Genomic DNA, 53,994 nt, shown 5'->3' with positions numbered 1-53,994 from the left:
GTTCTTCACGAGGCTGGACGATGACTGAAGCAGAGGAACCGGAGCGGATCCCGCTCCACCAACCGGATCCCGCCCTCCGCAAGAGACGCGCCTGGTCGGGTTTCGCCGGCGTGCTGCTGGTGGCCGCCGCGTTCGGCGGGATCGGCGGGCTGATCGGCGGCCGGATCGCCGGGCTGGTGACCGCGGTGGTGATCGCGCTCCCGCTCGTCTACGTGGTCCTGTTCGGGTTGCGCAGGCAGGTGTGGCTCACCGGCACCACGATCGTCGTGCGGGCGTGGCGCGAGCGGCACGTCGACCTCGTCACGGCCAAGCGCATCGACCTGCTCGTCTCGGACGTGCGGGGCGCGCAGACGGTGAGCATGCTGGTCACCGGCGTGCGGGGGAAGGTCGCGAAGGTCGACCTCGCGGTCTACTCGGGTACGGCCGGACGGGAACTCGGCATCCTCGCGCTGCGCAAGCTCGCCGACGGCGTGCTGAACAACGTCGAAGCCAACGGGATGATCTTCTCCGAGCTGCTGGTCGCGCAGCTTCGCGCCGAGGCGAGGGGAGAGGCCCCGCCCGATCGCCCGCTGTACCGCCTGGCTTCGGCTGCCTCGCCTGGCAAGCTCGCGCAGCGGTTCACCATGGAGGCGGTAAGCCGCTTCGTGGCCACTTTGGACTGACACGGCTCGGAGGACGAGAGATGTCGAACCTGCTCACGCGTGGTGCGAAGTGCTTCAACGCGGCGCTCCGGCCGGTGCTGGCTTCGCGCCTGTTCAGCGGCCGGATGACCGAGATCACCTACACGGGAAGGCGCTCCGGCCGCACGTTCAGCACCCCGGTCGCCTACGCGCGCGATGGCGACGAGGTGACCATCCGCGTGATGGCGCCCGACGCGAAGCAGTGGTGGCGCAACTTCACCGGTGACGGCGGTCCGATCTCGCTGAAGCTCGCGGACACCGACCGCGAGGGACACGCGGTCGCCGAACGGGACGACCGCGGCCGCGTGCGGGTCACGGTGCGGCTGAAGTCCTGACCGCCAGGGACTTCTCGATCGCGGCAAGCTGATCGCGCACGGCTTCGAGCTGGTAGACGAGTTCGGGCAGCTCGTTCGCCGCGTACGTCGCGAGCCGTTCGAGGTGCTTCGCGGTGGCCTGGATTTCGTCGAGGGTCGCCGCGACGCGGGGGACGGCGTCGAGCGCCGCCCACACCGCCCTGCCGAGCCGGAAGGCGGTGCCCGCGATGCGGAACGGTACGGCGAACACGGAAGTCATGGCAGCTCCACCTCGACGCGGGCCAGGACACCGGTCTTGGTACCCCACCACGGCCGGTCGCGGCACACCGGGGCGAGCCCGCGGGGCTGGTGTGACTACTGCTCACCGATGGGGCTGGTGTGGCTCGGCTCCGGTGCCGCGATCGGCTCGCGGCTCGCGATGAGCGCGGCCAGGATCGTGGTGACGGGCACCGCGGCGACGATGCCGACGCTGCCCGCGAGCGTCCGCACGATCTCCTGCGCGATGTCCTGCGAGCCGAGCACGGCGGAGAGCCCGACCCCGGACAGCGACGAGACGAGCAGCACCGGCAGCGCCGCGCCCGCGTACGCCATCACCAGCGTGTTGACCGCGGAGCCGACGTGGTCGCGCCCGATCCGCAGGCCTGCCGCGTACAGCTCGCGCCAGCTCAGCGCCGGGTTCGCCCGCCGCAGCTCCCACACCGCGCTGGTCTGGGTCACCGTGACGTCGTCGAGCACCCCGAGCGCGCCGATCACCACCCCGGCCAGCAGCAGGCCGCGCGCGTCGATGCCGTGGCCGAGCGAGCCGATCAGCGTCGAGGTCGCGTCGTCGAGCCCGGTCAGCGACGCGGCCGCCGAGAACACCGCGGACAGCCCGCCGATCAGCGCGAGGCTCACCAGGGTGCCGAGCACCGCGACCGAGGTTCTCGCGGACAGCCCGTGGGTGAGGTAGAGGGCGATGAACATGATCACCCCGGCGCCCGCGATCGCCACCAGCAGCGGGTTTTCCCCGGCCAGTATCGCGGGCAGCACGAACAGCGCGATCACCACGAAGCTCAGCCCGAGCGCGATGAGCGCGGCGACGCCCTGCCACCGGCCGAGCACGATCACCGCGACCGCGAAGATCGCGGCGAGCACCAGCAGCGGCAGCCCGCGCTGGAAGTCGACGAGCTGGTAGGAGTTCGGGTCGTGCGCGTCGCCGCCGTTGTAGGCGAGCACCACGGAGTCGTTGAGCGAGAACCGGGGCGTGCTCGGCTCGACCGGGATGATGAGCTTCAGCGTCTGGCCCGCCGCGGCGCCGTCGCTCATCCTGACCTCGGTGGTCATGCACGGCTTGTCCCCGCCCGGCGGGGACTGGTCGCCGACCTGCACCTGACCGTCGGCGAGGCACGGGCCGTTCGCCAGCGAGGTGATTTCGCCGTGCACCGGGGTGCCCTGCGGCACCGCGCTCGTTGGCGACGACGAGCCCCACGGGTACAGCACGAGCGTGCCAGCCACGGTCAGCAGCGCGATCGGCACCAGCAGCCAGATCAGCAGCAGGCGGACGCGCCGGGACGCGGGCGCCGCCGGTGTGTGCCCGTGGCCGTGGCCGTGCCCGATCTCGGGATCCGCTACCGGTGGGCGCTTCTTCGGCGGTTGCCGTTTTCCGTGTCCTGCGGGCGGTTTGCGATCGGTGCCGGTTCCGGGTTTGGCCGGGACGGTCGCGGTTTCCTCGCGCGCGCCGTCCGCCGCTCGTCTCGGCCGCCGGGCGGGCGCTGCTTCGCCGGTGGGCTGCCGCGGCTCACGGCTGGCCGCTTCCCTGCGTTCGGCCGGTTTTCCCGCCGGGGCCGGCGCCCGGCGCCCGGACTGGCCCGGCCGGTCTTCCCGGCGTCGCCTGCCGCCGGGCGGGACCGGGTTGCCGCCGGGCACGCGGCGGATGGGCCCGGTGTCGTCGTCGGCACCGCCACTGGCGATGCCGTCCTCGTCGCGATCCACCGGCCCATCCTGCACAGCCACCCGCGCGGCGTCACCTCGGGGTTGAACCCGTGCGCTCCTCCAGCCGGAGCCGCGCGGTGAGCGCGTGCCCGAACATGAGCTCGGCGTCGGCGATCGCGGCGGTCGACGGGGCGACGAGCGCGCCGCCTTCCGGGGTCAGCCGCTGATAGGTGACCGTCTTGAGGAACTTGCCGACCCACAGCCCGCCGGTGTACCGCGCGGCGCGCCCGGTCGGCAGCACGTGGTTCGTGCCGATCGACTTGTCGGAGTAGGCCACGGTCGACTCCGGGCCGACGAACAGCGAGCCGTAGTTGCGCAGGTGCTCGAAGTACCAGTCGTCGTCGGCGGTCTGCACCTCGAGGTGTTCCGGCGCGTAGGAGTCCGAGATGGCGGCGGCCTCTTCGAGCGAGTCCGCGACGACGACGGCCCCGTGCTCGCGCCACGCCGCGCCCGCGACCTCCTTCGTCGGCCACTGACCGGCCAGCCACCGGTCCACTTCGGACAGTACGGCCTGGCCGAACGGGCGCGAGGTGGTGACGAGCAGCGCCGGGCTGTTCGGCCCGTGCTCGGCCTGGCCGAGCAGGTCCGCCGCGACCAGCCGCGGATCCGCCGTCTCGTCGGCGATCACGGCGACCTCGGTCGGCCCCGCCAGCAGGTCGATGCCGACGGTGCCGAAAAGCTGCCGCTTCGCCTCGGCCACGAACGCGTTGCCCGCGCCGACCACCATGTCCACGCCCTTGACGTCCTCGACGCCGAAGGCCAGCGCGGCGAACGCCTGCACCCCGCCGAGGCACAGGATCACGTCCGCGCCGGCGAGGTCCATCGTGTACAGCTGCGGCGGGTAGATCCCGGCCGCCTCCCTCGGCGGTGCCGCGGCGACCACCGTCCGCACCCCGGCCGTCTTGGGCACCGCGACGGTCATGATCGACGACGCGATGAGGGGGTACCGCCCGCCTGGCGAGTAGGACCCGACCGCGTCGACCGGGATGTGCCGGTGCCCGAGCACCACGCCCGGCAGCGTCTCGACCTCGAGATCGGTGAGGGTTTCCCGTTGCTTCGCGGCGAAGTTGCGCACCTGCCCCAGCGCGAACTCGAGTTCGCGCCCGAGTTCGTCCGGTACGGCTTCGCGGGCTTTCGCGATCTCGTCCGCACTGACCACAAAGGACTCGGGGTTCCAGTTGTCGAGCTGCTCCGAGTACCGCCGGATCGCGGGAAGCCCCTCGGTTTCCACGTCGTGCAGGATCCGGCTGACGGTCTTCACCACTTCTTCGCTGCGCGCGGCGTCATGCCGCCAGCCCTGCTTGAGATACTCCGCCATCGGTGGACCGCCCTTCTTCTCGAATGGGACTGGGATCAGTACATGACGAGCCCGGCGCTGACGTTGACGTCCTCGCCGGTGATCGAAGCCGCGCCAGGCGACGCGAGATGGGCGACGGTGGCCGCCACGTCCGACGCCGCGACGAAACGCCCGAGCGGGACCGCCCCGAGCATGGCCGCGCGGGCGGACTCCTGGTCGGTTCCGGTGGCCTCCGCCTGTGCGCCGACGACCCAGTCGAGGCGATCGCCTTCGACGAAACCCGGTGACACCACGTTGATCCGCACGCCGTGCGGGGCGAGGTCGAGCGCGGCGGTGCGGCAGAACCCGACGAGCGCGAGCTTGCTGGCCGCGTAGGCGGCCCGGTGCTTGAGGGGGCGCTTCCCGGTCATCGACCCGATGAGCACGAACGAACCCGTGCCGCGCTCGATCATCGGCGGCGCGAAGGCGCGGACGGTGCGGAACGCGCCCGCGGTGTTGACCGCGAAGGTCTCCTCCCATGCGGCGGGCTCGACCTCCCACACCGGCGCGGACGGGCCGCCGACCCCGCTGTTGCACACCACCAGGTCCGGGGTGCCGAGCTCGCGCCCGACCCATGCCGCGAGATCGTCCACAGTGGATGGTTCGGTGAGGTCGAGCGGCCGTGCGCGCCACTCCGCGCCGACGGCGGTCAACTCGGCGCCGGTCGCTTCGAGCGTTTCGGCGTCCCGGCCGGAAAGCACCACCGTCGCGCCGTCGCTGCCGAGGCGCAGCGCGATCGCCTTGCCGATTCCCCGCCCGGCGCCGGTGATCACCGCGATCATCGAAGTACCTCCTGCCCGTTCGTCGTGCGCCGCACCACGAGGTCGTTGCGGAAACGCTGGTGCCGCACCGCGCGGCCGGGTTCGGCGACCCGTTCGCGCAGCAGGGAAACCGCCGTGGCCGCCATATCGGCGAGCGGCTGGCGCACGGTGGTCAGGCCGAAGGCGCCCCACGCGGCCATCGGGATGTCGTCGTACCCGATCACCCACACGTCCTCCGGCACCCGGAGCCCGGCGTCGGCGAGCGCGTCGAGCGCGCCGAAGGCGCTGAAGTCGTTGGCGCAGAAGACCGCCGAGGGCGCGGGGCCACCGGCGAGGATGCGCGCCATCGCCGCGCGCCCGCCGTCGTGGGAGAGCCCGCCGCCGGCGATCCGCGACTCCGGCAGTTCGAGCCCGTTGCCGGCGCAGCCCGCGCGGAAGCCGGCCCCGCGATCGCGCGCCGTGCTCGCGTCCCGCGGGCCGTCGACGAGCGCGACCTCGCGCCGCCCCGCCGCCGCGAAGTACCTCGCCGCGGCCGCCGCGCCCGCGTGGTTGTCGCTGTCCACCTGGTCGCACGCGAGATCGGGCACGGTGCGGTTGACCAGCACCACCGGGGCGCCCCGGTCGATCGCGCGCGCGAGCGGCACCGACGCGGCGGTGGCGGTGGTGAACAGGAGCCCGTCGACGAGCCGCTGGTCGATCGCGTCGAGTGCGGCGCGTTCGCCGGGACCCGCGCTGTCCCACAGGATCATCCGCAGCCCCGCCGCGCCCAGTTCGGCACCGAGCACCCTGACCAGTTCGGGGTAGAAGGGGTTCGTCATGTCGTCGACGATCAGCCCGACGGTGCCGGTGCGGTTGGTGCGCATCGCCCGCGCCGCGCCGTTGGGCTGGTACCCGGTTTCGGCCATCACGCGCCGCACCTTGCGGCGCGCGTCCTCGCTGACCGACGCGTGGTCGTGCAGCACGCGCGACACGGTCGCCTGTGAGACGCCGGCGAGTTTCGCGACTTCGCGTGCGGTGACCACACCCTTGCCCTTCGTGCTCTGAATACGTATACATTCAAGGGGACGGCGGTGGATGTCAAGGGGACGTCCTCCTCGCCGTGCTTCGGCGAGGAGGACGTCATGGGCGAACCCATCGAGTCGGTCGCGGTGATCGGCGCGGGCACCATGGGCCAGGGCATCGCGGTCGCGGTCGCGCTCGGCGGCGTCAACGTCCGCGTGCACGACCGCCCTTCGGCGGTGGACAACGGAATGCGGGCGATTCGCCGAAGGTACGAGAGCGCGGTCGAAGCGGCGCCCGGCACTCCGTACGCGCCGTTGGAAGAACTCGTCGAGCCGCGGGCGGACCTCGTGGAAGCCGTCGACGGCGTCGATCTCGTGATCGAAGCCGTCTACGAGGACATGGGGGCGAAGCTCGACGTATACCGGGGGATAGGTCCCGCTATGGGCAGTTCATCCGTGTTGGCCACGAATACGTCTTCATTGCCGATCAAGGACCTGGCCTGCGCGGTCCCCGCCGCCGGCCGCTTCGTCGCCACGCACTTCTTCAACCCCGCCGAGCTGGTGCCAGGGGTCGAAGTCGCCCGTGCGCCGGAAACCAGCGACGAAACCCTGCAGCGCGTCGTGTCGTTCCTGGCCTCGATCGGCAAGGAACCGATCGAGGTCGGTGCCGGCGCGGGGTTCGTCGCCAACCGGCTGCAGCTCGCGTTGTTCCTGGAGGCGCTCAACTGCGTCCGCGACGGTTCCGCGACACCCGAGCAGGTCGACGCCGTCGTCAGGCGGACCTTCGGCTTCCGCCTGCCCGCTTTCGGGCCGTTCGCGATCGCCGACATGGCAGGGCTGGACGTCTACACGAGCATTTTGGAGACCCTCGAAGCCGCCTACGGCGACCGGTTCACCGTCCCGGCGGAGCTGACGGACCTCGTCGCGGACGGCCGCGCGGGCGTCAAGGCCGGCGCCGGGTTCCGCGACTACACCCCGGACGAGGTCGCCGCGCTGCTCGCCTCGCGGGACGAGCGGTACCGGCGCCTCCTGGACGCCGCGGGCGACTGACGGGTCCGCTTCCGCGCCCTGCGGCGGCTGCTCCTGGAGAGGTCAGTGAGGTTCACCGCGCATGCCCCTGAAGGTGCCCTTGGGGGAATGTGATGCCGTGAAGGGCACCTTCAGGGCGACCGCGGCAGGAAGCGCCGAGCCGGAGCGGAGCGGGGCGCGGTGGGGGACCGGGGACGCGAGGCGGGCGATCAGGGTGGAGCAGCGTGCCCCGCCGAGTCCCTGAAGGCGCCCTTGAGGGAATCTGATGCCGCGAACTCGCCCTTCACGGCAGGTCGCATCGCCAAGCCCATGCCCTGAAGGCGCCCCTCACGGCAAGTCGGCATCGCCAGGCTCATGCCCTGAAGGCGCCCTTCACGGCAAGTCGGTATCGCCAAGGCTCATGCCGTGAAGGGGTCCCTGGGGGAATCTAACGCCGCGAAGGTCACCTTCAGGGCATGGGCGTCGCCGTGCCGGATGCCGCGAGGGGCGAGATTGCGACGTCAGATTCCCCGAAGGCGTCCTTCAGGGACCCCAGTGGGCTCCACGCCCCAGTTCCCGATCTCACCGGAATCGACGCGCGCATCAGCGCTGTGACCTCCAGGGATCCCGATGCCCCGAAGGGTCCCTTCGGGGCATCGGGTCCTGGCTGTTCAATTGGTCCACAGTGGACGGGCGGTCAGCGGACGATCTTGATGGCCGGCTTGAGCACCGGGTTGGTGGAGGTCAGTGCCCAGTCCCCGGTGCTCTCGAAACCGGGGTTGCGCACGTCGAGCCCCACCGCGGTGACGGTGTCCATGCCGACGTCGATGGCGAGATCGGGGATCGGGCGGTCCGCGCACAGCTGGTAGGACACGGTGACCCTGTCCTTGCCGCGCACGAACGCGCTGATGTCGATCGGGCCCTGCCCGCCGTCGCCGTTCATCCAGGTGTACTCCGGGCCGTCGGAGATGTCGTGGTGGTAGACCTCGTTGCCGTCGATGAGCAGGCGCTTGGACAGGTAGTTCTGGATCGCCTGCGTCTTGGCGTACTGGTCGTAGTCCCAGAACGAGATCTCGTAGCGCGCCGACGACGGGTCGACGCGCATCACCTGCGTCGCCGAAGCGCAGCCGCCCGCGGGGATCGGCGTCTTCGGCGGCGCGGACAGGCTGAGCCTGCCGTGCCCGAACATCGCGAAGTTGTCCGTCCGGTACCCGGGTCCCTGCCGCTCCGGGGGAACCGGCGGCGCGAAGTAGGGCAGGCCGCGCATGGTCAGCGCGACCGCGTCCCTGATCCTGGCGGGCCGGTCGGTGGCGTAGAGGTCGATCGACGGCAGGATCGACTTGTTGTTGCCGGAGATCTTCCAGCCCCAACCGCCCTCGAAGCCGCCGTTGAGCACGAGCAGCCCGTCGCCGCGGACGTCGTCGAACCCGATGTCGAGCGGGTAGTCGCCGACGCCGTTCTTGTCGAGCACCCGCAGCGCGATCGTCGCCGAAACCTTGCCGCGCACCGCTTCGGTCACGTCGACGGTCCGCTGCTGGTAGGTGTCGCCGCCGGCGTCGATGACGTCGGACTCCCACACCACCTTCCCGTCCACCAGCAGCTGTTTGTAGTGGTACCCCGCGCCGGGCAGGTTCCCGTAGTACCAGTCGAAATCGGCGAACGAGATCGTCTTGCGGCGCGCGAACGGGTTCACCAGCACGGTTTGCTCCGCCTGCCCGTAGTCGCCGGCACGCGTGCCGGCGTAGTTCGCCAGCGCGACCGAGAACCGGCCGATGCCGTGCGCCGCCCTGTTGTCCCCGACCAGCGCGGGTTTGTCCGCCAGCGGCAGGCCGTAGTTGTTGATGCCCATGATGCGGCCGTCGCGCACGTACGGCATCGCGTTGCCGATCGACTTGGCGACGTAGCCCTCCGTCGGCGGGTTCGCCGCGTCGAGGAATCTGTTGGCGTAGAGCAGGAACAGCACGCCGAGCCCGCGCGGCTGGGTCTGCTTCAGGATGTTGTCGAGGTTGGGCCCGACCGCGGACGGGTCCTGGGTGTTGTTGCTGTACCCGAGGTACGGGTACACGATGCCGTCGATGTAGGGGCCGAAGCGGGCGTAGAAGCTGTCGCTGACCGCTTCGCCGTAGTACGCGGTGGTGTAGAAGCCGAGGTTCGCGTTCACCGCGTCCTGGCTGTCCACGATCTTCTGCATGTACTCCGGGGTGAACAGCTCGCCGTTGGCGCCGATCACGAAGTCGTCGATCGCCCACGCCACGACGTTCGGGTTGGCCACCGAGAGCTTCGCGATTTCCCGTGCCCACGAGACGAAGTCGAGCTTGTACGGCCGCGAGCACCGGCCGCTGCGGCTCGGGATCGGGCTGTCGAGGCACTCCGACGGGGGTACCACGTAGACCCAGATCCGGATCCCGGCGCGACCGGCCGCGGGCGCGAACTCGGTGCGGAGGTCGTCCCAGTCGGTGGGCGAGTCCCAGATCCCGTAGACGTAGGTGTTCAACCCTTCGCGCTTGAGTTTCGAGATGAGCGAGGGCGTGTCGATGTGGCGGTAGCCGTCCGCGCGCGGATTGGCTTCCCGCACGTCGCCGAAGACGGTGTTCCCGCCGGTCATCGCGGCCTTGATGCCGCCGGGCGGCACGACGTTGCGGTTGATGTCGGACAGTGGCGCGTCCTTCACGCGCGCCGTCGGCGGTGGCGGTTCAGAGCCGGGCTGGGCGGTCGCCGAGGGTGCGGTGGCGAGCGCGGTGACGACGCACGATGCGGTGACTAGGGATATCAGTGCTCTCCAGTGGGGACCCTTCATAGTATTCTCCGTATATCGAAGATTAATACGAACAGCTGAAGATGAAGATCTTCCTCGCCGGGTCAGGCCACGGCTAGGGCCGTTGCGGTGACTCTGGTGGGTGACACGCGCACCGCCGTGCGCTGCGGAAGTGCGCGAAAGTGAAGGCAAGCGAAGGGAAAGCAGGGTGGCCATGACGGCGCAGAAGGATCCGGTCGTCCAGGGCAAGGGGGACCGGCCTGCCTCGCCCGCGGTGGACCGCGCGCTGACGGTGCTGGAAAAGCTCGTCGGCGCCGAGGAAGGGCTCACCCTCACCGCGCTCGCCAGAGCCACCGAGATCCCGCTGGCCACCTGCGCGTCCATTGTGTACACGCTGGAACAGCGAGGATACGCCACGCGGACGGTGGTCGGGCGCAGCCACTTCTGGCGGCCGACCCTGCGCCTCTACGACCTCGCGGCGCCGCTGATCCGGCAGGAGGACCTGTCCGAGGTGGCGCAGCCACACCTGCGCGCGCTCGCCGACGAACTGCGCATGCCTGCGCACATCGGCGTGCTCGACGGCACTTCCGTTGTCTACGTGGCGAAGGCGGCGCCTCCGGGGTTCATCCAGTTCGACACCTATCCCGGCAAGGTGTCGCCGTTCAACCTGACCGCGCTGGGCAGGGCGATCGCGGCCTACCTGCCCGACGCCGAGCTGGAGCCGCTGGTCGGCACACTCGTCGCGGGCACCGGGCCGAAGGCGCCGCGGTCGGGCGCGCGGGCGTTCCGGACCCAGCTCGCCAAGGTCCGCCAGGTCGGCTACGCGCTCGAAGACGAGGAGGAGCAGGCCGACATCGCGTGTCTCGCGGCGCCGATCTTCGACGCGGAGGGCAGGGTGAGCGGGTCCATCGGCGTCACCGGGTTCTCGCGCGACCTCACGGGCCCGAAACTGGCCTACGCGGTGGATCTGGTGGTGCGCCACGGCAGGGAGATCTCCACCAAGCGGGGCTTCTGACCGGCCGGTGAAACCCTTGCGCGGGCCCACCGGCGGTTCTACCATCTTCAGCTTGAAGAAGTTATTTTCGAAATAACGTAACAACAGCGCTTAACCCACAGCAGCAACCCGAGCCGGTCCGACGGTCCACTGGGGAACGCGGCCGCATCACAGCGGGAGGTACGCGTGCGAGTTGGACGGGGTCTCGCCGTCGCGTGTGCGACGGTCACCATGGCGGCGGTCACCGCGGCGTGCGGTGGTGACGACGGCGGTTCCGGCGGGCCGGAGGTCAAGCCGTCCGCCGACAGCGGGCAGGGACCGGTGAAGGACGGCGGCACGCTGGTGTTCGGCCAGGTCGACGGTGTCACCCAGCTCGACCCGAACAAGATCTCGAGCGCGGCGCAGACCCAGCTGCAGACGCTGCTGTGGAGCGGGTTGAGCAAGTGGGCGCCGGACAACTCGGCGAAGCCCGATCTCGCCGACTCGTGGGACCACTCGCCCGACTTCAAGAAGTGGACCTTCCACCTGCACCCCGGCGTGAAGTACCACAACGGCAAGGCGTTCACCGCCACCGAGGCGAAGAAGAACTTCGACAAGGTGCTCGCGCCGAACTCGACCGCGCAGGTGGCCGCGAAGATCGCGATGGTGCAGGCGGTCAGCGCGCCGGACCCGGCGACGCTGGTGGTGGACCTCAAGACCGCGAACCCCGAGCTGCCCACCGACGTCATCGACGTGAAGATGACCGATGTCGACGACATCGCGAACGTCAACAAGACCGCGAACGGCACCGGGCCGTACAAGCTCAAGTCGTTCGTGCCGGACCAGGTCGTCGAGCTGGCGCGCGATGACGCGTACTTCGGTGCGAAGCCGCATTTCGACGGCATCAAGATCGCGCGCTACGCCGACGCGACGGCGGCGCAGACCGCGTTGCGCTCCGGCGATCTCTCGGTGTTCGGCTCGGTGTCCCCTGACGTGGTGAAGAACCTCGCGAGCGACGGCCGCCAGCTGCTGACCGCCGCCGAGCCCGCCGCTTACGTGGTGTGGGAGCTGGACACCAAGTCGGCGCCGTTCAACAACCCGAAGGCGCGCGAAGCGCTGTCGTACGCGGCGAACCGGGACGCGATGATGGAGGCGGGTTACGCGGGTTACGGGGTTTCGACGCCGGGCAACGTGGTGGTGAACCCGAAGAACAAGTACTACGACCAGGCCCTGCCGAAGCACGAGTTCAACCTGGACAAGGCGAAGCAGCTCTTCGCCGAAGCGGGCGTCACCGACGGCGCCAAGCTGACCTTCTGGACGAAGGCGGGCAGCAACCAGGAGTGGACCACGATCGCGCAGATCCTGCAGGAGGACCTGAAGAAGATCGGGATCACGCTGGACATCCAGAGCAACGAGAACGCCACCTGGAGCGCGAAGTTCTACCCGAAGGGCAAGCAGTTCCCCGGGATGCTCGCCGCGAACTACGTGTCGTTCACCCCGTTGCCGGACAGCTACGCGCTTTCCTGGTTCGAGGGCTCGCAGGGCACCTGCGAGTGCAACTGGGCCGCGCCGAAGGAGTACAACGACGCGGTCGCCACCATCGAGTCCACAGGGGACGGTCCGGCACGGGACGCGGCGTTCAAGACCGCGCAGCAGGTGCTGAACAAGGAGAACCCGATCATCGTGCTCGGCAGCACCGCGTTCCTCTCGGTGGCGCAGGGCAACGTGCGCGGCGCGTGGGTGCAGGCGGAGGGGACTCTGCACCTCGAAGAAGCCGGATTCGCGGCCTAGCTTGGACGCCGGCATGACGCGATACGTGTTGCGCAGGCTCGGGGCCAGCGTGCTGATGCTGGTGCTGGTGTCGATCCTGATCTTCGTGGTGCTGCGGCTGCTGCCGGGCGACCCCACCATCACGAAGGTCGGGGCGGCGCAGGGCATCGACCCGCGCGCGCTGGCCGAGCTGCGGGGCGAGCTGGGCCTGAACGACCCGATCCCGGTGCAGTACTGGCACTGGGTGGCTGGCCTGTTCTCCGGTGACCTCGGCCGCTCCTACTTCAGCCAGTTCGATGTGGACGTCCTGATCGGACAGCGGATCGGGCCGACGCTGGAGCTGTCCTTCGCGGGCCTGGTGCTCGCGGTGATCCTCGCGCTGGTGCTGGCGGTGGCACCGACGGTGCTGCGCAGCAAGTGGCTCGGCCGGTTCGTCGGCGGCTACACGACACTGGGCATGGCGGCGCCGCCGTTCGTCTTCGGCATCGTGCTGATCGCGTTGTTCACCGTGAAGCTCGGGATCGTCGGGAACAAGGACTACGTCGCGCCCACCACCGACTTCTTCGGCAACCTCGCCGCGCTCGCGCTGCCCGCGATCACGCTCGGCATCTGCCTGTCGGCTCCGCTGATCAGGTACCTGCGCGCCTCACTGTCCGAAGTGGAGGGTTCCCAGCACGTGCGGACCGCGGTGGGCAAGGGGATCCGGCGCCGCGCGGTGGTGCTGCGGCACGTGCTGCCGAACGCGCTGCTGCCCGCGCTGACGTCGCTGGGCATCACCGTCGGCGCGGTGCTCTCCGGCGCGGTCGTGGTGGAGTACGTGTTCCGCTGGCCGGGGCTGGGCTCGCTGATCGTCGACTCGGTGTACAAACGCGACTATGCCGTCATCCAGAGCACCGTGCTGCTGCTGGCCGCCATCTTCGTACTGGTGAACCTGATCGTCGACATCCTGTACGGGGTGCTCGACCCGAGGCTGCGCGTCGGGGAGGTGACTACCGCATGACCGCCGTCGATCCCGGCGCGTCGTCGCCGCTGGGAGAACCGGAGCCGTTGCCCGGTGCGAGCGAGCAGGCGGGGCCGGGGCTGCTCAAGCGGTTCTTCGCCCGCCCGCCCGCGGTGGCCGCGGTGGTGGTGCTCGCGGTGTTCGTGGTGCTCGCCGCGATCCAGCCGTTCGCGCTGCAGTCCGCCACGAAGATCAACGCGCGCACCAAGTTCGCCGCCCCGAGCTTCGCGCACCCGTTCGGCACCGACGAGCTGGGCCGCGATCTGCTGTCCAGGGTCGCGCAGGCGGGGCAGCTCTCGCTCGGGTTCGCCGCGGGCGCCACGCTCATCGCGCTCGTGGTCGGCGTCACCTGGGGACTGGTCGCGGCCGCGCGGCCGGGCTGGGTGGACGAGGTGCTGATGCGGGTCGCGGAGGCGGCGCTGGCCATCCCGACGATCCTGTTCGCGCTGGTGTTCGTCGCCGCGTTCGGCTCCGACCTGGTCGCGATGACCGTGGTGGCGGGGCTGCTGATGGCGCCGCTGACTGCCCGAATCGCCCGTTCGGCGGTGCTGGCGGAACTGAAGTCGGACTACGTCCACGGCCTCGACGCGGTGGGGGTGTCGAGGACGCGGACGTTGTTCGCCGAGGTACTGCCCAATGCGATGCCGTCGCTGCTGGCGCAGGCGTCGCTCAACGTGGCCACCTCGCTCATGCTGGAGGCCACGCTGAGCTTCGTCGGGCTCGGCATCCAGCCGCCGGACGCCTCGTGGGGCACGTTGCTGAAGCTCGGCTACGACCGCCTGTACGAATCCCTCTGGTACCCGCTGATGCCCGCGCTGCTGATCATCGCGGCGATCGCGGCGCTCAACACGATCGGGGACCAGTTGCAGAAGGTCCTGCACCGGAGCGGCTCATGAGCACCGAGGACAAGGCGGACGTACTGCGGCTCGACGACCTGCACGTCGGCGTCCGTACTTCCGGCGAGCCGAAGTCGCTGGTGCACGGCGTCAGCCTCACGCTGCGCGCGGGGGAACGCGCGGCACTGGTGGGCGAGTCGGGCAGCGGCAAGACGATGGTCTCGCTGTCGGTCATGCGCCTGAACCCCGAGCCGACGGTGATCACCGCGGGTGCGGTGCGGTTCGACGGCCACGACCTGGTCACCGCGTCCGAACGCGACATGGAGCGCACCAGGGGCGGCCGGATCGCGATGATCTACCAGGACCCGCTGTCCTGCCTGAATCCTGTTCGGACGGTCGGCGCCCAGCTCGTCGAAGCCGTGCGGGCGCACCAGGAGATCTCGGCGAAGGACGCGGGGGCGCGCGCCGTCGAACTGCTCGAAGAGGTCGGCGTCCCGGACGCGGCGGCGCGCGTCAAGGACTACCCGCACCAGTTCTCCGGCGGTATGCGCCAGCGGGTGATGATCGCGATGGCGGTGTCGTGCTCGCCGGACGTGCTGATCGCCGACGAGCCGACCACCGCGCTCGACGTCACCACGCAGGCCCGCATCCTCGCGCTGCTCGACCGGCTCGCCGAGCAGCGCGGGATGGCGATCTTGTTCATCACCCACGATCTCGCGGTGGCCGCGACGCTGTGCCGGCACATCCACGTGATGCGATCGGGGCTGATCGTGGAGTCCGGCGCGCTCGGCGAGGTGCTCACCGAGCCGAAACACGCCTACACCAAGGAACTGCTCGGCGCGGTCGTCACCCTCGACCGCGAGCCCGCGACACCGGCCACCGAGGCCGGTGACGTGCTGGTCGAGGCCGACGACCTGGTCCGCCGGTTCGGCACCGGCGTGACCGCGGTGAACCACGTGTCGCTGGAGATCAAGCGCGGGGAGACCTTCGGCCTGGTCGGCGAGTCGGGGTCCGGGAAGTCGACGCTGAGCCAGCTCATCCTCGGGCTCGACAAGCCGACCTCCGGCACCGTCCGCTACGACGGCGTCGACCTGTTCTCGCTCGGCAAGGGCGAACTGCGCCGCAAGCGCCGCGAGATGCAGGTGGTGCTGCAGGACCCGATCGGCTCGCTGAACCGGCGCAAGACCGTGGAGCACATCATCGGGCTCCCGCTCGCGGTGCACGAAGGCGCGTCGAAGCAGGCGAGGAAGGCCAGGGTCGCGGAACTGCTCGACCTCGTCGGCCTGCCCGGTTCGTTCGCGGGGCGGTATCCGCGCGAGCTGTCCGGCGGGCAGTGCCAGCGCGTCAACATCGCGCGCGCGATCGCGCTGGAGCCCGAGTTCCTGGTGCTCGACGAGGCGGTCTCCGCGGTCGACGTGGTGATCCAGGCGCAGATACTGGAGCTGCTGCGGGATCTGCAGGACCGGCTGGGGCTCACCTGCCTGTTCGTGTCGCACGACCTCGCGGTGGTGCGGTACATGGCGCCGCGGCTCGCGGTGATGCACCGCGGCGAGGTCGTCGAGACGGGTACCCGCGAGGAGATCTTCGAGAACCCGCGGCACGAGTACACGCGCTCGCTGCTGGCCGCGATCCCGTCGCTGGACGAGCGGGTGCGGGGATGACCCCCGCGATCGCGCTGGTGGGTCTCGGCGACATCGCGCTCGGCGCGCACCTGCCCGCGTTGCTGCGCAGCCACGACGTGCGGATCGCCGCGCTGGTGGACCCCGACGCCGAACGCCGCGAGTCGGCCGCCTTCGCGGTGGGTGCACCGTCCTATCCGGATCTGTCCGAAGTGGATGGTGTGGACGGCGTGGTGCTGGCGACACCGCCGTGGGTGACCACGGGGCTGGTCGTCGAAGCGGCGAAGGCCGGGCGGTTCGTGCTCGCCGAGAAGCCCATCGCGACCTCGCTCGCGGAGGCGAAGGCGTTGGACGCGCTGACCGAGCACGAGCGGGCGCGGGTGCAGGTAGGGCTGACCTACCGGCACGATCCGGCACTGGAACTGCTGCGCGAGTGGATCGCCGAAGGCCGTCTCGGCGGCCCGCTGCTGGTGCGCGCGCACATCTACGACGAACGGCGCGACGAGTCCGATCCCGCGCACGCGGCTCGCCTGGAAGAGACACTGCGGCACGGGATGCCGGTGGTGCACGAGGGCGCGCACGTCTTCGACTGGTTCTCCTTCCTCTTCGGCGGGCCTCCTTCGGAGATCCGGGACGGGTGGTCGCTCGCGACGAGGCAGGGCCTCGCCGAGCCGAACCTGTGCGGGGCACGGCTGGACTATCCACAGGGGACGGTCGTGCTGGCCGAGTTCGGCTGGCTCACCGGCGCGCTGCCGCGCTGCGAGATCAGCGTCCTCGGCGACCGCGGTCACGTGCTGATCGACGGCGGCACGTTCGATCTGACGCTGGACGACGGCCGGAGCGTGGAGAAGGTGGCGTTCGAGCCGGACCGGGCCACCCGGTGCTTCGACCGGCAGCTCACGAGGTTCGTCGAGCTGATGACCGGGGTGCGCCGCGCGCCGAGCCCCGATCTCGCCGACGGGCTCGCCGCGCTGGCCACGAGCGAGCGCGTCGCCACCGAAATGGGCGCGCGATGACGCTGTGGCGCTGGGCGGAGTGCACCAGGGACGAGCTGAGGGCGATCCTGCCGGACGGGATCGTCGTGCTCCCGATCGGCGCGACCGAGCAGCACGGGCCGCACCTGGCGACCGGCACGGACGCGCTGCTGGCCGGCACGGTCGCCGAGCGCGCGGCACTGGTGGCCGCGACGACCTCGGCAAGGGACCTGGTGCTCGCACCGTGCCTCGCCTTCGGCGCCTCGGATCACCACCTGCCGTTCGGGGGCACGCTGTCGCTGTCGTCGGAGACCATGACCTCGGTGCTGACGGACCTCGGCCGGTCCGTGGCCGAGGACGGCGGGCGCAGGCTGGTGCTCGTGAACGGCCACGGCGGGAACCGCGGGGTCTGCCACGCGGCCGCGGCGACGCTGTCCGCGCGGCACGGCATGATCGTCGCGATCGTGCACTACTGGGAACTGCTCGCCGCGCCGGCAGACGGTACGCCGGTACCGGGACACGCGGGGGAGTTCGAGACGTCGATGGTGCTCGCGGTCCGGCCCGAACTGGTCCGGGAGCGCGGGCAGCGGCCCGCCATCCCGCCGGAGTCCGCAGTGGAGGGAGTGGACGTGCACGACGCCGGTGCGTGGCGGCGCATCGACGGCTACACCGACGAACCGGAGCGGGCGAACGCGACCCGCGGGAACGCGTGGCTGGAGGAATGCGTGACGGAGCTGGCCGGACGACTCGGGGAACTCGGAGGTGCCCTATGACCGCGCCCGACAGGACGGTGCCGGACCGGACGGTGCCGCCGATGGTCGACTTCCACACGCACACCCCGGCGTGGCACACCGGGACCTGGCTCGGCGGCGCCGAGTTCGGACCGCGCGAGTTCCTGTCCTTCATGGACGGTGCGGGGATCGGCGCAGCGGTCCTGCTCGCGCACGACGGCCTGTTCAACGCGACACCCGAGTCCAATGACGAGCTGGCCGAGTTCGTCGCGGCCGACCGGAGCCGCATGGCCGGGTTCGGCACGGTGAACCCGCGCCACGCCAACGCGGTCGCCGAGACCGAGCGGATGATGGGCGAACTGGGGCTCGCCGGGCTGAAGCTGCACCCGTGGCTGCAGGGCTTCAGCATGCACGAGCCCGCGCTCGACCCGATCTGCGAGGTGGTCACCGCCCACGGCGGCATCCTGCTGTCCCACGACGGCACGCCGCCCTATTCCACGCCGAGCCAGATCGCCGCGCTCGCGCGCCGTCACCCGGAGCTGCCGGTGGTGCTCGGGCACGGCGGGCTGCACGACTGCTGGCGCGAAGCGCTCGCCCTCACCATCGAGACCGAGAACCTCTACCTGTGCATCTGCGGCACACCGCCCTACGCGGCGCGGCACATCCTCGCGAACGCGCCCCGCGGCAAGGTGCTGTTCGGCACCGACGCCGGACTGTCCGATGAGGCCAGTCAGCACTACGCGGTCGCACGGGTCGCCGAGATCGACGGCTGGGGGATCACCGAAGAGCAGAAGACCGAGATGCTCGTGACGACACCGAGGGCACTGCTCGCCGGGCGGCTGAAATGACCGCCAGGGTCGCCGCGCTGCACACCCTCGCGGTCAGCCTCCCGGCGCGCGGCGACCTCGTGGTCCGCGGTGCGAAGGGCGCGCACGACCGGTCCGACTTCCTGCTGGTGCGGGTGGTCACCACCGAGGGCGTCGAGGGCTACGGCGAAGTCAGCGCGACTCCACTGTGGAGCGGCGAGGACGCCGCGAGCGCCCAGCACTTCGTCCGCGAGGTGCTCGCCCCCGCGCTGTTCGGCAAGGCGCTTGCTCCCGTCGGCGGCCTCGAGTCCATCATGGACAGAGTGCTCGCGGCCAACCCGTTCACCAAGGCGGGCGTCTCGATCGCGTTGTGGGACGCCTACGCCCGCACGCTCGGCGTGCCGCTGACCACCGCGCTCGGCGGGCCGTACCGGGAGGAGGTCCCGATCAAGCTGTCGCTGTCCGGTGACGGCAACGAGATCGAGCGCGCGCACGCGGCGGCGGTCGCGGCCGGGTTCTCCTCGTTCAAGGTCAAGGTCGGTCTCGGCGTGGCGGGTGACGTCGAGCGCATGGCGAAGGCACGGGAGCTGGCCGGGCCGGACGCCTTCCTCGGCATGGACGCCAACGGCGGCTGGAGCCGGCCCGAGGCGGCGACCGCGGTGCGCGCGCTCGCCGCGTACTCGCCCGCGTTCGTCGAGCAGCCGGTGGCGCCGGGGGATCTCGGCGGCATGGCGGCCCTGCGCGCGACAGGTCTGCCGGTGATCGCCGACGAGGCGGTGTTCGGCACCGACGACCTGGTCAGGGTGATCGGGGCCGGTGCCGCCGACGTGATCAGCCTCTACGTCGGCAAGGCGGGCGGCCCGGGACGCGCGGTGGCGATGGGCGGGCTCGCCAGCGCGTTCGGGCTCGACGTGCTGATCGGCTCCAACGGCGAGCTGGGGCTCGGCGCGGCGGCGCAGCTGCACGTCGCCTGCGCGCTCGGCTCGCTGAGCGCGTTCCCGTCGGACATCATCGGCGCGCACTACTACGCCGAGGACATCCTGGAAACACCGTTGGACAGCAACGGTTTCCGCGTCCGGCTCGGCACCGGCACCGGGCTCGGCGCGGTGCCGAGGGAAGACCTGAGGAGGCGGTTCGCTTGATCGTCGACGTGCACGCGCACACTCCGACGCATCGGGACGCGGTGCCGGAGAACGAGAAGAAGGTGTACCCGAGCTGGCGCACCGACCGGCCGGTGACCACCACGAACTCGTGGTCCGACTACGACGAGGCGATGGCGGACGCCGATGTCAGCATCGTGTTCAACATCGCGGTGGACGATCCAGAGCCGATGACCGGGCTGCCCTACCCGCCGGAGCGCACGAACGACGCCACCGCCGAGTTCGTCGCCGCCGCCCCGTCGCGCCGTATCGGGTTCCTGTCGGTGAACCCGCTGTGGGACAACGTTTTCGCCGAGACGGAACGCGCGAGGGACCTCGGGCTGGTCGGCGTCAAGCTCGGCCCGAACTACCAGGACTTCGACCCGTTGTGCGAGCAGGCGCTGGCGTTCTACGGCTACTGCGAACGCGAGGGCCTGCCGATCCTGTTCCACCAGGGCGCCTCCCCGATGCGGCACGCGCCGTTGCGCTACACCTACCCGCTGGTCACCGACGAGGTGGCGCTGCGGTTCCCGGAGCTGCGGATCGTGATGGCGCACATGGGGCACCCGTGGGGCACCGAGACGGTCGTGACCATCCGCAAGCACCCGCACGTCTACGCCGACGTCTCGTCGATCTACCTGCGGCCGTGGGTGTGCTACCAGTCGTTGCTCGCCGCCGTCGAGTGGGGCTGCACCTCGAAGCTGTTGCTGGGCAGCGACTTCCCGATCGCCAACACCGGCGAGGCGATCGCCGGGCTGCGCCGGGTCAACGACATCCTCGAAGGCACGAAACTGCCGAGGATCCCCGAGGAGGCGATCGACGGCATCGTGCACGCCGACGCGCTCGGCGCGCTCGGCCTTTCCGTCGAGGGGGAGTCATGACCACAGTGGACGGACACGTCCGGATCGGCGATGGCAGGGAGGTGGCGCTCGACGCGGCCACCCTGGTGTCCACAATGGATGCGCTCGGTATCGACCGCGCGCTGGTGGCGCCGGGTGAGCGGTGCACCGCGGTCGCGAACCGCGAGGGCAACGAACTGACCACGCGTGCCGCCCGGGAGTCCGGCGGGCGGCTGCTCGCCTACGCGGTGGCGAACCCGTGGCTGGGCAAGGGCGCGCTCGACGAGCTGGCGAAGGCGGCCGAGGAGGGCGCCGTCGCGCTCGCGGTGGACCCGGTGCTCCAGGGCTTCGACCTGCTCGACGGCCTGCTCGACCCGCTGCTGGAGTTCGCCGCGGAACGGCGGTGGCTGGTCTACGTCCGCACCGGCACACCCCCGACGGCGCTGCCGCTTCCGCTGGCGACGCTCGCGCGGCGGCACGCGTCGGTGCGGTTCCTGATGGGCCGCAGCGGTGCGACGGACTTCTGGATCGACGCCGCGCCCGCGCTACGGCACGCGGGAAACCTCTACGCCGACACTTCGTACGCGCCGTGGGACACGGTGCTCAGCGAGTTCGGGCGCGACCCCGAAATCGGGACCGGCCGATGTGTGTTCTGCACCGATTCCCCCTACACGGTGGCGAAGTCCGAGCTCGCGCGGATCACGGACTGGACCATCGGCGAAGCCGAGCGGGCCGCGGTGCTCGGGGGCACCGTGCTCGGGCTGCTCGGCGCTGACCAGCCCGCGAAGTCGTAGCACAAGCGAAAGGGTGAACGCCGATGACCGCAACGCCTGCACTCGCCGACCGTGCCACCGCCGTCGTGAACGGGGTGTCTCCGGTGCTGGAGGTGCCGTTCTCCGATTCAGGTGACATCGACGTCGACGGGTTCCGCAGAGTCGTCCGCTACGTGCTCGGCACCGGCGTGACGAGCGTGATGTTCCCCGGCTTCGCCTCGGAGTTCCACAAGCTGACCGAGGGCGAGCGCGAAGTGCTCACCGGTGTGCTGCTCGACGAGACGTCCCGGCGTCCGGACGTTTCGGCGATCGTGGCCGTGCAGGACCACGCGACCCGGCTCGCGGTCGCCCGCGCGGCGGCGGCGGTCAAGGCGGGCGCGGACATGGTCAACCTGCTGCCGCCGCACTTCCTTTCGCCGTCCCGTCGCGCGATCGTCGCGCACGTGTCCGCGGTGCTCGACGCCATCGCGCCGACCCCGCTGGTGCTGCAGTACGCGCCCGCGGAGACCGGGACCTCTTTGGACGGTGCCACCATCGCCGCGATCGCCCGCGAGCACCCGAACCTCGCACTGATCAAAGTGGAGTCGAGCCCGCCGGGCGCGCTCATCGCGGAGCTGGCGGCAGGCGACCCGCCGCTGGCGGCCGTCGAAGGGTACGCCGGTGTGCAGTTGCCCGACGCCTACCGCCGCGGTGCCGTCGGCAGCCAGCCGGGCTGCTCGTTCACCGAGATCTACGTCGAGATCTGGCGGCGGTTCGCCACCGGTGACGAGGCGGGTGGCGACGAACTGCACCGCAGGGTGCTGCCCTACATCTCCTACTGGATGCTCGACACCGAGCTGATCGTCGCGGCCGAGAAGCTGATCTCGGCGAAGCGCGGGCTGTTCGCCAGCGCCTACTGCCGTGAACCGGCGCACCGCCTCGACCCCGAAGAGGTGCGGATGGTCGACCGGTTCCTCGCCGAGTTCTCCGACCTGCTGCCCTCGCTGGCCTGAACCAGCGCTCAGACGCCGACGGTCCCGTCGACCCCTTGGCGCAGGAGGTCGGCGTGGCCGTTGTGCCGCGCGTACTCGTGGATCAGGTGCAGCATCACCAGCCGCAGCGAGACGTCTTCGCCGTTGCGCCCCGGCGCGGTGATGTCCAGCGACGGCGCTTCGCGTTCGATGCGCCGTGCGTGCGAGACCTCGGCCCGCCAGGCGTCGAACGCCTCGGTCCTGGTCGATTCGCTCGCGTCGTAGGCGACCTGGAAGTCGCCGTCGGCCGACCAGACGAGCGGGAGGTCCTCGCGGTTGATCACGCGGCGGAACCAGACGCGCTCCACTTCGGCCAGGTGCCGGACCAGGCTCAGCAGGGTCAGCGTGGACGGCGGCATCGACCGGTGGCGCAGTTCGTCGTCGGTGAGGCCCTCGCACTTGAGCGCGAGCGTCGCACGGTGGTAGTCGAGGTAGGCGCGCAGCATCGTGCGCTCGTCGGCCACCATGGGCGGGTCGATCCGGTCGGCCGTCACTGGTTCTCCCGCGGGTGCATCAAGCCGATGGCGGCCTGGATCGCCGTGACGAACCGCTCGGGCCGGAACCGCGCCGGGTCGTCGAGGACGAGCCGCGCGGCCATCTCGAACAGGGTCACCACAGTGTTGCCGACGATGTCCGCGTCGAGACCGGCGGGAGAGCCGACCGCGGTGAGGAACGCCGCCGCCAGCTCTTCGGCGCTCGCGAGCACCTGCGCCCTGGCGTGTTCGCGCGCGGCGTGGAACTCCGGTGGCATATCCGCCATCGGCATCACGACGCAGTGCCAGCGCTCGGGTTTCGCGCGCACGGCGCGGAGGAACTTCGCGAGCACGTCGGCGACCACGGCGCCGGGGTCGTCGTCGCCGAGGTGCTCCTCGAAGCGTTCCGGGAGCACCGTCAGGATCTGCTGGAGCGCCTGCTCCTGCTCGCGGCGCAGCAGCGCGCCGAGAAGATCGGCCCGGTTCACGAACACGCCGTAGACAACGGGTTTGGTCACCCCGGCCTCTTCGGCGACGGCGTTCATCGTCACCGCGCTGTGCCCCTTCGTCACCACGAGGTGCAACGCGGCGTCGAGCAGTTCGGTGCGCCGCTGGCTCGCCGGTATCCGCGCCGCGTAGGTGCGGCGCTTGCGTTCTCCGCGAGCCGCCGCCCGTGCCTCGGTCCCCACCGCGCCTCCGTTGCCGTATGGACAAAGTTACTTCCTCGTAGCATAGTGGAAGCAAATACTACTCGACAGTAGTAATTGCTGGCACGAGGGAGACTCGGGTGGCGGCGCCGGTGTTCCGCAAGCCCGTCGTGGACGACACGACCTTCGCCAGGTGTGGCGCGGCGTCGCCGCGCTGGCCGGTGCCTACGAGATGAAGCCATGGAGGGGCCGACGATGGCCATTCGCGAACTCACGACCACGCCGGAGGACTACGGGTTCTTCGGGCCGGGCTCGCCGACCTGGAAGGTGTGGACCAGTCCGACCGCGCTGGTCGGCTTCCAGCGTTCGGTCGTGCTGGAGCACTTCGACCCGGACCTGACCGCGGCGGTGGCGGACCAGCGCGGCATCTACACCGATCCGGTCGGCAGGCTCGACCGCACCCTCGCGTACTTCCTCACCGTCGCGGTCGCCGACGGCCGCACTGCCGTTGAGGCGTCGGACTTCCTGATGAAGGTGCACGCGAAGGCCACCGGCATCGAACCGGTCAGCGGGAAGCGGTACAGCGCCAACAACCCCGCGTCCCAGCTCTGGATCCACGTGACCGGGTGGCATTCGGTGCTCAAGTGCTACGAGAAGTACGGTCCGGGTCCGCTCACCCCGGACGAGGAACGGCGCTACTGGGCGGAGTCGGTGCTCGCCGCGGAACTGCAGACGTGCAAGCCGTCCGACGTGCCTGCCTCGCGGGACGACGTGCGCGACTACTTCGCCACCGTCCGCCCGGCGCTGTGCACTTCGGAGCGGGCGAACGAGGGCATGCACTACCTGCTGCGCGTGCCGAGGGGGAAGGGCTCCGCGCGGTTCTGGTGGGCGAGCAGGTTCATGGCACCCGCGACGATCGCCACGCTGCCGAAGTGGATGCGGGAACTCGGCGGGTTCGACCAGCCCGGCGTCCTCGACCGCGCCGTCGTGCCCGCGGCGAGGCTGGCCGTGCGGGCGTCGTCGTCGCCGAAGGCGAAGCTGGCGATCCTGTCGGGCGCGCTGCCGATGACCCGCCGGACACTCGCCGCGCACGTGCGCGCGGAGCCGCCCGTGCGCGCCGAAACCGTGACCCCGGCCCAGGTGCGGGAGCGCCTCGAAGCGTCCCGGGTGAGTCCGGCGAAATAATCGGCGGGGGGATGTCCTCCTGGGCCGGTCCCGTTCGACCTGGTCGTGAGAGATGGCAGGGAAGAACGGAGAAAACGTGAAGTACATGCTCCTCATCCGCGTCGGTGACGAGGTCGTCGTGCCCCCGGGTACGCCGAACATCGAGCAGTGGCTGGCGAAGGTGGGTGATCGACGTTTGCACGGCTCGGAGATGCGCCCGACCAGTGACGCCACGACCGTCCGCACGCGGGGTGGCGAGGTGGTGCTGTCGAGCGGGCCGTTCGCCGAGACGACCGAGCACGTCGCCGGCTACGACCTGATCGAGTGCGCGGACCTCGACGAGGCGACCGAGATCGCGGCCGCGCATCCGGTCGCGCACTTCGGTTCGGTAGAGGTACGACCGCTGCACGAGTGAGGACCGAGCCCGAGATACGCCGTCTTCACTGACAGCAGGTGTCAGTGAAGACGGCGTATCTTCCGGGATCCGTTCTCCTGGGAGGTACCGATGGCCGACGCCGTGCTCGAACTGCGCCAGTACACGCTCCACCCCGGTCGCCGCGACGATCTCATCGAGCTGTTCGACCGCGAATTCGTTGGCGCGCAGGAAGAGTGCGACATGCGGATTCCCGGCCGGTTCCGCGACCGGCGGAACCCGGACCGGTTCGTGTGGCTGCGGGCGTTCTCCGGTATGGCGGCCCGCGAGGAAGCGCTGACGGCGTTCTACGGGGGACCGGTGTGGCAGGCGCACCGCGACGCCGCGAACGCGACCATGGTCGATTCCGACAACGTGCTCCTGCTCCGCCCGGTGCGCGCGCTCGACGAAATCCCGTCCTCCGCGGGCTTCGTCCGCGTCACGATCTGCCCGGTTCCGCGTGACGGCGAGGAGCGGGTGGTCCGCCTGTTCGAGGACGTCGTCGCGATGGCGATGACCGACGTCGGCGCACCGCCGCTGGCCTGGTACCTGACCGAACCGGCGGAGAACACGTTCCCCGCGCTCCCGGTGCGGACCGGCGAGCGGGTCTTCGCCTGGTTCACCGCCTTCGCGGACGCGGATGCTCATGACCGGTTCGCGGCCGCCTGGGACGGCGATCGCGAACTGGGCGAGGAGCCGGAAGTGCTGGAGCTGGTGCCGACCTGGGTTCGCTCTGGCGCGTGAGCCGTCACGGCCCGCTGAAGGCTCGATCGTCCTTGTCCGGGCAGTACTCGGCCGAACCGCGCCGGGCATAGCGCCGGAGTGGTGGTCCTGGACCGGCCAGGGTCGCTGCGTCGGCCGGAACCTCTTGTGCACCAGGAGTATTCAGATGACGGTTTTTCGGTATCCGAACACCTGGTGAAAACCCCGGGCGCCGGGTGGACCGAATTTTCGGCCACCCCGCGCTTCCCCCTGGAGGCCCGGCAGGTGAGCTGTCACGGCGGCTTCGGGTGATGATGGTCCCGTGCACATCGCCGCGCAGCTCGTCGGGCTCGTGGTGGCCGTACTGCTGGTCACCACGCTCGCCCGCCGCTTCGACCTGCCCGCTCCACTGTGTCTCGTCGCGGTGGGCGTCGGGCTGTCGTTCGTCCCCGGTGTCCCCGATTTCCCGCTGCAGCCGGAGCTGGTCCTCTTCGGACTGCTCCCGCCGCTGCTCTACGCCACCGCGATCCAGACCTCGCTGATCGACCTGCGGGCGAACCGCGGCTCGATCGCGCTGCTGTCGGTCGGGCTCGTCGTGTTCACCACGGCGTGCGTCGGCGTGGTCACCTGGCTCGTCATCCCCGGGCTGCCGCTCGCCGCCGGGTTCGCGCTCGGCGCGGTGGTCGCCCCGCCCGACGCGGTGGCGGCCAGCGCGGTGGCGCGGCGGGTCGGGATGCCCCGCAAGATCGTGCGCCTGCTCGAAGGGGAGAGCCTGATCAACGACGCCGCGGCGCTCGTCGCGTTGCGCACCGCGATCGCGGGTATCGCGGGCACGGTGAGCCTCGGCCAGGTCGGCGGGGACTTCCTGCTCGCCGCGGGCGGCGGGATCGTGGTCGGCGGGATCGTCGGCTGGTGCGCGTGCAAGCTGCGCGGGCGGCTCGAGGACACGGTAACCGACACCGCGCTGTCGCTCGCGCTCCCGTTCATCGCCTACGTGCCCGCGGAGGCGATCCACGGCTCCGGCGTGCTCGCCGTCGTCGTCGCGGGGATCTGGCTCGGGCACTCGTCGCCGCGCATGCAGTCCGGCGCGTCCCGGCTGGCCAGCGGGATCAACTGGCAGACGATCCAGTTCCTGCTGGAGAACGCGGTCTTCCTGCTGATCGGCCTGCAGCTACGGGCCATCCTCGCCGAGGTCGGCCGCAGCGATCTCGGCACCGGCACGATCGTCGTGGTGTGCGCGGTGATCCTGGCGGCGACGCTGGGCACCCGGATGCTGTGGATGTTCCTGATCGGGCTGAGCAGGCGGCTGTTCGGGCTGAAGGCGTGGCGGTGGTCCTACACGATCGTGATCGGCTGGGCCGGGATGCGCGGGGTGGTCACCCTCGCCGCCGCGTTCGTGCTGCCACCGGACACCCCCGAGCGCGCGATCCTGGTGTTCGCGGCGTTCGTCGTGGTGGCCGGCACGCTGGGCCTGCAGGGCACCACGCTGCCGAAGCTCGTCCGCGCGCTGAAGCTGCCCGCGCCCGATCCGGCCGAGGACGCGTTGCAGGAAGCCGCCCTGCAGCACGACATGGCGCGCGCCGCGCTGCGGCGGCTCAAGGAAGTGCGCAGGCCGGAAGACCCCGACGACGTCATCGAGCGCCTGCGCGATCGCCTCATGCACCGCTCGGACAGCGCCTGGGAGCAGCTGGGCCGCGAAAGTGCGCTCGAAGAGACGCCGAGCGCCGCCTATCGCAGGCTGCGCCTGGAAATGCTGGAAGCCGAGCGGGAAGAATTCCTCGCCGCCCGAAACCGCGGTATCGCCGACGACGAAGTGCTGCGCCGCGTCCTCAACCGCCTCGACATCGAGGAGTCGATGCTCGACCGCGCCGAGGAACGCCCGCTCGAAGAAGGCCGCGAGCTCAACACCCCCGCGCAGACGGCAGGCTCGTGCGAGCACCTGGACAAGGCTGCTGACGTCGAAGCCGAGGCCCCCGGAGGATGCGCGGAATGCCTCGCCGAAGGCACCACGTGGGTCCACTTGCGACTGTGCCTCACCTGCGGGCACGTCGGTTGCTGCGACTCCTCGGCGGGCCGCCACGCGACGGGTCACTTCCACGACACCCGGCACCCGGTGATGCGCAGCTTCGAACCGGGCGAGAACTGGCGATGGTGCTTCGTCGACAAGACCGTCGGCTAGGAGTGGATGTCGGGGCATGCCTTGGCCCGCTATGCCCCGGTGACCTTGAGAGATGCTTGGCTCGGCGCTTCCTGCCGCGTGCCCTGAAGGCGCCCCTCGCGGCATCGGATTCCCTCAAGGCGCCCTTCAGGGACCCGGCGGGGCGCGCTGCTCCGCCGGATCGCTCGCCTCGCGTGGCGCCGGTCGCCCACCGCGCCCCGATCCGCTCCGTACATCGAGTTCGCGGGGCGTGCGTAACGACCGGAGCGCACACGACGTTATATCCGTGCACTGGGGTGGAATTCGGAACTTCGGGAGCAAATTCGTGATCGACACCGTGCTGACCTTCGTGGCCGCTCTGGGCTCCGGCCTGGTCGGCGGCGTGTTCTTCGCCTTCTCGTCCTTCGTGATGCCCGCGCTCGACCGGCTACCGCCGGGGGAGGCGATGGCGGCGATGCGGTCGATCAACGTCTTCGCCCCGAAGCCGCCGCTCATGCTCGCCATGATGGGCACCGCGCTCGTCGACGTCGCGGCCGCCGTGTTCTCGGTCGTCCGCTGGCAGGGCTCCGGCTCGTGGCTCGTGCTCGCCGGCTGCCTGGTCTACCTGGCCGGGATCATCGGCATGACGGCGGCGTTCCACGTGCCGCGCAACAACGCGCTGGACCGAGGCGAGATCGACGCCGCCGCGGAACGCCGCTGGCGCGAGTACTACGACGCGTGGCATCCGGGCAACCACGTCCGGTCGCTCGCCGGGATCGTCGCGTCCGGCCTGTTCGTGCTCGCGCTCGTGCTGCGCTGACGCTCAGCCCTTCGGCGGAGCCTGCAGCGTCCAGAGCCGTCCGTCGGGGTCGCGGACCGTCATCTCCCTGGTGCCGTGGTGGGTGTCCTCGAACGGCGCGACCACCTCGACCGAGGGGTCGAGTTCGACCGCGTCCGCGTCGGCCACCTTCAGCACGAGCTGCGCCCGGGTTTCCCGGTCTTCGGGGACTTCGGCGATGAAGACCGGGGGACCGTCGTTTCCCCGCAGCTGGCCGGAGTCGTGGCCGGTCTCGAACTCCAGCGTGAAGCCGAGCGACTGGAAGAACTTCGCCGCCTTGCCCCAGTTGTGCGTCTCCAGGAAGACGGCGTCGATGCCCTGGGTGCTCATGTCAGCTCTCCGTTTCCGGTGTCGGGGTTTCGCCGAGGTAGGTGCGCAGCGCGTCGGCGACCAGCGCCGACAAGGACAGCTCCGTCTCGATGGCACGGTGCTTGACCCGCTTGATCAGCTCGACCGGCAGGTACACGTTGAACTGCTTGACGTCCTCACCCACGACAACATGCTAGCCAACTAGTGGGCTAGGTCAACCGTGCCCACCGCCGGTGCGGAGCGCGAGGTCGACGAAGTCGTCCGGGTCGATTCCGATCACTTCGTTGGCACGGTGGGAAACGAGGGAAGCGACGCCGTGCACGGCGGCGAGGCGCGCGATCGCGTCGGCGTCGGTGCCCGCGGAATGCCGCGCTCGCCACGCGTCGCGCCACCGTTCGACCAGGGGGAGCGTGGCCGAGCGCAGGCCCGCGCCGGAGGCGTGCACCAGATCGTGCCGCGTGAGCAGGTCGAACGCGTGGGGACGGCGCGCCGCGAACGCGACATACGCGAGTGCGAGTGCGCGTGCCGAGCCGTCCGTCGCGTCGAGGTCGGCGGTCAGATCGGCGGCGACCCGGTTGGCGAGATATCCCAGCAGTGCCGTGCGGGACGGGAAGTAGCGCCGCGGCGCCCCGTGTGACACGGCGCATCGTCTTGCCGTCTCGCGGATCGTCACCGCGTCGGCGCCGTCCGCGTCGAGGAGCTGGGCGGCGGCGTCCAGTAGCCGGCCGCGCAAGTCGTCCTCCGTCATATGTCCTCTCCCGGGGATGCGTAGACAAGGTCTATCGCAGGATGGTAGACGTTGTCTACGTGATCGTACCGGGGGTCTTGACCGCGGCCGCGTGCTGCCACGGCGCGTGGAACCCGCTGCTGAAGTCTCGGGGCCGCGTCCTGGCCGGGGCCGGTGAGCACCGTGCTGCACACCGGGATCGCGCGCGGGCGGTGCTCGTCGCGGGCCGACCAAGTCCTCGAATCCAGTCATACCAAGGAGATGGACCATGACCGAGCTCATGTGCCTGCACGCCGCGGCGAGCAGCCCGGAGACCTGGGACCCGCTGGTTCCCGGCCTCGCCGATCTCGGCTGTCGCGTGCACTGCCCGCCGCTGCTGGGTCATCGCGGTGCGGAACGCCGCCGCGAATACCCGTTGACGGCGTTCCGCGACGACGTGCTCCGTGAACTCGACCAGCGCGGGCTCGAACGCGTGACGCTCGTCGGGCATTCGCTCGGCGCCTTCGTCGCGAGCATGGTGGCGGCGGCGCGACCCGAGCGCGTCATACGGCTGGTGCTCGAAGAAATGCCGGTGCCGCCCAAGGATTCCGGCGACGGCGCGGCTTCGCGCGGGCGGGCGGGCGGCCTGGCGATGCGCGCTTTCGCCCTCCTGAACCGCGAACGGTGCGACCCGGCGCTGTTCCGCTCGGTCATCGCCGAACTCCGCGAGCCGCAGGCCCGGTGGTGGGACGACCTTTCCGCCGTCACCGCGGACACTCTCATCCTCGCCGGTGGCGAGAAGAGCCATCTGGACCAGTCGCGGTACGACCTCCTCGCCCGCGCGGTGCCCGGGTCGGCCACCGTCACGATCCCGGCCGGACACCGGATCCACCGCCGCGCGCCCGAGCGATGGCTGGCCGCGGTCTCCGGCTTCCTGGGTTCCCCTTGATCGACCGGGACCCGCGCCGCGGGAACGCGAGCGGCGCGAACTCGCCGGTCTCGCGATCTCGCTGCGACCCGGCCGCGGAGTCAAGTGCCGTCGTGTTCGGAATCGCGTTCACACAACGCGTCCTCAAGTCGTCTTCCGGTCGCACAAGGCGGTGTCCACCGTCCTGAGCAGGCTCATTCCCTGTTCCATACCGCCTGCCATCTGGGTGACGGCAACGGTGGCGCTGCGGCCGGTGCGCCCCTCGGCGTCGACGGCCACGCCGCTCAAGGTCGAGTAGCCGGGTACGTCACCGCTGTGGCCGTAGAAGTAGCCGCCGCAGGTCAGCGGTGTGCGGATCAGACCGAGCCTGTACTGCGCACCGGGCCACAGGTCCGTCGCCGGATCCGGCCGCTTCATCTCCGCCAGCATGGCGGGCGACAGCAGCCGGGGATCGCCGTCGACCAGTGCGCTCAGGAACCGGTTGAAGTCGCGCGGGGTGGACACGAGCATGCCGGACGCGCCGAAGTTGGACGGGTCGAACTCGGTGATGTCCGCGAGCCGGGCCGCGCCGGGGACCGGCAGGTAGCCGTGCGGATGCGGCCCGCGCAGGCCGTATTCCCTGGTGCGCGGCAGGTACATGGTGTCAAGGTGCAACGGCTTGATGACGCGTTCGGTCACCTCGTGCTGCCAGCTCCGCCCGGTGACCTTTTCGATCACCATGCCGAGCAGCTCGTATCCGGTGTTGGAGTACGCCCAGCGGTCCTTCGCCCCCGGCTGGAACGTCGCCGGGTGTGCCAGCCCCATGTCCAGCAGATCCTTGCTGCTGAAGTGTTCGAACCGCCCGGCCAGGTTCTCCGGCCCGAACGGCAGGTCCCCGGTGAAGTCCGGTACCCCGCTGGTGTGCCGCAGCAGGTGCCGGATGTGGATCTTGCGGCCGTCGTTGTCGTTGCCCCGCACCAGCCCCGGCAGGTAGCGCTCGACCGGCGCGTCCAGGCCGATCTTGCCCCGTTCGGCCAGTTGCAGCACCACCGTGGCCACGAGCGTCTTGGTGCTGCTGCCCATCCTGACCCGGCTGTCGTACGGGACGGGCTGCCCGGTGCTGACGTCGCCGACGCCGCTGCGCACGGTCTGGTCCCGCTTCGGCCGGGCCGCGTCGCTCACCGTGGCGAGTGCGCCGGGAAACCCGTCCTCGCGGGTCAGTTTGTCCACCGCGTCCTGCAGCGCCGAACCCGACGCCGGATCCCCGCCCGCCGGTACGGACACGACGCCACCGACGGCGACGACCAGCATCGCGGCCAGCCCGATCAGCCTGCCAGACCTTGTTTTCATGAGAGCCTCCCCAGCTCGTCCGAACGCTCGTGCGCGAACACGATCTCAGTCCGAACGCCGCCGGGCACTCGGGTACGCACCCCGATCCGGGGTAGGGCCGGCCCGCCACCGGCGGCGCACAGGTGGTCGTGGCGGGCGGTCAGGGTTTGGCGCACTCGGTCAGCTCTGCCCTGACCGGCTGGCCCGGCTGGAGGCCGGCGCGGGCGCGAAAGTCCTTGGACAGCACCAGGAACGCGCTGCCGCCCTGGAAGCCGATCGAGCCGCTGAAGGGGGAGCCGGCGATCCGCCCGGTGACGTAGTGCCGTTTCCTGCGGCCCCAGACGGTCCGCGGGTCGAACGGCAGTGGCAGCCGCACGTGGCCGCGGTCGGTGGTGATCGTGGCCGCCTCGAAGGTGATCTGCTCGCTCATGCTCACTCCGGGGTGTGTTCCGAGTCGACGGGGTGGTCGCGCTGGCCGGGCAGGTGGCCGGGCAGGTGGCGACGGAGGAACTTCCGCCAGCCGCCTTGGTGCATGAGGCGCAGGATCGCGCCACCGACCCCGGTGAACCCGGTGTGGTCCAGCCGCAACCGGGTGCCGCCGCCGTCGGTCGGGGTGAGCGTCCAGGTGACGGTGGTCGGCCTTTTCATCTGTGTTCCCTGCCAGCGGTAGGACAGCAGGCGGTACTCGTCGACTTCGAGTACCTCGCCGTGGATGACCCCGTCCCAGCCGGGCATGGGTTTTGCCGTGAGCCGGAAGCGGTTGCCGACGGCCGGTGCGAAGCCCTCGATCGGCATCAGCCACGCGCGCAGCGCGTCCGGGTCGGTCAGCGCGCGCCACACCACCTCGGGCGGGTCGGGCAACCGGGTCTCGATCTTGATGTCACGTGCCATCGGGACGGGATCCTCCAGTGTCGGGAACGTCGCCTCGTCCGGTGGGGTCGGGGCGTGTGGACCTCAGGTAGCCGGCCAGCCCCTGCAGGCGCTCGGTCCAGAACTCGGCGAACGTGGCCGCCCAGTCGTGCAGTTCGTGCAGCGGCTCGGGTTGCAATCGGTACAGGCGCCGGCGCCCGCTGTGCTGCTCGACGACCAGGCCCGCCGCGCGCAGCACCGCCAGGTGGCGCGACAGCAGCGGCATGCTGACCTCCAGCCGCTCGGCGATCGCGCCCACCGCCAGCTCCTCCTGGTCGCGCAGCACCTCCAGAACGCCGCGGCGCGTGGGGTCGGACACGGCATGGAACACGTCGCTGCTCGCCGAGGGCCTAGCCATACTTAATGATTACCATAACTGTGTAGTTTTTTGCGGCGCGGGCACGCCGGGCGTGCGAGAGCGGGGGCACACTGGATTGACTTACGTTCGAACGTGTGTTCGACTCGTGGGGTGAGATGGGACGAGCAGCGGGTGGACGGGAACGGGGAGCAGGCGCTGCTGGGGTTGGCCGGGCTGGTGAGGTCGGTGCCTTCGCCGGAGTTCGCCGGGGTGACCTTCCACGAGGTGCGGGCGCGGTCGGTGCTGAACAAGGTGCCCGGCGGCTCGCCGGTGCCGTTCGGGTGGACGGTCAACCCGTACCGGGGGTGCTCGCACGCGTGCACCTACTGCCTCGCCGGCGAAACCGAGATCCTGATGGCGAACGGGCGGCGCAAGGCGCTGTCGGACGTGATGGTGGGTGACGAGATCTACGGCACCCGGCGCGAAGGGCGGCACCGCCGGTACGTGCGCACGAAGGTGCTCGCGCACTGGTCGACGGTGAAGCACGCGTACCGGGTCACCCTCGAAGACGGCACCGAACTGGTGGCGGGCGGTGATCACCGGTTCCTGACCGACCGGGGCTGGAAGCACGTGACGGGCACTACGCGGCCGTCGCTGCTGCCGGGCAGCCGGATCGTCGGGACCGGCCGGTTCGCGCCCGGCCCCGAGCACGCGCGCGCCTACCGCGCGGGATACCTGTGCGGGATGGTGCAGGGCGACGGGTCGCCCGCCCCGGAGGCTTCGGCGCGGTCCAACGAGTTCCTCGCCGGGTTCGCGTCGCTGAGCGAGGTGGCCAAGCTGCCCGAGGAGCCGGAACCGTTGTGGCAGAAGGGATTTCTCGGCGGGCTGTTCGACGCGCGCGGCAGTTCGTCGCGGGACGTGCTGCGGATCGCGAGTTCGGACCGCGGTGTCGTGGCGGCGCTGAGCACCGCGCTCGGCCGGTTCGGGTTCCGGCACACCGTCGAGGAGCGCGACCGGCCGACGGGCCCGCGCGGGGTGCGGCTGATCGGCGGGCTCGCCGAGCGGATCCGGTTCCTGCACACCGTGGACCCCGCGATCAGCGCGAAGCGGTCCTTGGCGGGGACCATGATCAGGGCCGCGTCGCGCGTCGGCGTGGTTTCGGTGCGCCCCTTGGGAATCCGGCTCCCGCTGTTCGACATCACCACCGGCACCGGCGACTTCATCGCGGACGGGATGGTCAGCCACAACTGCTTCGCGCGCAACACGCACACCTATCTCGACTTCGACGCGGGCCGTGACTTCGACACCCAGGTGGTGGTGAAGGTCAACGCCCCCGAGGTGCTCCGCTCGCAGCTTGCCCGGCCGAGCTGGCGGCGCGACCACGTCGCGATGGGCACCAACACCGACCCGTACCAGCGAGCCGAGGGCCGGTACCGGCTGATGCCCCGCATCATCACCGCGCTCGCGGACTTCGGCACGCCGCTGTCGGTCCTGACGAAGGGCACCGTGCTGGCACGGGATCTTCCTTTGCTGGAAAGGGCTTCCGCGGACGTGCCGGTGGGGCTCGCGGTGTCGATCGCGTTGCTCGACCCCGAACTGCAACGGCGGCTCGAACCGGGCACGCCGAGCCCTCGCGCGCGGCTGGACCTGGTGCGCAAGGCGCGCGCCGCCGGGCTGCCGTGCTCGGTGCTCGTGGCGCCGGTTTTGCCGGGGCTCACCGATTCCGCCGACGCGCTCGACGCGTTGTTCGCCGAGCTGTCCGATGCGGGCGCCACGAGCGTGTCCGTGATCCCGCTGCACCTCCGGCCCGGCGCGCGGGAGTGGTTCGCCGCGTGGCTGGCGCGCGAGCACCCCGGGCTGGTGCCTACCTACCGGCGCGTCTACGGCAAGGGCAGCTACGCGAGCGCCGGGTATCGCGCACGGCTGGCCGAACGGGTCGCGGTGTTGCTGCGGCGCAACGGGTTGTCCTCCCGCGCGGACTACGACCCGCGCGAGGACAAGGCCGTTCCGGAGCAGCGGCACGCCGAGCCGGGTGAACGCGTTGAGCAGTTGCGGCTGCTGTGAATCAGCCGAACCGAACCACCCAGCGGCGCTGCCACGGCGTCTCGACGGCACGGCGGTGGTAGTGCGCACGCGCCCACGCCACGGCTTCCGGTGACGGGATGCCGTCGAGCACGGCGAGGCAGGCGATGGCGGTGCCGGTGCGGCCGACACCGCCGTCGCAGGCGATCTCGACGGCCTCTCCGGCGCGGGCCCGCTCGTGCAGCGCTTTGAGGCGGCGCGTCGCCTCGACGCGGTCGCGGGGGACCCGGAAGTCCGGCCAGTCGAGCCAGTCGTGCGGCCACGTCAGCTCGTCGTCGTGCCGGTCGCGCAGCTTCGCCGAGCCGAGGTAGAGGCCGTAGTCGGGGATCCCGTCCGGCGCCGGGTTCCGCAGCCCGCGCCCGCGCACGGCCGCGCCGCCGGGCAGGGTGATCGAGTCGGGGAGCGTGGTCATGCTCCGAAGGTAGCCAAAAGCAGCTTCACGAGCATCGCCGCGTCGGCCCCGAACGCGACGTGCGCGTTGCGCTCCGCGGTGCTCTGCGGGCGCGTGTCGACGACCGTGCGGCCGATCGTCAGCGGGCTCACCGTGTCGACCTCGACGGGGAGGTGTGTGGTCGTGATGATCTCCGGTGCCACCAGGTAGGCGGTGCAGACGACGTCGTGCACGGGCGCGGTGCCGCCACCGGTGATCTCGTCGTAGGCGGCGATGCGCTTGCCGATGAACCTGGCGGCGGCGGTCCCGGCCGGGGTGCCGAGCTTTTCCAGCGCGTCGCAGGTGTCCTGGCCGATCAGCGCTTGGTGCGTGGCATCGAGCGGCACGAGCGTCAGCCGCTCGAAGCCGGCGGAGAGGACGAGCGCGGCGGCTTCGGGATCGGCCCAGACGTTGAACTCCGCGGACGCCGTCACGTTGCCGACCGCGTGTCCGCCGCCCATGATCACGATCTCGTCGACCGCTTCGGTGAGCGACGGGTCGACGGCGAGCGCGGTCGCGATGTTGCTCAGCGGCCCGACCGGGACGAGCGTGATCTTTTCGGTGGCGGCGCGCAGGGTTTCGACGAGGAACTCGATCGCGCCGGTGTCACGGTGCGTGCTCGACGGCTCCGGGATGGGCAGCGCGCCGCCGTGCGGGTCCATGGTGCCGCCCCGCCGGTAGTGGCGCTGTCCGGGCAGGCCGGCGCGGGCGACCGGGCGCGCGAGCCCCTTGAAGACGCCGATCTCCGCGTGCCCGATCCAGTCGAGCACGCGCAGCGTGTTGTCGGTGGTCGCCTCGACGTCGACGTTGCCGCGGACGGTCGTCACGCCGAGCAGGTCGAGGCCGGGGTGCAGGGCGGCGAACATGATCGCCACCGCGTCGTCGGTACCGGTGTCCACGTCGAGGATCAGTTTGCGAGGCACGGTGACGATCCTTTCGCGGCAGCACGCGCCGTGTCCATCGAGAACCGGAAACCTGGTAGCGGGGCGCCCGGGGGTGTTCGTTACGCTTTGCCGTCGGCGAAACCGCAGCTGATGAGTATTCGAGAGCCGAAGGAGAGCACCCCCAGTGCTTCGCACCCACGACGCCGGCACGCTTCGTGCCGAGCAGGCCGGTCAGACCGTCACCCTCACCGGTTGGGTGGCCCGGCGGCGCGATCACGGCGGTGTCATCTTCATCGATCTCCGCGACGCCAGCGGCGTCTCCCAGGTGGTGTTCCGCGAGGGCGAGATGGCCGAGCGCGCCCACCAGCTCCGCGCCGAGTTCTGCGTGCGCGTGGTCGGCGAGGTGTCGAAGCGGCCCGAAGGCAACGAGAACGCCGAGATCGCCACCGGCGCGATCGAGGTGCTCGCGACCGAGCTCGAGGTGCTGTCCGAGTCGGCGCCGCTGCCGTTCCCGATCGACGAGCGGGTCGACGTCGGCGAGGAGGTGCGCCTCAAGCACCGCTACCTCGACCTGCGCCGCTCCGGTCCCGCCGCGGCGATCCGGCTGCGCAGCGAGATCAGCCGCGCCGCCAGGGACGTGCTGCACGAGCAGGACTTCGTCGAGGTCGAGACGCCGACGATGACCAGGTCCACCCCCGAGGGCGCGCGCGACTTCGTGATCCCGGCACGCCTGCGGCCCGGTTCCTGGTACGCGCTGCCGCAGTCGCCGCAGTTGTTCAAGCAGCTCCTGATGGTCGGCGGCCTTGAGCGGTACTACCAGATCGCGCGCTGCTACCGGGACGAGGACTTCCGCGCCGACCGGCAGCCGGAGTTCACCCAGCTCGACATCGAGATGAGCTTCGTCGAGCGCGACGACGTGATCAAGATCGGCGAGGACGTCGTCGAAGCGCTGTGGAAGGTGATCGGGCACGAGGTGCCGCGGCCGTTCCAGCGCATCACCTACGCCGAGGCGATGGCGAAGTACGGCTCGGACAAGCCGGACCTGCGCTTCGACCTCGAAATCACCGATCTGACGGAGTTCTTCGCCGACACGCCCTTCCGCGTGTTCCAGGCGCCCTACGTCGGTGCCGTGGTAATGGCGGGCGGCGCCGACCAGCCGCGCCGCCAGCTCGACGCGTGGCAGGAGTGGGCGAAGCAGCGCGGCGCCAGGGGACTGGCGTACATCCTCGTGAACGCCGACGGCACGCTCGGCGGCCCGGTCGCGAAGAACCTGTCCGAGAAGGAGCGCGAGACCGTCGTCGACGCGGCTGGCGCGAAGCCCGGCGACTGCATCTTCTTCTCCGCCGGCAAGGCTTCCACGACGCAGCCGCTGCTCGGCGCCGCGCGCGACGAGATCGGCAAGCGACTCGGCCTGATCGACGAGAACGCGTGGTCGTTCGTGTGGGTCGTCGACTTCCCGCTGTTCGAGGCCACCGACGAGTCCGACGACGTGGCCGTGGGCAGCGGGAGCTGGACCGCGAAGCACCACGCCTTCACTTCGCCGACCCCGGACACGATCGGCAAGCTCGCCGACGACCCCGGCGGCGTGCTCGCCTACGCCTACGACATTGTTTGTAACGGCAACGAAATCGGCGGCGGCTCGATTCGTATCCACCAGAACGCCTTGCAGAAGCAGGTCTTCGAGATCATGGGCCTGTCCGAGGAGGAGTCGCAGGAGAAGTTCGGCTTCCTGCTCGACGCCTTCCAGTTCGGCCCCCCGCCGCACGGCGGCATCGCGTTCGGCTGGGACCGGATCGCCATGCTGCTGGCCAAGGCCGACTCGCTGCGCGACGTGATCGCGTTCCCGAAGACCGGTGGCGGCTACGACCCGCTGACGGCCGCGCCGGCGCCGATCACCGCGCAGCAGCGCAAGGAAGCCGGTGTGGACGCGAAGCCGGCACCGAAGGGCGAGGTCAAGACCGAGCAGGCGTAATGCTGCATCTCAGGGCGATCTGCCCTGCGGAGTCCACGGCGCGCGCGGTGGAGGTCCTGCGCGAGCACCCCGGCGTGGCGCACCTGATCGTGCACCACGGTGTCGCCGTGCAGCCAGCCGGGGATCTCGTCGAAGCGGATGTCGCGCGCGAAGCCGCCGACGAGATCGTCGACGCATTGTGCGATCTGCAACTGGACCACGCGGGCGGGATCACGCTGGAGGCGCTGGACACCGCGTTGTCCGATGCCGCCGACAAGGCGGAGGAGGACGCGCCGGGCGAGGGCGCGGACGCGGTGGTCTGGCAGGAGCTGGTGGGCCGAACGGGTGAAGAAGCGAAGTTCAACCTCACCTTCGCCGCCTTCCTCACCATCGCGTGCCTGCTCGCCGCGGTCGGCGTGGTGACCGATTCGGCGGTCACCATCGTCGGCGCGATGGTGGTGGGCCCCGAGTTCGGCCCGCTGGCCGCCGTCGCGGTCGGATTGGTGCTGCGCAAGGGCGAACTGGTCCGGCGCGCCGCGCTGGCGCTGCTGCTCGGCTTCCCGGTCGCGATGCTGGTGACCGCCGGCGCGACGCTGCTCGGGGAGAAGGCGGGCCTGTTCGATCGCGCCGTGGTGAACAACGCCCACACCGTGGACTTCGTGTACTCGGTCGGACCGTTCTCGTTCGTCGTCGCGCTTCTCGCGGGCGCCGCCGGTATGTTGTCCATGACGTCGGCGAAGTCGGCCGCGCTGGTTGGCGTGTTCATCTCGGTGACCACCGTCCCCGCCGCGGGGTACGCGGTGGTCGCGGCGATTCTCGGCAACTGGGACCGTGCTGGGAACTCCGTGCAGCAGTTGCTCGTAAACCTGGTGGGGATCGTCCTCGCCGCGGCGGTCGTCCTCCTGCTCCGACGGCGGAAGCAACGCGCCGCGGGCCTGGAACGTCCGTTGTCACGAGGGTGATTTCGCAGAGATTTCACCATCAGGCCAGTGGTCACCGTTGCTTGCTCACGAGTAGGGTCGGACGCAATGACAGTGGATTCTTCGGGCACTTCCTCACTCAACGGCCAGGCTGTGGCTGCGGGGCCCGAAGCCCTCGCCATCCAGGCCGCGATGTCGGCGGGTGAATCGGTTCTGGCACACCGTTTCGGCAGCGCGATCACCCTGGTGGACGCCGAGCACCTCGACGGGAGCGGCCCGGCGACCGTGGTCAGGGCCAGGATCGCGTCCTCGTCGTTCGCGTTGCCGCGCACGCTCGTCATCAAGCACTACCCGCAGCCGCCAGCCAAGGGCGCGGCGGACCCGTTCGCCCAGGAGGCGGTCAGCTACCAGCTGTTCACCGCGCTCTCGCCGGACGAGCGGATGTGCCCGGAACTGCTCGCGCACGACGGCAAGCACCGCGTGCTGGTGATCGACGATCTCGGTGACGCACCCACTTTGCGTGACAAGCTGCACGGCCGCGACGCGCGCGGGGCCGAGCGCTCACTGCTGTCGTGGGCGCGCTCGCTCGGCAGGCTGCACGCCAGCACAGCGGGCAGGGAAGCGGACTTCAACGCGTTGCTGCGCCGCCTCGGCGGCCCGGTGAAGGGCGAGGACGCCATGCCGGTGCTCGCGACCGCCCAGCTGCCCGCGCTGCTCGACGAGCTGTTCGGCGTGGCGACGCCCGAATCGGTCCGGCAGCGGGCGGAGCGGTGCGCCGAGCACGCGCGGTCGTTGTCCTACCGCGCGTTCAGCCCGGTGGACCTGAGCCCGGACAACAACCTGGTCACCACCGGCGGTGTGCGGTTCCTCGACTTCGAGCGCGGGCTCGTCCGCAACGCGCTCGTCGACGCCGCCGAACTGCGGGTGCCGTTCTCGTCCGGCACCGGCGCGCTCGCGCTGCCCGCCGGGATGAGCGAGGCCATGGTGGCGGCGTGGCGCGCCGAGGTCTCCAGCGTGTGGCCGGTGCTCGCCGACGAGCAGGTGCTCACCGAGCACCTGCTCGACAGCCAGCTTCTCCGCGTCTGGATCACCAGCTGGGAGCGGTTACCCAAGATCCCGGCTGGCAAGGCCGGCCAGACCAGCGAAGCCGCGGCGCTCGTGACGTGGTGGCGCGATCTGGCGGCCCGCGCCGAGCTGGCCGGGAGCGCGGAGGTCGCCGAGCACGCGGCCGCGGTCGCCGCCGCGGTGGACGCGGCGCACGGCCCCGGCCTGGAACTGGCGCTCTACCCGGCGTTCCGGTAGCCGCGCACCGAGGGTTCTTCCAGGCGTCCCCACCGCTTTACCCTGCCATCACCGCTGATGAGTGTCGGTGACCCATGGTCTGGGTGTGACCGTGGTGAGCGAGAAAGTCACTCAGGGCCAAGGCCCCGTGGAACCCTCCTTCGTCCCGTCCGGTCCGCGCCTGGCGCGGCGGCTGGCGGTGCTCGGCGACTCCACCGCGGTGGGGCTCGGCGATCCGCTGCCAGGCGGCGCGTGGCGCGGTGTCGGACCGCTCGTGGCCGACGCGCTCGGCGTCGGCGACGGCGGCTACGTCAACCTGTCCTTCACCGGCGCGCGGATGCACTGCGTGCTGGCCGACCAGCTACCCGGCGCGCTGGCGCACCGTCCCGACGTCACGTTGATCGTGGTCGGCATGAACGACACGCTGCGCTCGGACTTCTCCGCGCCGGCGATCGAGGCGGATCTCGACAAGATCGTCGTGGAGCTGACCGCGGCGGGCAGCCTCGCGATCCCCGTCCGCTTTCACGACCACGGCAAGGTGTTCCGCCTGCCGGGACCCCTGAAGCGGGCCTTGAGCGCACGCGTGGCCGAGCTGAACGAGGTGATCGACACCGTGGTGGCGCGCCGCGGCGTGCCGTGCCTCGATCTGGTGTCCCTGCCCGGCGCCTACGACCTGACCGCGTGGAGCGTGGACCGGCTGCACCCGTCCGAACTGGGGCACCGGATGCTCGCGCGGGGCTTCGCCGAACTGATCGAAGGCGCGGGCTTCACCGTGCCGGATCCGGTGAGCCTGACCTGCTCCGGCGGGCTCGAGCCGGGTGCCGCCCAGCACCTCGGGTGGCTGGTGTTCAAGGGAATCCCGTGGCTGTGCCGTCGCGGCGCCGATTTCCTGCCCTACGCGGCGGCGATCATCGCGCGGTCGTTCGCCGAGTCGGCGAGGCGTCGCCTGCCCCGCTGACGCGCCCTGTCGGTGCTCGCGGCTACCGTGAAGCCCGTGGGACAGGACGAACTCTTCACGGTGAACCCGGAGGCGGCCCCGCCGCCGGAACCGGTGGCGGACGCGCCGCGCGAGCAGGTGGTGCCCGCGGGGTCCCCGCTGGCGGTGCGCATGCGCCCGCGCTCGCTCGACGAGGTCGTCGGCCAGAAGCACCTGCTCGGTGAAGGCGCGCCGCTGCGGCGGCTGGTGGAGGGCGCGGCACCCGCGTCAGTGCTGTTGTACGGCCCGCCCGGCACCGGGAAGACCACGCTGGCCAACCTGGTCTCCACTGCCACCGGGCGCCGGTTCGTCGCGCTCTCGGCGCTGTCCGCGGGCGTCAAGGAAGTGCGCGGCGTGATCGAGGAAGCGCGCCGCAGGCGGAACTACAACGCGGAGAACACCGTGTTGTTCATCGACGAGGTGCACCGGTTCTCGAAGACTCAGCAGGACGCGCTGCTCGGCGCCGTGGAGGACCGGACCGTCCTGCTGGTCGCGGCGACCACGGAGAACCCGTCGTTCTCGGTGGTGTCGCCGCTGCTGTCCCGTTCGCTGGTGCTCCAGCTCCGCTCGTTGACCGACGACGACATCCGCGAGCTGCTCACGCGCGCGATGGCGGACGAGCGCGGTCTGGCCGGCGAGCTGACCCTGGAGCCCGACGCCGAGGACCACCTCGTCCGCCTCGCCTCCGGTGACGCCAGGCGCGCGCTCACCGCGCTGGAGGCCGCCGCCGACGCCGCCGCGGCCACCGAGGCGGGCGTGATCGACCTCGCCACCGTGGAGTCCACTGTGGACAAGGCGGCGGTGCGCTACGACCGCGACGGCGACCAGCACTACGACGTGATCAGCGCGTTCATCAAGTCCATCCGCGGGTCCGATGTGGACGCGGCGCTGCACTACCTGGCGCGGATGATCGAGGCGGGGGAGGACCCGAGGTTCCTCGCGCGCAGGCTCGTCGTGCACGCCAGCGAGGACATCGGCATGGCCGATCCCACGGCGTTGCAGTCCGCCGTCGCCGCCGCGCACGCCGTGCAGTTCATCGGCATGCCCGAGGGCAGGCTCGCGCTCGCCCAGGCGACCGTGCACCTCGCCACCGCCCCGAAGTCGAACTCGGTGATCGTCGGCATCGACGCGGCGATCGCGGACGTGCGCGCGGGCAAGGCCGGTGTGGTGCCGCCGCACCTGCGCGACGGGCACTACGCGGGCGCGGAGAAGCTCGGCAACGCGAAGGGCTACCGCTACCCGCACAACGTGCCCGAAGGCGTGCTGGCGCAGCAGTACCCGCCGGACACCCTGGTCGGGCAGGACTACTACCACCCGACGCAGCGCGGCGGCGAACGCACGCTCGCCGAGCGCGTCCCGAAGCTGCGCCGCACCATCAGAGGCTCCTGAGGTTCTGGGTGAGCCGCCGTGCTGTCCACCCCCGCTCGATGAGCCTGTCGAACAGGAGCAGCACTGGGCCGTCGACGACGAAGCACAGCTCAGCGGTACCTGGACCGGGATTGGCGGCCGTGGCGTCTTCGGCGGTCGAGGCGCATGGGGCTGATCCTCAACCGGCGTCCAACCGCCGAGCCGCCTGCAACAGCAACGCAGCAAAGCTCCGCTCGAACATTTCGCGGTAACTGTCATCAAGTTCGTTCCAGGTCTCCACGAGCCCCGGGGCGCGCTCGGCAAACCAGCCGATCTCGTCCACGTGGAGCAGGTCGACATGGCCGACATAACCAAAGCCGTTGCTGGCCAACAGGAAGTTCCGGTACGCCGACCGCAGTCGAGCACCGAGCCGCTCTTCGGCAGCCACGACCGCGTCCGCACTGGCCGGCTCGTAGCCAATCCACCCTCACGTTCGACATGGCTCCTGAGGAACGTTCCGGCCCGTTCTCCTCGAGCACGCGCAACAAGCTCGAGTCGCCCAGGAACTGCGAACTGTAGTCACGCAGGAACACGCGGCACTCGGCCGACGTTGCGGGCACTTGCACAAAAGGGCAAAATCAGTTCCGAGGCCGCCACGATACTGCGACTGTGGACCGGTGATCTCGAAGCCGAGGTCTGCTGGCCCCGGTCAGATGAATCCGGTCGGTTTTTCGGTGTAGGTGCGGCCGTCGGGGGTGGTGACGGTGATGGTGCCGTCGTCGCCGGTGTGGAATTCCCACCCGGGTTCATCGCACAGGCCGTGATGCACGCGGCAGAAGGGCCGGAAGTTGACTTTGTCGGTGCCGCCGCCTTCGCTCCAGGGCTGGATGTGGTCGAGGTCGCTGCACTGGGCGGGCCGGAAACATCCCGGCAGGTAACAGGTGCGGTGCAAGACCTGGACGTACCTGCGCATCTTTTTCGACGGCCGGTAACTCTTGCGGCCCATGTCGACCGGTAGCCCGGTCATCGGCTCGGACACGATCCGGTTCCACACGGAGTTCGGTTCGAAGGCGATCTCGCGCGCCATCTCGGGTGAGATCTCGCCGCATCCGGCCAGTTCGGCGGGGTTGTTCCGCAGGCTCATCAGGGTCGGCAGGTCGATGTAGACGAAGACCTGCGCCGTCGGCTTACCGCCGCACTCCCCACCCAGGCACAGCTCCACGAGGCCATCGGCTCTGAGCTGGTCCATGGTGCGCACGTCGCCTTGGCGCTTCTTGTCCAACGCGTACCGGTCACACAGGGCATAGATCGCCTGCGCCCGATCCGAGGGCAACTCCGCGAACAACGTCGAGGACCCGTGATCCCCGTGCCGGATCTCCACCATCCGCGCCGCCGTCTTCGCTCGCCGCCGCTGCTCATACCCCTCGGGATCGACCCGCATCAGCAGCGAGTTGGCCATCCGTCGTAACGAGCCTGGATTCTTGTTCTCGAACGTCAACCGCGAGTCCACCTCAGCCGCGACCTCCCGGGACGCACACGCGGTAGCCTCGAACACTTTCGATGCCATGCCCTCATCGATGAGCCCGTTCTCCAACGCCTCCAGAGTGCGCGGGAGGTAGGAGGTCAACGCGTCAGCGAGCGCCGCTTTCTTCTCCGCCCCGGCTTGGGTGCAGTTGCACGACAACGCCACCCATGCCAGCACCGATCTTCGCGACCACACCCCACTCATCTGTGCGATTTGCCGCAACAACATCGCCTGCCCATACCGATACCACCTCTTCCAATGCTCCGCAGAATCAGAAATAACCCGACCGTCAGAAATCTCCAGTACATCCACAAAACAATTCTATCAATCAACCCACCACCCGATCGGGTACAGAAATGATCACAACCTGCCACAACGCGCCCACAACGAAACCGCACGCCAAACAACATACGGGACCGACAGTGCGTCGGGGACGCTACCCCAAGGCGACCAAAGGTTTTCGTTCCGTAGGGAACCGACGCTGGTGACCAACGACGCGACCGGCACCGAGGAGCGTCGGTTCCCTACGGCGCGCCGAAGGCGTGCCGTAAACCTTCACCGTGCCACCCAAACACGCGAGCAAACCCAAAAAGAAGCCCCCATTTTCAACCCTACACAACCCGACCGACAATTCCGGATGACCGGCCCCGTCCGGCCCCATCCAGCCCCAGCCGAACCCAGTCGAACCCATCCGCACGAGCCACTGCGACAGAACTGCGACACGACGACGACCGCCACCCGACACACCAGTACCACAGTCGAAGCCATGACACACGCACAGGAAGCCCCGACCGTCGCGCTAAGGACGCGGTCATCCGCGCTGGACGGGTTGCGCGGCATCGCGATCTTGGGTGTGCTGCTGTTCCACACCGGTCACCTGCCCGGCGGGTTCCTCGGGGTGGACCTGTTCTTCGCGTTGTCCGGGTACCTCATCACCGAACTGCTGCTGCGGGAGATCGACGCGACGGGCACGGTGTCACTGGTGGGCTTCTGGGGCCGGCGGATTCGCCGCCTGCTGCCGGCGCTGGCGACCATGCTCGTCGGCACCACCGTGCTGGTGTGGCTCGTGGCATCGCCGGACGTGGTGCGGACGACGCTCGCCGACGGCCCGTGGGTGCAGCTGAACCTGGTCAACTGGCATCTGCTCGCGGAGTCGGCGGGGTACTGGGACCGGTTCGGGGCGGCCAGGGTGTTCGAGCACCTGTGGAGCATCGCGGTCGAGGAGCAGTTCTATCTGGTGTGGCCGGTGATCCTGCTGGTCATCGTCCGATGTGGACGGAACCTGGACCGTCGAGTCGCCACGATCGCGCTGCTGGCTTCGGTCGTTTCGCTGGCGCTGATGATCGCGCTGGTCATCCCGGGAGATCCGAGCAGGGTCTACACCGGCACGGATACTCGTGCGTTCTCGTTGTTGCTGGGGGCGGTGGTCGCCACCCGGTCCGCGCGAACGTTACTGGCCAAGCTGGCCGCGCCGTGGGTGGGCGCTGTGCTGGTGTCCTTGATCGGCGTGCTGTGGTGGTTCGCCGACGGCGTGAACTCGCGGTGGCTGTTCACCGGCGGGCTCTTCGCGCACTCACTGGCGGCCGCGGTGCTGATCGGGCTGTGCGCGCGGGCGCCGCACACGGTGCTCGCGAAAATCCTTGCCTGGCAACCACTGCGCTGGCTGGGGTTGATCTCCTACAGCCTCTACCTGTGGCACTGGCCAGTCTCCGCGCTGCTCCCCGCGCAGTGGAGCGGATGGCCCCGGACCTTGCTGGTGTGCACCCTTTCGATCGGTTTGGCCGCACTCTCGAAGTACTTGGTCGAAGACCCGATCCGGTTCCGCGCCAAGTGGGCGCGTGGGCGCAGCGGAGTTTTCGCGTTCACCGCGGTCATGGCCGGACTGGCCGTGCTGTGGCTGGTGTTGCCTGCCCCGGCACCGATCACCGTCGATATCAGCGGACTTGGCTGAGCGTCCAGCGAGGAGAAGCGGCTCAGGTGATGAGCGGACAGGTCCGCAGCTTGTCCGACTCGGGCGTGGGCTGGGTGAAGATGACCCGCACCTTCGTGGTCCTTGGCCCGCCACCGCGCACGTGGACGTCCAGCGCGGTGCACACGAGCTGATCGATGCCGAGCCGGCCCACCTCGTAGATGGCCAACGGCACCATCAGCTGGATCACTCCCGGTTCGGTGGTCACGGCGACACGGGCGCCCGACGTCGGCGCGATCTCCGTGTGCGCGTCCGGGGCGCCGGGCCCGCTCAGCAACAGGGACAGCGCTTCGGAAATCGTGTCGAGGTGCCCGGTTCTCCGTGGCTGTGGCCGGAGTTCGCGCTGCGCGTCGACGAAGTACAACGTCACGCCTGGTGCGATGCCGGTCGGGGCCTCACCTCCGGTGGTCGGCCCGGACGGCTCGATCCCGCAGCTCGTGAGCAGCAGGAGCAGTACGGCCAGCCAGCTCCGTTTCACCGGTCCTCCAGGTTCCGCGGCAGTCGCAGCACGAACCGCGCACCACCATCCGCATTGGATGCGACGAGTTCGCCGCCGTGGATGCGCGCGTTTTCCCGCGCGATCGCCAGTCCGAGCCCGCTGCCGGGGGTACGCGCTCGCGCGGTGTCGGCCTTGTAGAAGCGGTCGAACACGTGGGGCAGCACGCGTTCGGGTAGGCCAGGACCGTGATCGGTGACCTCGATCAGGACCTCCTCAGCGGTGGCCGAGACGTGGACGCGCACCGGTGGCGCGCCGTGCCGCAGCGCGTTGCCCGCCAGGTTGGCCACGACGACATCGAGGCGGCGCCGGTCCGCTCGGAGCAGGATCTGGTGCGGCGCAACAAGTTCAACCCGATCCAGCCACCCCCGGGCGCGCAGGCAGTCTCGTACCGCGCTTACCACGTCGACCTCCTCCAGCCGCACGGAGGCGGTTCCGGCGTCGAAGCGGGAGACCTCCATCAGGTCCTCGACGAGCCGGACCAGCCGGTGGGTTTCGGCGATCGCCAGCTGCGCGGACTCCCTGGCGTCCGCGTCCAGGTCATCGGTCGTGGTCGCCAGCACTTCCATCACCGCGGTCAGCGTGCTCAACGGGGTGCGCAGTTCGTGGGAGACGTCGGCGGCGAACCGCTTGGCGTCGGCTTGCATGCGCTGCATCGCCGCCATCGACGTCTGCACCGACTCGGCCATTTCGTTGATGCTGACCGTCAGCTCGGCCAACTCGTCCGCACCCTGCGGGGCGGAGCGGGCGTCGAGGTCGCCCGCGGCGATCCGGCGCGCGGTGTCCCGGAGCTTCCGCACCGGGCGCAGCACGCTGCCCGCGGCCAGCAGCGCGAGCAGCGCCGCCAGCGGCAAAGCCACCGCCGCGGTGAGCCCCGCGGACCGCGCCAGCCCGTCGATCTGCTGCTCGACCCCGGTGAGGTCGTCCGCCGTGTACACCTCGACGCCGGACGGGGTGCGGCTGCCGTCGGCGGCGGTGAGCATGACCGGGGTGCCGATCAGCAGCCACGGGGTGTCGCCCGCGGTTATTCGCTGCGTGACAACCCGGTTCTGGGCGCGCACCGCGGCGCTCAGCGCGTCGGTGATCAGTTCGGTGCCGGTTCCCGCTGACCGCAGATCCCGGTAGGTGACCAGCGCGTTCGCGCCGACGGCCGTGCGCAGCCGATCGAGCGAATCCTGGTCCGGCGGATAGGTGAGCATGGGCGCGAGCGCCCCGATCTGGCTGGTGAGGGTGTCGGTGAGCCGTTGCTCGGTCGACGCGACCAGCGACGCACTGGCCGATCCGGCACTCGACCATGCCGCCGCCGCGGCCCCGAGCACGGTCACCAGCACGAAGGCGACCAGCAGCCGCGCACGGAGCCCCCTCGGCCTCATACCGGGCCGAACCGGTAGCCGAACCCGCGCACGGTTTGCACGTACACCGGGCTCGCCGGGTCGGACTCGATCTTCGCCCGCATCCGCTGCACGCAGTTGTCCACCAGCCGGGAGTCGCCGAGGTAGTCGTGCTCCCACACCTCCTGCAGCAGCTGCGTGCGGCTGAACACCCGGCCGGGAGCCCGCGAAAGGGTCAGCAGCAACCGCAGCTCGGTCGCCGTCAGCGGCACCGGCTCGCCGCGCACCGACACGGTGAGCGCGGTGGTGTCGATCCGGAGTTCGCCGTGCGCCCGCACGCCGTCGGAGGCACCCGCGCTGCGGCGCAGCACCGCGCGGATCCGCGCGTCCAGCACCGTGGGCTGTGCCGGTTTCACCACGTAGTCGTCCGCGCCCGCGGCCAGCCCGCTGACCACGTCGAAGTCGTCGCCACGCGCGGTCAGCATGATCACCGGTACCTCGCCCGCGTTCCGGATCCGGCGGCACACCTCGAATCCGTCGATACCGGGCAGCATCAGGTCGAGCACCACGATGTCCGGTGTGGACGAAGCGAACTCGGCCAGCCCGTGCTCACCGGTGTCCGCGGTGCGCACGTCGTGACCGTGCCTGGACAGCGCGAGCTGGAGGCCGCGCCGGACCAGCGGATCGTCCTCGATGAGCAGTATTGCCGCCACCTGTCCAGTATGGACAAGGCCGCGTCGCGTCGCCGGTCCGGTGGTCTTCTGCGACACGACTGCGACAGACCGGCGCAGCGGTGGGGACACGGCGACGGCACGGTCGGAACCATGACCAAGACACGAATGCTCCTCCTCGGCCTCGCCGGGCTGCTCCTGGCGACCGCGGCCTGCTCGGGCCCGTCCACCGCGACCGAAGCGAAACGGTCGAAAGTGCTCTTCCTCGGCGATTCGATCGCGGTGGGCGAGGCACTCCCGCTGGCCGCCGCGGTCAAGGCCGGTGGCGCCGACTTCCAGTCCATCGCCGCCGAGGGAGGCGGGAACGTCGTCGGGCCGGCCGCCGACGAGAACTGGAAGCAGCTACCAGGCCAGATCACCGAGGCCAAACCCACCGCGGTCGTCTACCAGATCGCCACCTACGACTGGGCCTCCCAGCCGGAACAGCAAGCGGCCTACGAGAAGCTGCTGACCACGGTGACCGGCGCCGGCGCGAAACTGGTCTTCGTCACCATGCCGCCGATCAAACCCGATGAGTTCTACCAGCCGCACATGGCCGAACTGGCACGCACTTCCGACATCGCCCGCACGGTCGCGGCGGGATCCTCCGGCAAGGCCAGCGTGCTGGACGCCACCGAGGTGTGGGGCAGCGCCTACCAGCAGACCAAGGACGGCAAGGCCGATCGCAGCGCCGACGGCATCCACACCTGCCCGCAGGGCGCCGCCCGCTTCACCAGTTGGCTGCTCACCGGCCTGGCGAAGGTGCTCCCCGGTTTCACCCCTCCCGCCGCGGAAGCATGGGCGAACACCGGCTGGTCGGCAGACAAGCACTTCAAGGGCTGTTGACCGGAAGCCGTGACGGTGGACCGGCCGGGTGGTCCGCTTTCCGGCGCGGGTAAAGGAAATGAGCGACCGATCGCGCGTGCGAGGTTCCTTGCGCCCAAGCGGCCAGCGAGAACCCCAGCACGGAGAGTGCGATGATGTCCACGAACACGATCAGCGACAACATTGGTCCTCCTGGTGATCGAGTGCCGTTTCCCCCGGCCGCACGAGGCCCGGCCGAGCGGTCAGCAGGCCGCACGCGAGTTCGGGCCCCACCAGCCAGAGCGACGCTTCCCAACCGCCGGTGACGTTGTGCAGCACGCCGAAGGTCGGCGGGCCGGTCGCGTTGAGGAGATGTCCGCTGACTGGGCCTTGCCCGAGAGCCGTGCCGTGTGCGGCGACGCCGAGCACGAGTGGCCGGTGGTCGCGGAGCCGGGCCGCGACCACCGGCACGCCGAACCCCGGCGGGATTCCGATGATCACGATGACCGTGTCCATCAGCCCGGCAGTGCCTGGCGCGAACCCGTGCTCGTGCACGCGGCTGGCCGAGGGACCGGCGGGCCAGGCGGTGGCGCGGGTGCCGGTGTCGAGCGAGAACGTACCCGCGCGGCGGATCCTCACCTGCGTGCGCCGGGGCGGCAGGCGGAACCCGCTCATCGACCTCGGGATGCGGGCGCTGGAAGAGGCGGTGCGCGAGCACCAGGCCGCGAAAGACCAGCCCCGATCGGCCTGACGGATTCAGGAGTTGGGTGCCGTGCGGCTCTTGCGCCAGCCGTAGATCGCCGCTCCCGCACCGGGAATCGCGGTGCCGAGGCCGATGACCGTGCCGGCCGCGGGGGACTGGCACAGGAATGCGACGGCGGCGCACAGTTCGCCGGACACCAGCACCACGCAGAGCACGAACCACCGCAGAATGCGCACCGCGTTGGTGGTGCGCGTAGTGGACGCGGTCACGTGCGCGAAAGCCTCGATGACCTTCATCGTCGGACCCTGTTCGCCTTCGCATCAGGCTCGCGCAACGCGAACCACAGCACCGGCACTCGCCAGAGGAGCCGGATCGTGTACCGAAGCTGTGCGCGACGGGATCGCGACGACTGCGCGATTTCTTCCAGCTCGCTCAGAAACTCGTCGAAATAGCGCTCGCGTTCCGCTAACGGCAGTGTCCGCAGTGCCCGGTCGATCGCGCGGCGGGGGAAGCGTGAGATCGGCTTCCGCTGCACTCGCGAGCCTGTTGGGCCCGGTGTCCGGTCGGCTTCGAGGAAGTCGCCGAGTTTCGTGCTGATCTTCATGAGCCGGTCGGCGTTGGCCCCGGTGTTCCGCTTGCTCTGGCGGAGTGCGGAAAGCAAGAAGTTCGCCTGCTCGAGACGGATCCGCGCCGGTGGCATGGAGGCGCCAGCGGTACCGAGGTTGCCGACCAGTTCTTCGAGTTTCTCCATCTCCTGCTTGAAATGGGACTTCGATCGGTCGAGATCGTCGAGGCCCATGGTCACTCGCGCGGCATGTGCCAGGAAACGGCGGCGCTTTTCCTCCTCCGATGGTGCTATCGGGATGTCGTCGGCCGACATGGGCGCGCGGCGGCTGGACAATGCGAAGATCACGACAGGCCACCGGTGGTACCGGGGCGGAGGCGGCCGAGTGCTGTCGGGTCCGGGGCCGCCCGGTGCAGGGCGGCCTTCACGGTGGCCAGGTTGCCCGGGTTGAGCCGGTAGTACCGGCGCTTCGGGCGGCCTTCCTCGGTCGTGTCGATCCTTTCCCAGTGGCTGATGAGCCATCCGGCTCTTTCCAGGCGCGCCAGGATGGGGTGGATCGTCCCGCTCGGCAGGCCGGCGGCGCGGCACAGCTCCAGGCCGTACCGCTCGCGATCGGGGTCGTCGAGCAGGACGTGCAGTACGAGCTGGGTGGGCAGCGTCATCCGCGGCCCGCGTGAACCAACCATGATGGAACTCTACTTAGGGGCTAAGTAGAGTTCCACTCAGGGGGCGGTCGGCCGTCCGGCGCATGGGATTCCCTCGTATGGCAGGGAAAATCATGAATTCCGTCGATTAGGCTCGACGGCCGAGGTGATGTCAAATGATCAGAACAGTCAGAGCCGTTGCCACTGGGCTGGCCACTGCGGCGTGCGTGCTGAGCGTGCCCGCGCTCGCGGAAGCCACGGCGGCGACGGTGACCACCGAGACCAGGGACTTCCGCGGCGAGGGGAGTAGCGACTTCGGGTTGGAGCTGTACTACGCCCGCGCTCACGCGCAACGGCAAGCGACCGCCGCGGGATTCGGCAACTGCACCGAGATCTGGCAGAAGCTCTGGCCCTACACCGCGACGGTCATCTGGCGCTGCACTCGTTAGCGCTTCAGGCGCTCCGCCAGCCACTTCAGGGCTAACGGGTAGCGGTAGTCGATGCCGCCGTGCGCGGCGTCGAACAGTTCGAAGTACACGCGGTCCTCCGGCAGGCCCGCCTTGAGGATTTCGGCGCGGAACGCCTCGGCGCCGACGTCGAGGAACCATTCGTCCCGCGTGCCCGCGTCGATCCAGCCCGCGCGCAGTGAGCGGAGGGCATCGGTGTACTTCGGTGCCATGCGCACCGGGTCCCAGTCCAGCCAACGCTGCCAGACGTCCTGGCGCAGCACACCGGTCACCGGGTCGAACGGCAGCTCCGGTGTGCCGTCCTCGCGCGCCGAAAAGCACGCCGCGACACCGAAGATGCCCAGGATCAGCTCGTCCTCGGGCTTGGTGAACGCGGTGCGCGAGCGGAAGTCCGCCCACCACCGCTGGACGTCGCCGCCGTAAGCGCGCAGCGCGCGAACGATCTCGCCCACCTCCGGCAGGTAGCTCAGTTCGTAGAGCGTGTCACCGGCGTGCGTGGCGAGCGCGCCGAACAGGTCCGGCCGCAGCATCGGCGTGATCATCGCGCCGAACCCGCCCGAGGACTTGCCGGTGATCGCGCGCGACTCGCGGTCCGCGATCGTCCGGTAGTGCGCGTCGACCCACGGGACGATCTCGTCGCACAGGTACGAGTGGTACTTCCCGGTACCGGGGGAGTCCACGAACTGCGACCCGCCGACCGCCGTCCACGCGTCGACGTAGACCAGCACGCACCCCGGTACCGTCCCGTCGGCGAACACCGCGTCCGCGGTCTCCGGGAACGGCTGGCGGTAGGCGGTCCGGTTGGCCCACATCGAGATGTGCCCGGTGTAGCCCTGGATCACGTACACGGTGGGGTAGCGGGTGGCCGTGTCGTCGTAGCCCGGCGGGACGTACACCCAGAGGGGCCGTTCGTGCGGATCGCCGAGGGGATTGTCGCGCAGCAGGGTCGAGTCGAAGGTGTGGCGGTCGATTCTTCCGGCGAGTTCGCCGTCCCAGGGCAGCATGGCGCCAGTCAACCAGATTCATCCCCGGCCGAGCGGGGTGAACCGGGTCCAGTCGGTGTCCCAGACCGGGTTGTAGTGCGAGTCTCGTCGGTAGGCGCGGGTGAGTTCGCGGTAGACGCGTTCGCGGTAGTGCCGCACCTGGTGCACGGCGTCGGCGTCCGCGCGCTCGATGACGAACAGCAGGTCCTCCGTGCACGAGACGATCGTTTCGAGCGCTTCGCCGAGGGCGTGGCGTTCGTCGGCGAAGCAGTCGATGAGGAAGCCCTGCATCGCGTAAAAGGTGTTCTCGGTGCGGGACTGGTAGTCGTCGGTCACGTGGGAGCGCTCGCTTTCGGTGTTTTCGGGGACGGCCAGTTCAGCCGGATGGTGACGAGGTGGTGGCGCGGTTCCTCGGGACGGAGCCGGTACACGCTCACGACGAAACGGCCGGGCTTCGCGCGCTGTCGTGCGAGAAAGTCCTCGGCACACGCCGTCGCGTAACGAACAGCCCAGCGCTCACGCCGTTCCGCGTGGTGCTCCAACGTGAACCCCATATCGTCGATTCGTTCGACGTACGCGAGTTCGCGAATCCCCTTCGTGTGCTCACGCCGGTATTCGAGTTCGTGGGGGTACCCGTCCATGGCGGAAGGGTGACCGTCGAACTCCGGCGCGGAAACACGCCGAAGTGAAACGTTTCCACTTAGAGCGTGTCTCGTATGGATGTTGTGGCTGATGATGCATGATCGTTGCCATGGCTGATGCGTTGTCCCGGCGGCTGGTGCCGGATGAGTTGTGGGCT

The 53,994-nt window shown here is 70.2% G+C and carries 61 protein-coding genes (1 of these 61 only partly in view); 32 read left to right on the top strand and 29 right to left on the bottom strand.

The window, feature by feature from the left end:
• The 3 genes in view from ABD256_RS31935 to ABD256_RS31925 are tightly spaced (at most 20 nt apart) and all read left to right on the top strand, a layout consistent with a single transcriptional unit that may run on beyond the window.
• Window positions 1–28: the final stretch of an MBL fold metallo-hydrolase gene (locus ABD256_RS31935; protein WP_344427682.1), read on the top strand. Its footprint begins 578 nt before the window's first position; 28 of the gene's 606 nt are visible here — the last part of the coding sequence; its start codon lies beyond the left edge, outside the window; it ends in the stop codon at window positions 26–28.
• The gene (locus tag ABD256_RS31930; protein ID WP_344427522.1) at window positions 21–662 is read left to right on the top strand and encodes a hypothetical protein; all 642 of its coding nucleotides are present in this window, start codon (window positions 21–23) and stop codon (window positions 660–662) included. Before ABD256_RS31935 ends, ABD256_RS31930 begins: the two co-directional genes overlap by 8 nt.
• Before the next feature lie 20 nt (window positions 663–682).
• Entirely contained in the window at window positions 683–1,015 is a 333-nt protein-coding gene (locus tag ABD256_RS31925; RefSeq protein WP_344427520.1) for a hypothetical protein, read from the top strand.
• Here the strand turns inward: ABD256_RS31925 and ABD256_RS31920 are convergent.
• From ABD256_RS31920 to ABD256_RS31900, 5 genes are all read right to left on the bottom strand, one after another.
• Complete coding sequence (locus tag ABD256_RS31920; protein ID WP_344427517.1) at window positions 993–1,253, bottom strand: hypothetical protein; 261 nt, start codon at window positions 1,251–1,253, stop codon at window positions 993–995. The two genes, ABD256_RS31925 and ABD256_RS31920, sit on opposite strands and share 23 nt — an antisense overlap.
• A gap of 95 nt (window positions 1,254–1,348) precedes the next feature.
• Complete coding sequence (locus ABD256_RS31915; protein ID WP_425546558.1) at window positions 1,349–2,965, bottom strand: YibE/F family protein; 1,617 nt, start codon at window positions 2,963–2,965, stop codon at window positions 1,349–1,351.
• A 31-nt stretch (window positions 2,966–2,996) separates the two neighbouring features.
• Window positions 2,997–4,283 carry a histidinol dehydrogenase gene (hisD, locus tag ABD256_RS31910; protein WP_344427514.1) on the bottom strand — a complete coding sequence of 429 codons (1,287 nt, stop codon included), beginning with the start codon at window positions 4,281–4,283 and terminating at the stop codon, window positions 2,997–2,999.
• A gap of 35 nt (window positions 4,284–4,318) precedes the next feature.
• The gene (locus ABD256_RS31905) at window positions 4,319–5,083 is read right to left on the bottom strand and encodes an SDR family NAD(P)-dependent oxidoreductase (RefSeq protein WP_344427510.1); all 765 of its coding nucleotides are present in this window, start codon (window positions 5,081–5,083) and stop codon (window positions 4,319–4,321) included.
• On the bottom strand, window positions 5,080–6,084 hold the full coding sequence (locus ABD256_RS31900; protein WP_344427507.1) for a LacI family DNA-binding transcriptional regulator: 1,005 nt from the start codon (window positions 6,082–6,084) through the stop codon (window positions 5,080–5,082). The genes ABD256_RS31905 and ABD256_RS31900 overlap by 4 nt, the downstream gene beginning before the upstream one ends.
• Window positions 6,085–6,183: 99 nt before the next feature.
• Between ABD256_RS31900 and ABD256_RS31895 the strand changes: the two genes are divergently transcribed.
• Window positions 6,184–7,113, top strand: coding sequence for a 3-hydroxyacyl-CoA dehydrogenase family protein (locus tag ABD256_RS31895; RefSeq protein ID WP_344427504.1), 930 nt, complete (start codon window positions 6,184–6,186; stop codon window positions 7,111–7,113).
• A gap of 655 nt (window positions 7,114–7,768) precedes the next feature.
• On the opposite strand, the gene ABD256_RS31890 is transcribed toward ABD256_RS31895, so the two are convergent.
• Window positions 7,769–9,868 (bottom strand): hypothetical protein, encoded by a 2,100-nt coding sequence (locus ABD256_RS31890; protein WP_344427501.1) that lies wholly within the window; start codon window positions 9,866–9,868, stop codon window positions 7,769–7,771.
• 172 nt (window positions 9,869–10,040) lie between these two features.
• Between ABD256_RS31890 and ABD256_RS31885 the strand changes: the two genes are divergently transcribed.
• The 12 genes from ABD256_RS31885 (at window position 10,041) to ABD256_RS31830 (ending at window position 22,278) form a co-directional block, all read left to right on the top strand.
• Window positions 10,041–10,841, top strand: coding sequence for an IclR family transcriptional regulator (locus tag ABD256_RS31885; protein WP_344427498.1), 801 nt, complete (start codon window positions 10,041–10,043; stop codon window positions 10,839–10,841).
• A 165-nt stretch (window positions 10,842–11,006) separates the two neighbouring features.
• Window positions 11,007–12,590 (top strand): ABC transporter substrate-binding protein, encoded by a 1,584-nt coding sequence (locus ABD256_RS31880; RefSeq protein ID WP_344427495.1) that lies wholly within the window; start codon window positions 11,007–11,009, stop codon window positions 12,588–12,590.
• Window positions 12,591–12,603: 13 nt separating this feature from the next.
• Window positions 12,604–13,569: an ABC transporter permease gene (locus tag ABD256_RS31875; protein WP_344427492.1), complete on the top strand. Its 966-nt coding sequence runs from the start codon at window positions 12,604–12,606 to the stop codon at window positions 13,567–13,569.
• The gene (locus tag ABD256_RS31870; protein ID WP_344427490.1) at window positions 13,566–14,465 is read left to right on the top strand and encodes an ABC transporter permease; all 900 of its coding nucleotides are present in this window, start codon (window positions 13,566–13,568) and stop codon (window positions 14,463–14,465) included. Before ABD256_RS31875 ends, ABD256_RS31870 begins: the two co-directional genes overlap by 4 nt.
• On the top strand, window positions 14,462–16,066 hold the full coding sequence (locus ABD256_RS31865; RefSeq protein ID WP_344427487.1) for an ABC transporter ATP-binding protein: 1,605 nt from the start codon (window positions 14,462–14,464) through the stop codon (window positions 16,064–16,066). The genes ABD256_RS31870 and ABD256_RS31865 overlap by 4 nt, the downstream gene beginning before the upstream one ends.
• Window positions 16,063–17,040 (top strand): Gfo/Idh/MocA family protein, encoded by a 978-nt coding sequence (locus tag ABD256_RS31860; protein ID WP_344427484.1) that lies wholly within the window; start codon window positions 16,063–16,065, stop codon window positions 17,038–17,040. Before ABD256_RS31865 ends, ABD256_RS31860 begins: the two co-directional genes overlap by 4 nt.
• Window positions 17,037–17,771: a creatininase family protein gene (locus tag ABD256_RS31855; RefSeq protein WP_344427481.1), complete on the top strand. Its 735-nt coding sequence runs from the start codon at window positions 17,037–17,039 to the stop codon at window positions 17,769–17,771. Before ABD256_RS31860 ends, ABD256_RS31855 begins: the two co-directional genes overlap by 4 nt.
• Window positions 17,768–18,577 carry an amidohydrolase family protein gene (locus ABD256_RS31850; RefSeq protein ID WP_344427478.1) on the top strand — a complete coding sequence of 270 codons (810 nt, stop codon included), beginning with the start codon at window positions 17,768–17,770 and terminating at the stop codon, window positions 18,575–18,577. Before ABD256_RS31855 ends, ABD256_RS31850 begins: the two co-directional genes overlap by 4 nt.
• The gene (locus ABD256_RS31845; protein WP_344427475.1) at window positions 18,574–19,677 is read left to right on the top strand and encodes a mandelate racemase/muconate lactonizing enzyme family protein; all 1,104 of its coding nucleotides are present in this window, start codon (window positions 18,574–18,576) and stop codon (window positions 19,675–19,677) included. Before ABD256_RS31850 ends, ABD256_RS31845 begins: the two co-directional genes overlap by 4 nt.
• The gene (locus ABD256_RS31840; RefSeq protein WP_344427472.1) at window positions 19,674–20,555 is read left to right on the top strand and encodes an amidohydrolase family protein; all 882 of its coding nucleotides are present in this window, start codon (window positions 19,674–19,676) and stop codon (window positions 20,553–20,555) included. The genes ABD256_RS31845 and ABD256_RS31840 overlap by 4 nt, the downstream gene beginning before the upstream one ends.
• Window positions 20,552–21,307: an amidohydrolase family protein gene (locus ABD256_RS31835; RefSeq protein WP_344427469.1), complete on the top strand. Its 756-nt coding sequence runs from the start codon at window positions 20,552–20,554 to the stop codon at window positions 21,305–21,307. Before ABD256_RS31840 ends, ABD256_RS31835 begins: the two co-directional genes overlap by 4 nt.
• A 23-nt stretch (window positions 21,308–21,330) precedes the next feature.
• On the top strand, window positions 21,331–22,278 hold the full coding sequence (locus ABD256_RS31830; RefSeq protein ID WP_344427467.1) for a dihydrodipicolinate synthase family protein: 948 nt from the start codon (window positions 21,331–21,333) through the stop codon (window positions 22,276–22,278).
• 8 nt (window positions 22,279–22,286) lie between these two features.
• Here the strand turns inward: ABD256_RS31830 and ABD256_RS31825 are convergent, their stop codons facing one another.
• The gene (locus ABD256_RS31825) at window positions 22,287–22,763 is read right to left on the bottom strand and encodes a DinB family protein (protein WP_425546557.1); all 477 of its coding nucleotides are present in this window, start codon (window positions 22,761–22,763) and stop codon (window positions 22,287–22,289) included.
• Window positions 22,764–22,786: 23 nt separating this feature from the next.
• On the bottom strand, window positions 22,787–23,458 hold the full coding sequence (locus ABD256_RS31820; RefSeq protein ID WP_344427460.1) for a TetR/AcrR family transcriptional regulator: 672 nt from the start codon (window positions 23,456–23,458) through the stop codon (window positions 22,787–22,789).
• Between the two features lie 213 nt (window positions 23,459–23,671).
• Here ABD256_RS31820 and ABD256_RS31815 point away from each other — a divergent pair, with 213 nt between their 5' ends.
• From ABD256_RS31815 to ABD256_RS31795, 5 genes are all read left to right on the top strand, one after another.
• Window positions 23,672–24,601 carry an oxygenase MpaB family protein gene (locus ABD256_RS31815; protein WP_344427457.1) on the top strand — a complete coding sequence of 310 codons (930 nt, stop codon included), beginning with the start codon at window positions 23,672–23,674 and terminating at the stop codon, window positions 24,599–24,601.
• An 85-nt stretch (window positions 24,602–24,686) separates the two neighbouring features.
• Window positions 24,687–24,995 carry a YciI family protein gene (locus ABD256_RS31810; RefSeq protein WP_344427676.1) on the top strand — a complete coding sequence of 103 codons (309 nt, stop codon included), beginning with the start codon at window positions 24,687–24,689 and terminating at the stop codon, window positions 24,993–24,995.
• 90 nt (window positions 24,996–25,085) lie between these two features.
• Window positions 25,086–25,736 (top strand): NIPSNAP family protein, encoded by a 651-nt coding sequence (locus ABD256_RS31805; RefSeq protein ID WP_344427454.1) that lies wholly within the window; start codon window positions 25,086–25,088, stop codon window positions 25,734–25,736.
• 280 nt (window positions 25,737–26,016) lie between these two features.
• Window positions 26,017–27,873, top strand: coding sequence for a Na+/H+ antiporter (locus ABD256_RS31800; protein ID WP_344427452.1), 1,857 nt, complete (start codon window positions 26,017–26,019; stop codon window positions 27,871–27,873).
• 304 nt (window positions 27,874–28,177) lie between these two features.
• Window positions 28,178–28,651 (top strand): anthrone oxygenase family protein, encoded by a 474-nt coding sequence (locus ABD256_RS31795; protein WP_344427449.1) that lies wholly within the window; start codon window positions 28,178–28,180, stop codon window positions 28,649–28,651.
• 3 nt (window positions 28,652–28,654) lie between these two features.
• Here ABD256_RS31795 and ABD256_RS31790 read toward each other — a convergent pair whose 3' ends face one another.
• Genes ABD256_RS31790 through ABD256_RS31780 form a run of 3 tightly spaced genes read right to left on the bottom strand, consistent with a single transcriptional unit; the run spans window position 28,655 to window position 29,726 of the window.
• Window positions 28,655–28,999, bottom strand: coding sequence for a VOC family protein (locus ABD256_RS31790; RefSeq protein ID WP_344427446.1), 345 nt, complete (start codon window positions 28,997–28,999; stop codon window positions 28,655–28,657).
• A gap of 1 nt (window position 29,000) precedes the next feature.
• Window positions 29,001–29,162, bottom strand: coding sequence for a ribbon-helix-helix protein, CopG family (locus ABD256_RS31785; RefSeq protein WP_344427443.1), 162 nt, complete (start codon window positions 29,160–29,162; stop codon window positions 29,001–29,003).
• A gap of 30 nt (window positions 29,163–29,192) precedes the next feature.
• Entirely contained in the window at window positions 29,193–29,726 is a 534-nt protein-coding gene (locus ABD256_RS31780; protein ID WP_344427440.1) for a TetR/AcrR family transcriptional regulator, read from the bottom strand.
• A gap of 247 nt (window positions 29,727–29,973) precedes the next feature.
• On the opposite strand from ABD256_RS31780, the gene ABD256_RS31775 reads away from it, so the two are divergent.
• Complete coding sequence (locus ABD256_RS31775) at window positions 29,974–30,633, top strand: alpha/beta fold hydrolase (protein WP_344427437.1); 660 nt, start codon at window positions 29,974–29,976, stop codon at window positions 30,631–30,633.
• Window positions 30,634–30,756: 123 nt separating this feature from the next.
• On the opposite strand, the gene ABD256_RS31770 is transcribed toward ABD256_RS31775, so the two are convergent.
• From ABD256_RS31770 to ABD256_RS31755, 4 genes are all read right to left on the bottom strand, one after another.
• Window positions 30,757–31,941: a serine hydrolase domain-containing protein gene (locus ABD256_RS31770; RefSeq protein WP_344427434.1), complete on the bottom strand. Its 1,185-nt coding sequence runs from the start codon at window positions 31,939–31,941 to the stop codon at window positions 30,757–30,759.
• A gap of 139 nt (window positions 31,942–32,080) precedes the next feature.
• Window positions 32,081–32,350, bottom strand: coding sequence for a DUF1905 domain-containing protein (locus ABD256_RS31765; protein WP_344427431.1), 270 nt, complete (start codon window positions 32,348–32,350; stop codon window positions 32,081–32,083).
• A gap of 2 nt (window positions 32,351–32,352) precedes the next feature.
• Window positions 32,353–32,811 carry an SRPBCC family protein gene (locus tag ABD256_RS31760; RefSeq protein ID WP_344427428.1) on the bottom strand — a complete coding sequence of 153 codons (459 nt, stop codon included), beginning with the start codon at window positions 32,809–32,811 and terminating at the stop codon, window positions 32,353–32,355.
• A complete protein-coding gene (locus ABD256_RS31755; RefSeq protein ID WP_344427425.1) occupies window positions 32,801–33,187 on the bottom strand; it encodes an ArsR/SmtB family transcription factor in 387 nt (128 codons plus the stop codon). The genes ABD256_RS31760 and ABD256_RS31755 overlap by 11 nt, the downstream gene beginning before the upstream one ends.
• Window positions 33,188–33,298: 111 nt before the next feature.
• On the opposite strand from ABD256_RS31755, the gene ABD256_RS31750 reads away from it, so the two are divergent.
• Entirely contained in the window at window positions 33,299–35,191 is a 1,893-nt protein-coding gene (locus tag ABD256_RS31750) for an intein-containing Rv2578c family radical SAM protein (protein ID WP_344427422.1), read from the top strand.
• A 1-nt stretch (window position 35,192) separates the two neighbouring features.
• Here the strand turns inward: ABD256_RS31750 and ABD256_RS31745 are convergent, their stop codons facing one another.
• Complete coding sequence (locus ABD256_RS31745; protein WP_344427417.1) at window positions 35,193–35,621, bottom strand: protein-tyrosine phosphatase family protein; 429 nt, start codon at window positions 35,619–35,621, stop codon at window positions 35,193–35,195.
• A complete protein-coding gene (locus tag ABD256_RS31740) occupies window positions 35,618–36,562 on the bottom strand; it encodes a nucleoside hydrolase (RefSeq protein WP_344427414.1) in 945 nt (314 codons plus the stop codon). The genes ABD256_RS31745 and ABD256_RS31740 overlap by 4 nt, the downstream gene beginning before the upstream one ends.
• A gap of 145 nt (window positions 36,563–36,707) precedes the next feature.
• Between ABD256_RS31740 and aspS the strand changes: the two genes are divergently transcribed.
• The 5 genes from aspS to ABD256_RS31715 all read left to right on the top strand — a co-directional run bounded on the left by aspS (window position 36,708) and on the right by ABD256_RS31715 (window position 43,040).
• Window positions 36,708–38,495, top strand: coding sequence for an aspartate--tRNA ligase (gene aspS, locus ABD256_RS31735; RefSeq protein ID WP_344427411.1), 1,788 nt, complete (start codon window positions 36,708–36,710; stop codon window positions 38,493–38,495).
• Window positions 38,495–39,436, top strand: coding sequence for a DUF389 domain-containing protein (locus ABD256_RS31730; RefSeq protein WP_344427408.1), 942 nt, complete (start codon window positions 38,495–38,497; stop codon window positions 39,434–39,436). Before aspS ends, ABD256_RS31730 begins: the two co-directional genes overlap by 1 nt.
• Before the next feature lie 66 nt (window positions 39,437–39,502).
• Window positions 39,503–40,696, top strand: a complete 1,194-nt coding sequence (locus tag ABD256_RS31725) for a phosphotransferase (protein WP_344427406.1) — start codon at window positions 39,503–39,505, stop codon at window positions 40,694–40,696.
• A gap of 127 nt (window positions 40,697–40,823) precedes the next feature.
• Entirely contained in the window at window positions 40,824–41,633 is an 810-nt protein-coding gene (locus tag ABD256_RS31720) for an SGNH/GDSL hydrolase family protein (protein WP_344427403.1), read from the top strand.
• 36 nt (window positions 41,634–41,669) lie between these two features.
• Entirely contained in the window at window positions 41,670–43,040 is a 1,371-nt protein-coding gene (locus ABD256_RS31715) for a replication-associated recombination protein A (RefSeq protein ID WP_344427400.1), read from the top strand.
• 157 nt (window positions 43,041–43,197) lie between these two features.
• On the opposite strand, the gene ABD256_RS31710 is transcribed toward ABD256_RS31715, so the two are convergent.
• Window positions 43,198–43,479 carry an SMI1/KNR4 family protein gene (locus ABD256_RS31710; RefSeq protein ID WP_344427674.1) on the bottom strand — a complete coding sequence of 94 codons (282 nt, stop codon included), beginning with the start codon at window positions 43,477–43,479 and terminating at the stop codon, window positions 43,198–43,200.
• A gap of 228 nt (window positions 43,480–43,707) precedes the next feature.
• Window positions 43,708–44,835, bottom strand: coding sequence for an HNH endonuclease signature motif containing protein (locus ABD256_RS31705; protein ID WP_344427397.1), 1,128 nt, complete (start codon window positions 44,833–44,835; stop codon window positions 43,708–43,710).
• Window positions 44,836–45,289: 454 nt separating this feature from the next.
• Here ABD256_RS31705 and ABD256_RS31700 point away from each other — a divergent pair, with 454 nt between their 5' ends.
• Entirely contained in the window at window positions 45,290–46,474 is a 1,185-nt protein-coding gene (locus ABD256_RS31700; protein ID WP_344427393.1) for an acyltransferase family protein, read from the top strand.
• Window positions 46,475–46,496: 22 nt separating this feature from the next.
• Here ABD256_RS31700 and ABD256_RS31695 read toward each other — a convergent pair whose 3' ends face one another.
• The 3 genes from ABD256_RS31695 to ABD256_RS31685 are packed head-to-tail and all read right to left on the bottom strand — an operon-like array spanning window position 46,497 to window position 49,032.
• Window positions 46,497–46,970, bottom strand: a complete 474-nt coding sequence (locus ABD256_RS31695; protein WP_344427390.1) for a hypothetical protein — start codon at window positions 46,968–46,970, stop codon at window positions 46,497–46,499.
• Window positions 46,967–48,361, bottom strand: a complete 1,395-nt coding sequence (locus ABD256_RS31690) for an ATP-binding protein (protein ID WP_344427387.1) — start codon at window positions 48,359–48,361, stop codon at window positions 46,967–46,969. The genes ABD256_RS31695 and ABD256_RS31690 overlap by 4 nt, the downstream gene beginning before the upstream one ends.
• The gene (locus ABD256_RS31685) at window positions 48,358–49,032 is read right to left on the bottom strand and encodes a response regulator (protein ID WP_344427384.1); all 675 of its coding nucleotides are present in this window, start codon (window positions 49,030–49,032) and stop codon (window positions 48,358–48,360) included. Before ABD256_RS31685 ends, ABD256_RS31690 begins: the two co-directional genes overlap by 4 nt.
• A 111-nt stretch (window positions 49,033–49,143) precedes the next feature.
• Here ABD256_RS31685 and ABD256_RS31680 point away from each other — a divergent pair, with 111 nt between their 5' ends.
• Window positions 49,144–49,875 (top strand): SGNH/GDSL hydrolase family protein, encoded by a 732-nt coding sequence (locus ABD256_RS31680; RefSeq protein WP_344427382.1) that lies wholly within the window; start codon window positions 49,144–49,146, stop codon window positions 49,873–49,875.
• A 150-nt stretch (window positions 49,876–50,025) separates the two neighbouring features.
• On the opposite strand, the gene ABD256_RS31675 is transcribed toward ABD256_RS31680, so the two are convergent.
• The gene (locus tag ABD256_RS31675; RefSeq protein ID WP_344427380.1) at window positions 50,026–50,349 is read right to left on the bottom strand and encodes an MFS transporter; all 324 of its coding nucleotides are present in this window, start codon (window positions 50,347–50,349) and stop codon (window positions 50,026–50,028) included.
• Between ABD256_RS31675 and ABD256_RS31670 the strand changes: the two genes are divergently transcribed.
• Complete coding sequence (locus tag ABD256_RS31670) at window positions 50,336–50,584, top strand: type 2 periplasmic-binding domain-containing protein (RefSeq protein WP_344427377.1); 249 nt, start codon at window positions 50,336–50,338, stop codon at window positions 50,582–50,584. The genes ABD256_RS31675 and ABD256_RS31670 overlap by 14 nt on opposite strands.
• A gap of 5 nt (window positions 50,585–50,589) precedes the next feature.
• Here the strand turns inward: ABD256_RS31670 and ABD256_RS31665 are convergent, their stop codons facing one another.
• The 3 genes from ABD256_RS31665 to ABD256_RS31655 are packed head-to-tail and all read right to left on the bottom strand — an operon-like array spanning window position 50,590 to window position 51,787.
• On the bottom strand, window positions 50,590–50,832 hold the full coding sequence (locus tag ABD256_RS31665) for a hypothetical protein (protein WP_344427374.1): 243 nt from the start codon (window positions 50,830–50,832) through the stop codon (window positions 50,590–50,592).
• A complete protein-coding gene (locus ABD256_RS31660) occupies window positions 50,829–51,416 on the bottom strand; it encodes a hypothetical protein (protein WP_344427369.1) in 588 nt (195 codons plus the stop codon). The genes ABD256_RS31665 and ABD256_RS31660 overlap by 4 nt, the downstream gene beginning before the upstream one ends.
• Window positions 51,417–51,445: 29 nt before the next feature.
• Window positions 51,446–51,787: a PadR family transcriptional regulator gene (locus ABD256_RS31655; protein WP_344427366.1), complete on the bottom strand. Its 342-nt coding sequence runs from the start codon at window positions 51,785–51,787 to the stop codon at window positions 51,446–51,448.
• 134 nt (window positions 51,788–51,921) lie between these two features.
• On the opposite strand from ABD256_RS31655, the gene ABD256_RS31650 reads away from it, so the two are divergent.
• Window positions 51,922–52,194, top strand: coding sequence for a hypothetical protein (locus ABD256_RS31650; protein ID WP_344427363.1), 273 nt, complete (start codon window positions 51,922–51,924; stop codon window positions 52,192–52,194).
• Here the strand turns inward: ABD256_RS31650 and ABD256_RS31645 are convergent.
• From ABD256_RS31645 to ABD256_RS31635, 3 genes are read right to left on the bottom strand one after another with little or no spacing between them, the layout of a single operon-like run.
• Window positions 52,191–53,216, bottom strand: coding sequence for an alpha/beta hydrolase (locus ABD256_RS31645; protein ID WP_344427360.1), 1,026 nt, complete (start codon window positions 53,214–53,216; stop codon window positions 52,191–52,193). The genes ABD256_RS31650 and ABD256_RS31645 overlap by 4 nt on opposite strands.
• A gap of 18 nt (window positions 53,217–53,234) precedes the next feature.
• Window positions 53,235–53,531: a hypothetical protein gene (locus ABD256_RS31640; RefSeq protein WP_344427357.1), complete on the bottom strand. Its 297-nt coding sequence runs from the start codon at window positions 53,529–53,531 to the stop codon at window positions 53,235–53,237.
• Window positions 53,528–53,836 (bottom strand): hypothetical protein, encoded by a 309-nt coding sequence (locus ABD256_RS31635; protein ID WP_344427355.1) that lies wholly within the window; start codon window positions 53,834–53,836, stop codon window positions 53,528–53,530. Before ABD256_RS31635 ends, ABD256_RS31640 begins: the two co-directional genes overlap by 4 nt.
• Window positions 53,837–53,994 lie beyond the last annotated feature (158 nt).

It is taken from the genome of Amycolatopsis minnesotensis, assembly GCF_039529815.1.
GTDB lineage: Bacteria > Actinomycetota > Actinomycetes > Mycobacteriales > Pseudonocardiaceae > Amycolatopsis > Amycolatopsis minnesotensis.
Note: the sequence above shows the minus strand (reverse complement) of the source record. Positions and strands in the feature narration are given on the sequence as shown.

Excerpts from the sequence above, each read along its gene's own strand:
- ABD256_RS31885 (WP_344427498.1), top strand. The coding sequence starts at position 10,041 with ATGACGGCGCAGAAGGATCCGGTCGTCCAGGGCAAGGGGGACCGGCCT.
- ABD256_RS31690 (WP_344427387.1), bottom strand. The coding sequence starts at position 48,361 with ATGAGGCCGAGGGGGCTCCGTGCGCGGCTGCTGGTCGCCTTCGTGCTG.
- ABD256_RS31770 (WP_344427434.1), bottom strand. The coding sequence starts at position 31,941 with ATGAAAACAAGGTCTGGCAGGCTGATCGGGCTGGCCGCGATGCTGGTC.
- ABD256_RS31680 (WP_344427382.1), top strand. The coding sequence starts at position 49,144 with ATGACCAAGACACGAATGCTCCTCCTCGGCCTCGCCGGGCTGCTCCTG.
- ABD256_RS31825 (WP_425546557.1), bottom strand. The coding sequence starts at position 22,763 with ATGGTGGCCGACGAGCGCACGATGCTGCGCGCCTACCTCGACTACCAC.
- ABD256_RS31655 (WP_344427366.1), bottom strand. The coding sequence starts at position 51,787 with ATGGTTGGTTCACGCGGGCCGCGGATGACGCTGCCCACCCAGCTCGTA.
- ABD256_RS31665 (WP_344427374.1), bottom strand. The coding sequence starts at position 50,832 with ATGAAGGTCATCGAGGCTTTCGCGCACGTGACCGCGTCCACTACGCGC.
- ABD256_RS31870 (WP_344427490.1), top strand. The coding sequence starts at position 13,566 with ATGACCGCCGTCGATCCCGGCGCGTCGTCGCCGCTGGGAGAACCGGAG.
- ABD256_RS31895 (WP_344427504.1), top strand. The coding sequence starts at position 6,184 with ATGGGCGAACCCATCGAGTCGGTCGCGGTGATCGGCGCGGGCACCATG.
- ABD256_RS31675 (WP_344427380.1), bottom strand. The coding sequence starts at position 50,349 with ATGGACACGGTCATCGTGATCATCGGAATCCCGCCGGGGTTCGGCGTG.
- ABD256_RS31875 (WP_344427492.1), top strand. The coding sequence starts at position 12,604 with ATGACGCGATACGTGTTGCGCAGGCTCGGGGCCAGCGTGCTGATGCTG.
- ABD256_RS31845 (WP_344427475.1), top strand. The coding sequence starts at position 18,574 with ATGACCGCCAGGGTCGCCGCGCTGCACACCCTCGCGGTCAGCCTCCCG.
- ABD256_RS31815 (WP_344427457.1), top strand. The coding sequence starts at position 23,672 with ATGGCCATTCGCGAACTCACGACCACGCCGGAGGACTACGGGTTCTTC.
- ABD256_RS31725 (WP_344427406.1), top strand. The coding sequence starts at position 39,503 with ATGACAGTGGATTCTTCGGGCACTTCCTCACTCAACGGCCAGGCTGTG.
- ABD256_RS31635 (WP_344427355.1), bottom strand. The coding sequence starts at position 53,836 with ATGGACGGGTACCCCCACGAACTCGAATACCGGCGTGAGCACACGAAG.
- ABD256_RS31930 (WP_344427522.1), top strand. The coding sequence starts at position 21 with ATGACTGAAGCAGAGGAACCGGAGCGGATCCCGCTCCACCAACCGGAT.
- ABD256_RS31890 (WP_344427501.1), bottom strand. The coding sequence starts at position 9,868 with ATGAAGGGTCCCCACTGGAGAGCACTGATATCCCTAGTCACCGCATCG.
- ABD256_RS31765 (WP_344427431.1), bottom strand. The coding sequence starts at position 32,350 with ATGAGCGAGCAGATCACCTTCGAGGCGGCCACGATCACCACCGACCGC.
- ABD256_RS31855 (WP_344427481.1), top strand. The coding sequence starts at position 17,037 with ATGACGCTGTGGCGCTGGGCGGAGTGCACCAGGGACGAGCTGAGGGCG.
- ABD256_RS31790 (WP_344427446.1), bottom strand. The coding sequence starts at position 28,999 with ATGAGCACCCAGGGCATCGACGCCGTCTTCCTGGAGACGCACAACTGG.
- ABD256_RS31920 (WP_344427517.1), bottom strand. The coding sequence starts at position 1,253 with ATGACTTCCGTGTTCGCCGTACCGTTCCGCATCGCGGGCACCGCCTTC.
- ABD256_RS31780 (WP_344427440.1), bottom strand. The coding sequence starts at position 29,726 with ATGACGGAGGACGACTTGCGCGGCCGGCTACTGGACGCCGCCGCCCAG.
- ABD256_RS31700 (WP_344427393.1), top strand. The coding sequence starts at position 45,290 with ATGACACACGCACAGGAAGCCCCGACCGTCGCGCTAAGGACGCGGTCA.
- ABD256_RS31775 (WP_344427437.1), top strand. The coding sequence starts at position 29,974 with ATGACCGAGCTCATGTGCCTGCACGCCGCGGCGAGCAGCCCGGAGACC.
- ABD256_RS31730 (WP_344427408.1), top strand. The coding sequence starts at position 38,495 with ATGCTGCATCTCAGGGCGATCTGCCCTGCGGAGTCCACGGCGCGCGCG.
- ABD256_RS31835 (WP_344427469.1), top strand. The coding sequence starts at position 20,552 with ATGACCACAGTGGACGGACACGTCCGGATCGGCGATGGCAGGGAGGTG.
- ABD256_RS31650 (WP_344427363.1), top strand. The coding sequence starts at position 51,922 with ATGATCAGAACAGTCAGAGCCGTTGCCACTGGGCTGGCCACTGCGGCG.
- ABD256_RS31660 (WP_344427369.1), bottom strand. The coding sequence starts at position 51,416 with ATGTCGGCCGACGACATCCCGATAGCACCATCGGAGGAGGAAAAGCGC.
- ABD256_RS31670 (WP_344427377.1), top strand. The coding sequence starts at position 50,336 with ATGACCGTGTCCATCAGCCCGGCAGTGCCTGGCGCGAACCCGTGCTCG.
- ABD256_RS31865 (WP_344427487.1), top strand. The coding sequence starts at position 14,462 with ATGAGCACCGAGGACAAGGCGGACGTACTGCGGCTCGACGACCTGCAC.
- ABD256_RS31860 (WP_344427484.1), top strand. The coding sequence starts at position 16,063 with ATGACCCCCGCGATCGCGCTGGTGGGTCTCGGCGACATCGCGCTCGGC.
- ABD256_RS31850 (WP_344427478.1), top strand. The coding sequence starts at position 17,768 with ATGACCGCGCCCGACAGGACGGTGCCGGACCGGACGGTGCCGCCGATG.
- ABD256_RS31760 (WP_344427428.1), bottom strand. The coding sequence starts at position 32,811 with ATGGCACGTGACATCAAGATCGAGACCCGGTTGCCCGACCCGCCCGAG.
- ABD256_RS31830 (WP_344427467.1), top strand. The coding sequence starts at position 21,331 with ATGACCGCAACGCCTGCACTCGCCGACCGTGCCACCGCCGTCGTGAAC.
- ABD256_RS31925 (WP_344427520.1), top strand. The coding sequence starts at position 683 with ATGTCGAACCTGCTCACGCGTGGTGCGAAGTGCTTCAACGCGGCGCTC.
- ABD256_RS31905 (WP_344427510.1), bottom strand. The coding sequence starts at position 5,083 with ATGATCGCGGTGATCACCGGCGCCGGGCGGGGAATCGGCAAGGCGATC.
- hisD (WP_344427514.1), bottom strand. The coding sequence starts at position 4,283 with ATGGCGGAGTATCTCAAGCAGGGCTGGCGGCATGACGCCGCGCGCAGC.
- ABD256_RS31645 (WP_344427360.1), bottom strand. The coding sequence starts at position 53,216 with ATGCTGCCCTGGGACGGCGAACTCGCCGGAAGAATCGACCGCCACACC.
- ABD256_RS31805 (WP_344427454.1), top strand. The coding sequence starts at position 25,086 with ATGGCCGACGCCGTGCTCGAACTGCGCCAGTACACGCTCCACCCCGGT.
- ABD256_RS31745 (WP_344427417.1), bottom strand. The coding sequence starts at position 35,621 with ATGACCACGCTCCCCGACTCGATCACCCTGCCCGGCGGCGCGGCCGTG.
- ABD256_RS31810 (WP_344427676.1), top strand. The coding sequence starts at position 24,687 with ATGCTCCTCATCCGCGTCGGTGACGAGGTCGTCGTGCCCCCGGGTACG.
- ABD256_RS31755 (WP_344427425.1), bottom strand. The coding sequence starts at position 33,187 with ATGGCTAGGCCCTCGGCGAGCAGCGACGTGTTCCATGCCGTGTCCGAC.